General features: G+C 28.4%; 40 protein-coding genes (2 of these 40 cut by a window edge). 10 read left to right on the plus strand and 30 right to left on the minus strand.

All coding sequences use genetic code 11. The annotated features are described in order from the left end of the window. Together L3B96_RS10085 and ychF are read right to left on the minus strand one after the other, a co-directional pair. A protein-coding gene (locus L3B96_RS10085) for a hypothetical protein (RefSeq protein WP_238860657.1) crosses the window boundary here: on the minus strand, nucleotides 1-1776 show its 5' portion. It extends 45 nt beyond the left edge of the window; 1776 of the gene's 1821 nt are visible here — the first part of the coding sequence; the start codon lies at nucleotides 1774-1776; its stop codon lies beyond the left edge, outside the window. A gap of 453 nt (nucleotides 1777-2229) precedes the next feature. Then, complete coding sequence (ychF, locus tag L3B96_RS10090) at nucleotides 2230-3327, minus strand: redox-regulated ATPase YchF (protein ID WP_077830867.1); 1098 nt, start codon at nucleotides 3325-3327, stop codon at nucleotides 2230-2232. A gap of 558 nt (nucleotides 3328-3885) precedes the next feature. On the opposite strand from ychF, the gene pdaA reads away from it, so the two are divergent. Continuing rightward, nucleotides 3886-4773 (plus strand): delta-lactam-biosynthetic de-N-acetylase, encoded by an 888-nt coding sequence (gene pdaA / locus L3B96_RS10095; protein ID WP_238860659.1) that lies wholly within the window; start codon nucleotides 3886-3888, stop codon nucleotides 4771-4773. 255 nt (nucleotides 4774-5028) lie between these two features. Here the strand turns inward: pdaA and L3B96_RS10100 are convergent, their stop codons facing one another. Continuing rightward, entirely contained in the window at nucleotides 5029-5526 is a 498-nt protein-coding gene (locus L3B96_RS10100) for a hypothetical protein (RefSeq protein WP_238860661.1), read from the minus strand. 457 nt (nucleotides 5527-5983) lie between these two features. Here L3B96_RS10100 and L3B96_RS10105 point away from each other — a divergent pair, with 457 nt between their 5' ends. Next, nucleotides 5984-6136 (plus strand): clostri-philic family protein, encoded by a 153-nt coding sequence (locus tag L3B96_RS10105; RefSeq protein WP_011968334.1) that lies wholly within the window; start codon nucleotides 5984-5986, stop codon nucleotides 6134-6136. 75 nt (nucleotides 6137-6211) lie between these two features. Here the strand turns inward: L3B96_RS10105 and L3B96_RS10110 are convergent, their stop codons facing one another. The 11 genes from L3B96_RS10110 to L3B96_RS10160 form a co-directional block, all read right to left on the minus strand. Further along, complete coding sequence (locus L3B96_RS10110) at nucleotides 6212-6862, minus strand: cyclodeaminase/cyclohydrolase family protein (protein ID WP_238860663.1); 651 nt, start codon at nucleotides 6860-6862, stop codon at nucleotides 6212-6214. 55 nt (nucleotides 6863-6917) lie between these two features. Then, complete coding sequence (locus tag L3B96_RS10115) at nucleotides 6918-8141, minus strand: O-antigen ligase family protein (RefSeq protein ID WP_238860665.1); 1224 nt, start codon at nucleotides 8139-8141, stop codon at nucleotides 6918-6920. Continuing rightward, nucleotides 8125-9288 (minus strand): glycosyltransferase, encoded by a 1164-nt coding sequence (locus L3B96_RS10120; protein ID WP_238860668.1) that lies wholly within the window; start codon nucleotides 9286-9288, stop codon nucleotides 8125-8127. Before L3B96_RS10120 ends, L3B96_RS10115 begins: the two co-directional genes overlap by 17 nt. Next, on the minus strand, nucleotides 9289-10578 hold the full coding sequence (locus tag L3B96_RS10125; protein ID WP_238860670.1) for a glycosyl transferase group 1: 1290 nt from the start codon (nucleotides 10576-10578) through the stop codon (nucleotides 9289-9291). It lies immediately after the preceding gene. 11 nt (nucleotides 10579-10589) lie between these two features. Beyond that, nucleotides 10590-12116 carry a murein biosynthesis integral membrane protein MurJ gene (gene murJ, locus L3B96_RS10130; protein ID WP_077830863.1) on the minus strand — a complete coding sequence of 509 codons (1527 nt, stop codon included), beginning with the start codon at nucleotides 12114-12116 and terminating at the stop codon, nucleotides 10590-10592. A 44-nt stretch (nucleotides 12117-12160) separates the two neighbouring features. After that, nucleotides 12161-12886 (minus strand): WecB/TagA/CpsF family glycosyltransferase, encoded by a 726-nt coding sequence (locus tag L3B96_RS10135; protein WP_011968328.1) that lies wholly within the window; start codon nucleotides 12884-12886, stop codon nucleotides 12161-12163. 122 nt (nucleotides 12887-13008) lie between these two features. Further along, nucleotides 13009-14109: a tetratricopeptide repeat protein gene (locus tag L3B96_RS10140; RefSeq protein ID WP_077855664.1), complete on the minus strand. Its 1101-nt coding sequence runs from the start codon at nucleotides 14107-14109 to the stop codon at nucleotides 13009-13011. 537 nt (nucleotides 14110-14646) lie between these two features. Then, nucleotides 14647-16374, minus strand: coding sequence for a phospho-sugar mutase (locus L3B96_RS10145; protein ID WP_238860671.1), 1728 nt, complete (start codon nucleotides 16372-16374; stop codon nucleotides 14647-14649). Nucleotides 16375-16685: 311 nt separating this feature from the next. Further along, nucleotides 16686-17255 carry a 50S ribosomal protein L25 gene (locus L3B96_RS10150; protein ID WP_011968325.1) on the minus strand — a complete coding sequence of 190 codons (570 nt, stop codon included), beginning with the start codon at nucleotides 17253-17255 and terminating at the stop codon, nucleotides 16686-16688. A 327-nt stretch (nucleotides 17256-17582) separates the two neighbouring features. Beyond that, the gene (locus tag L3B96_RS10155) at nucleotides 17583-21074 is read right to left on the minus strand and encodes an AAA family ATPase (protein WP_238860673.1); all 3492 of its coding nucleotides are present in this window, start codon (nucleotides 21072-21074) and stop codon (nucleotides 17583-17585) included. After that, the gene (locus tag L3B96_RS10160; RefSeq protein WP_238860675.1) at nucleotides 21049-22278 is read right to left on the minus strand and encodes an exonuclease SbcCD subunit D; all 1230 of its coding nucleotides are present in this window, start codon (nucleotides 22276-22278) and stop codon (nucleotides 21049-21051) included. The genes L3B96_RS10155 and L3B96_RS10160 overlap by 26 nt, the downstream gene beginning before the upstream one ends. Nucleotides 22279-22559: 281 nt before the next feature. Between L3B96_RS10160 and L3B96_RS10165 the strand changes: the two genes are divergently transcribed. Next, nucleotides 22560-23108 (plus strand): ECF transporter S component, encoded by a 549-nt coding sequence (locus L3B96_RS10165; protein WP_238860677.1) that lies wholly within the window; start codon nucleotides 22560-22562, stop codon nucleotides 23106-23108. Between the two features lie 340 nt (nucleotides 23109-23448). Here the strand turns inward: L3B96_RS10165 and L3B96_RS10170 are convergent, their stop codons facing one another. Next, on the minus strand, nucleotides 23449-24903 hold the full coding sequence (locus L3B96_RS10170; RefSeq protein WP_238860680.1) for an MDR family MFS transporter: 1455 nt from the start codon (nucleotides 24901-24903) through the stop codon (nucleotides 23449-23451). Between the two features lie 170 nt (nucleotides 24904-25073). Between L3B96_RS10170 and L3B96_RS10175 the strand changes: the two genes are divergently transcribed. After that, nucleotides 25074-26309, plus strand: a complete 1236-nt coding sequence (locus L3B96_RS10175; protein ID WP_238860682.1) for an MFS transporter — start codon at nucleotides 25074-25076, stop codon at nucleotides 26307-26309. A 99-nt stretch (nucleotides 26310-26408) separates the two neighbouring features. On the opposite strand, the gene L3B96_RS10180 is transcribed toward L3B96_RS10175, so the two are convergent. The 3 genes from L3B96_RS10180 to L3B96_RS10190 all read right to left on the minus strand — a co-directional run bounded on the left by L3B96_RS10180 (nucleotide 26409) and on the right by L3B96_RS10190 (nucleotide 28816). Beyond that, nucleotides 26409-26921 carry a GNAT family N-acetyltransferase gene (locus L3B96_RS10180; RefSeq protein WP_238860684.1) on the minus strand — a complete coding sequence of 171 codons (513 nt, stop codon included), beginning with the start codon at nucleotides 26919-26921 and terminating at the stop codon, nucleotides 26409-26411. Between the two features lie 241 nt (nucleotides 26922-27162). Further along, on the minus strand, nucleotides 27163-27948 hold the full coding sequence (locus L3B96_RS10185; RefSeq protein ID WP_238860686.1) for a histidinol-phosphatase HisJ family protein: 786 nt from the start codon (nucleotides 27946-27948) through the stop codon (nucleotides 27163-27165). A gap of 40 nt (nucleotides 27949-27988) precedes the next feature. Beyond that, nucleotides 27989-28816, minus strand: a complete 828-nt coding sequence (locus L3B96_RS10190) for a Cof-type HAD-IIB family hydrolase (protein ID WP_238860688.1) — start codon at nucleotides 28814-28816, stop codon at nucleotides 27989-27991. 574 nt (nucleotides 28817-29390) lie between these two features. On the opposite strand from L3B96_RS10190, the gene L3B96_RS10195 reads away from it, so the two are divergent. Next, nucleotides 29391-30257, plus strand: coding sequence for a MurR/RpiR family transcriptional regulator (locus tag L3B96_RS10195; protein ID WP_011968316.1), 867 nt, complete (start codon nucleotides 29391-29393; stop codon nucleotides 30255-30257). A 285-nt stretch (nucleotides 30258-30542) separates the two neighbouring features. Here the strand turns inward: L3B96_RS10195 and L3B96_RS10200 are convergent, their stop codons facing one another. Continuing rightward, entirely contained in the window at nucleotides 30543-33482 is a 2940-nt protein-coding gene (locus tag L3B96_RS10200; protein ID WP_238860690.1) for an SNF2-related protein, read from the minus strand. Nucleotides 33483-33777: 295 nt separating this feature from the next. Here L3B96_RS10200 and L3B96_RS10205 point away from each other — a divergent pair, with 295 nt between their 5' ends. Then, on the plus strand, nucleotides 33778-34173 hold the full coding sequence (locus L3B96_RS10205) for a BlaI/MecI/CopY family transcriptional regulator (RefSeq protein ID WP_238860692.1): 396 nt from the start codon (nucleotides 33778-33780) through the stop codon (nucleotides 34171-34173). A 146-nt stretch (nucleotides 34174-34319) separates the two neighbouring features. Beyond that, nucleotides 34320-36536, plus strand: coding sequence for a M56 family metallopeptidase (locus L3B96_RS10210; protein WP_238860694.1), 2217 nt, complete (start codon nucleotides 34320-34322; stop codon nucleotides 36534-36536). 172 nt (nucleotides 36537-36708) lie between these two features. Here the strand turns inward: L3B96_RS10210 and L3B96_RS10215 are convergent, their stop codons facing one another. Next, nucleotides 36709-37575 (minus strand): helix-turn-helix transcriptional regulator, encoded by an 867-nt coding sequence (locus L3B96_RS10215; RefSeq protein WP_011968312.1) that lies wholly within the window; start codon nucleotides 37573-37575, stop codon nucleotides 36709-36711. 180 nt (nucleotides 37576-37755) lie between these two features. On the opposite strand from L3B96_RS10215, the gene L3B96_RS10220 reads away from it, so the two are divergent. Beyond that, on the plus strand, nucleotides 37756-39234 hold the full coding sequence (locus L3B96_RS10220) for an oligosaccharide flippase family protein (protein WP_238860696.1): 1479 nt from the start codon (nucleotides 37756-37758) through the stop codon (nucleotides 39232-39234). 202 nt (nucleotides 39235-39436) lie between these two features. Here L3B96_RS10220 and L3B96_RS10225 read toward each other — a convergent pair whose 3' ends face one another. From L3B96_RS10225 to L3B96_RS10250, 6 genes are all read right to left on the minus strand, one after another. Next, entirely contained in the window at nucleotides 39437-42136 is a 2700-nt protein-coding gene (locus L3B96_RS10225; protein ID WP_238860698.1) for a sigma-54-dependent transcriptional regulator, read from the minus strand. 199 nt (nucleotides 42137-42335) lie between these two features. Further along, a complete protein-coding gene (locus tag L3B96_RS10230) occupies nucleotides 42336-42674 on the minus strand; it encodes a PTS lactose/cellobiose transporter subunit IIA (RefSeq protein WP_011968295.1) in 339 nt (112 codons plus the stop codon). Nucleotides 42675-42687: 13 nt separating this feature from the next. Continuing rightward, a complete protein-coding gene (locus L3B96_RS10235; protein WP_017209870.1) occupies nucleotides 42688-42996 on the minus strand; it encodes a PTS sugar transporter subunit IIB in 309 nt (102 codons plus the stop codon). A 50-nt stretch (nucleotides 42997-43046) separates the two neighbouring features. After that, a complete protein-coding gene (locus L3B96_RS10240) occupies nucleotides 43047-44303 on the minus strand; it encodes a PTS sugar transporter subunit IIC (RefSeq protein WP_238860700.1) in 1257 nt (418 codons plus the stop codon). Between the two features lie 1071 nt (nucleotides 44304-45374). Further along, entirely contained in the window at nucleotides 45375-46175 is an 801-nt protein-coding gene (locus L3B96_RS10245; RefSeq protein WP_238860702.1) for a chitosanase, read from the minus strand. 45 nt (nucleotides 46176-46220) lie between these two features. Beyond that, on the minus strand, nucleotides 46221-47126 hold the full coding sequence (locus tag L3B96_RS10250) for a chitosanase (protein ID WP_238860704.1): 906 nt from the start codon (nucleotides 47124-47126) through the stop codon (nucleotides 46221-46223). 461 nt (nucleotides 47127-47587) lie between these two features. Between L3B96_RS10250 and L3B96_RS10255 the strand changes: the two genes are divergently transcribed. After that, complete coding sequence (locus tag L3B96_RS10255; protein WP_077854884.1) at nucleotides 47588-48223, plus strand: hypothetical protein; 636 nt, start codon at nucleotides 47588-47590, stop codon at nucleotides 48221-48223. Between the two features lie 287 nt (nucleotides 48224-48510). Here the strand turns inward: L3B96_RS10255 and L3B96_RS10260 are convergent, their stop codons facing one another. From L3B96_RS10260 to zapA, 4 genes are all read right to left on the minus strand, one after another. Continuing rightward, nucleotides 48511-49239, minus strand: coding sequence for a DUF523 domain-containing protein (locus L3B96_RS10260; protein WP_238860706.1), 729 nt, complete (start codon nucleotides 49237-49239; stop codon nucleotides 48511-48513). A 175-nt stretch (nucleotides 49240-49414) separates the two neighbouring features. After that, nucleotides 49415-51775, minus strand: a complete 2361-nt coding sequence (locus tag L3B96_RS10265; protein ID WP_238860708.1) for an endonuclease MutS2 — start codon at nucleotides 51773-51775, stop codon at nucleotides 49415-49417. Nucleotides 51776-51928: 153 nt separating this feature from the next. Then, nucleotides 51929-54289: a U32 family peptidase gene (locus L3B96_RS10270; protein WP_238860710.1), complete on the minus strand. Its 2361-nt coding sequence runs from the start codon at nucleotides 54287-54289 to the stop codon at nucleotides 51929-51931. A 16-nt stretch (nucleotides 54290-54305) separates the two neighbouring features. Then, nucleotides 54306-56270, minus strand: coding sequence for a cell division protein ZapA (gene zapA / locus L3B96_RS10275; RefSeq protein ID WP_238860712.1), 1965 nt, complete (start codon nucleotides 56268-56270; stop codon nucleotides 54306-54308). Nucleotides 56271-56544: 274 nt separating this feature from the next. Here zapA and L3B96_RS10280 point away from each other — a divergent pair, with 274 nt between their 5' ends. Then, nucleotides 56545-57671, plus strand: partial view of a Mur ligase family protein gene (locus tag L3B96_RS10280; protein ID WP_238860714.1) — the 5' portion only. 232 nt of this gene lie beyond the right edge of the window; 1127 of the gene's 1359 nt are visible here — the first part of the coding sequence; its start codon is at nucleotides 56545-56547; its stop codon lies beyond the right edge, outside the window.

Below are 57671 nucleotides of genomic sequence, written 5' to 3' on the forward strand. Positions count from 1 at the left end.
TCTTTTATTATATGCATCAGATAAATTCCTTACTCTATTATAATTTTCGCTTATTGTATCTTTATCCTCTTCGCTTGTTTTATCATTTATGCCATCATATGCTGCCTTAAAATTAACTAGCCCTCTGCTTAAATCTCCTTCTATAGCTACATAATAACATCCAGCATTATTTAGCGTTAGTATATCATTTTTATCAATAGCATATGCCGCTCTTATTTCCTTAAGAGCATCCTCACCTTTTTCTTTATTTAAATACACAGTTCCTAGCGCCCTATGATATTTAATTTCTTTCGAATTTATTGCTATACTTTTTTTCAATAAATCTATAGCTTCGTCTTGTCTTTGATTTGCTACTTTAATTAATGCCATATTATAATATACTTCTGCATCATTAGGATTCATTTTAGATGCTAAGGTATAATAATATAATGCTCTAGAACTATCCTTAACTGTATTTCCATAATACTCTGCTAATTTAATTAATATATTATAATTAAAAGGTTCCTTATATAAAGCAGTTCTAAAATACGGCTCTGCATTTTCACTCTTATCTTGTTTTTCCATTATCTCCGGCATCAAGAATCCATAGTTATCTGCATAGTCTTTGTTTAGAGATATACTCTTTTCGCAATTCTTAAGTGCATCATCATAATTTTCATCACTATAATCTTCCAATGACATTGCGTGATATCCTATAAATGAGTTTGGATCGTTCTTTATAATCTCATTTAAAACATCTCTAGCTTTTTCTGATTCACCTAAATTCTGATATGTATTAGATTTAATAAGTGCTAAATTTATACTTCCAACATCCTTATCTTCTAATTCACTAATTAAATTATTAGCCTTTTCAGCAGAATCCTTATCTTTAGAGTAAATCTCTGCCTGCCACATCTTATATGCAAGTTCACCTGAATCTTTTTTCTCAAGTGCTGTAATCTTATTTAAAATGTCATTCTTATTATATTCTGCAATTTGCGTTATTACATCAAAAACTTTAACTTCATTTTTATCTTTATGCCATGCATCTTTTAATAATAAAAGCCCTTGATCTAAATTATTCATCATCATATTCATTCTAGCTAAATCTGCCAGATCAGATGCACTTTCTTCATCCCTTGGATAATTATCAATTATTTCTTTCATTTTATCTTTATTATCACTTGCCATATAAATAGTAAACATTGTTTTTAATAAATTCTTATCTGTTGGATAATCCATCAAAAATAATTCACCATATTGCGAAGCCTTGTCATAATCTCCGTTCATAAAAGATGTAAACACTATATAGTTGGTAAGTTCTCTATCTTTAACCTCAAAATTATCTATATTTTTTTGCTTCTTACCATCAACTATCTTGTTTCTAGCTAAATAAACTTTTGTAAGAAGTTCATTCGAATCTGCGAAATCTCCTTTTACAGAATAAATTTCTGCAATTTTTAAATTCCATATTGGCCATTCATCTTTTTCTTGTTCTTGATACTTATTATATTCTTCAATTGCAGCATCATACTTATCATTATAAAAATCCTCTTCAGCACTATTAGCTGCAATAGTAAGCTTATCTTTTGATGACTCAATTCTAGATTTAGAGATTACATTAGTTATCATAACCGCGCTCAGGCAAATTACTATAATTACAGGTGGAGTAAAATATCTGTCTTTCTTGAAGTCGCTTATGTATTTAAAATACTTACTTTTTTTCAAATCATTTATGTACGTAAAATATTTGCTATTTTTAAAATCGCTTATATACTCTATAACTGATTTCTTCACGAATAAATCACACCTTACTTTTATAATCAATTCATACTTGTCCTCTATTTTAACAAACTTTAATATAAAAATCTACTTTTTGACTAACATTCATTAAATTGTAACTATATATTCATAAATATATTAAAACTTTTACATTTTAAATCAGTAAATTTCTAGATTAAAATTCTCAATATAAATAGAATTAAATTTTCTGCCTTTAAATATTCCCATATCCTTATTTTGAATATTAAACAATTTTAATTCAAATTCTATCTAGTTTAAGTCCTTCGTGCCTTATAAATCCTTCTTATAAAAAATCAAATTAGCGGTATTTAAATGCACTCATACTACTTAAAGCACTGAAACAAGTGTATTTGCAGCCCAAATCTTTTTATACTTTCCTTATTGCTAAAAAGAGCAAGATCTTAATCCTGCTCTTTTTTAGCACTGCAAACATTATTTTTTAGATAATTATACATTAAATCTAAAATTAACAACATCTCCATCTTGCATTATATAATCTTTTCCTTCTAGTCTAAACTTACCTTTTTCCTTAGCTGCAGCTTCTGAACCACATTCAACTAAATCATTATAAGAAACTACTTCTGCTCTTATGAATCCTCTTTCGATATCAGAGTGAATCTTACCTGCCGCTGCTGGTGCCTTAGTTCCTCTTTTAATTGTCCAAGCTCTTACTTCTTGTACCCCGGCTGTTAAGAAACTCATAAGGCCAAGTAATTTGTAGCTAGCTTCAATTAATTTATCTAATCCTGATTCATCTAAACCATATTCACCTAGCATTTCAGCTTTTTCTTCATCATCAAGACCTGATAACTCTTCTTCAATTTTAGCACTTACAACCATAACTTCTGAATTTTCACTAACCGCATATTCTTTAACTTTTGTAACATAGTCATTATCAAAATTACCTTCCATAACATCATCCTCAGAGATGTTACAAGCATATAAAACTGGCTTTGAAGTAATTAAGAATAAGCTCTTTATAAAAGCTTCTTCTTCATCAGTAACTTCTAAAGTTCTAACTGGTTTGTTTGCCTCTAAATGTTCTTTAATTCTTTCCATTACTCCATATTCAAATTTAGCGGTCTTATCACCAGATCTTGCAAGCTTTATAGATTTTTCCATTCTTCTCTCTAAAACTTCTAAGTCTGAAAATATTAATTCTAAATTTATAGTTTCTATATCTCTTATAGGATCTACAGAACCTTCAACGTGAACAACATTTCCATCATCAAAACATCTTACAACATGAACGATTGCTGCAACTTCTCTGATATGAGATAAAAACTTATTTCCTAAACCTTCACCCTTTGAAGCTCCTTTAACTAATCCTGCTATATCATAAAATTCTATTGCTGTATATACCTTTTTCTTTGTATTATACATTTTTTCTAAAACGTCTAATCTTTTATCTGGAACACTTACGACACCAACATTTGGCTCAATTGTACAGAATGGATAATTAGCTGATTCAGCTCCAGCTTTTGTTATCGCATTAAACAACGTACTTTTACCTACGTTCGGTAAACCTACCATACCTAATTTCATCTATGTACATTCCTTTCTTATATCGAACTTTTACTTAAAGATATTCAAAATATACCTTAACTTTTAATATACCTTTAAAAATTATACTCTAGAACCTTTTTTATTTCAACTTTATATTATCACAAAAGGCGTATTCAGACATCTGTAATAATCAATTACTATAGAAAAATTATATACAAAGATACCGCACCATATTAATGCAAAAAAACTAATTAGATCTATATTATAAATATTTAATTCCCCATAAACTTACGTTTAAATAATTATATGATTTACCTAATAAGCGACATATGTGCAAGTATTCCTTTTGGACTAAAATTATATATAATTTACCACGGTTATTCCTACCCAATATTCAAATACTATACTTGGTTAAGCATTTATTCAATGTCTTCAATTGAATTTTATCTGATGTCTAGCCACTGTAATATCACCACTTCTTTAAGTGGAAGGTAGCAATAGCACGACTCTAGATAAAGTTCAACTAAGATTCACTTTATATTTTTCTTGAATAAATCTGAATTAAATATGTAAATTTTTAAGATTGAAGGTGAGAAAATGAATAAGTCTATAAAATCTTTAATTGCTCTTTCTTTAGTAATGAATCTAATTACTCTTGTTCCTCCAAAACCTGCACTTGCTGCAAGTGATAATGAGACCGATTCAAATGAATGTTTTCAAGAAGATGGTGTGTTTGGAGATATTTTAGATGTTGATAACATAAGAGATATTTTTTCTTCTTTTAGTGATGAAGATGAACTTAACTGGTATTACGTTGGTAAAGGAAAAGATCAAGTTGCAGAAGGTCCGAAGGAATCTGTCAGCTTCTTAAAAGAAAATTCTGCTTATTACCTAGGTGATACCTCAAAAAAAGTTCTATATCTTACTTTTGATGAAGGATATGAAAATGGTAATACCGGAAAGATTTTAGATATATTAAAAGAATGCCAAGTACCTGCAGCCTTTTTTGTTGTCAAACCATACATAGACACTCAACCAGAGCTAATAAAACGTATGGTTGATGAAGGACATGTAGTTGGTAATCACACAGTTCATCATCCTTCTATAGCTCAAATACGTGATAAAGAAAAATTTGAAGCAGAATTTACTGGAGTAGAGAATGCTTTTAAAGAACTTACTGGTCAGGATATGCCTAAGTTTTTTAGACCACCTATGGGTAAGTATTCAAAAAAATCATTAGCAATGACAAAGGATTTAGGATATAAAACTATATTCTGGAGTTTCGCTTATAAAGATTGGTTAGTAAATAACCAGCCTTCAGAAAGTTATGCTGTAGAGAAGATATGCAAGGGCGCCCATCCAGGTTCCATAATGCTTCTGCATGCTGTCTCAAACACAAATACAAAGGTATTATCATCAGTTATTAAAACACTTCAAAATGAAGGTTATGAATTCAAATCACTTAATGATTTACCTACGGAATAGTAAATCCAGCCATAAGGTATAGTAACAATTCCAGTACTATATACAATGGTTAAATTCACTTAAATGCTTTTACAACAAGAATAACTATAGATATTCAATTATAAAAGTTATATCATTTTAGTTTGTTTTAAATTTATCTTAATTACATACTAAAATGTTTTAACTTTTATTTTTTTAATCTATAGTCATTTACTTATTATTACTGGTTAGAGAACTTTTCAAAAGTATCTCCTAAAACGCTATTTTATATAATTATTATTTCATGAATTTACTTACATCTTCGCTCACTTTAACAGAAGAATTTTTTGATACAATAATATTTTTTATTACTCTAAAATCCTCTGCACTATACGACATAGGATTAATTAAGTACATGTCCTCTGCAGAATTTTTATTCTTCTTCTTATCATTTTTATAAAAGCTAATTATAAAAAAATCTTTTCTCTTATTTTTAGGCTCATTTCCTTTACCTATAAGAATAGCTTTTATATTACTATACTTAATCGATTTTATTAGATCATTGTTTTTATAGAATTCTATTGCATCCTCTTTAATTAATATATCTTGACTATACTCCACTAAAACTGAAAGTGCAGTAACTATTCCTGCAAAAAAAAGCACCCACATAGGAGCACTTTTTAATCCTCCTTGTAACGCTCCAAAGATTATTCCTATAATTATCTCTATTATTGCAACTCCTATCATTACACCATTTTTCTTCTTTAACACAATAGGAAATTTTGCGTTTTCCAATGCTAATTCCTCCTTAAAATTACTATAATATATAGACAGACTAAGTTAGACCTAAACTTATGCACATAGCTTATAATTGGTTTATCTATATATGTTTGAGAATATATAATTTAAACTTATATCATAACTTACTAAAATTATAAACACGTTTAGCTAATAAGTTAAATCTTTAGATTTGTTATCTACAAATCACATTCAATATTATTATAAGCTAAGTATTAGTCCAAGACTATAATATAGAAAACAAATAACAATATATAATCAATTTAAAATTACACATATTTTTTATATTCAATATATATATCTTATGTTAATAAATATTATACATTATATATGCAATCTTTTTCAATACTTGTTAATATTATTCCTTAGTCCTTTATTAATCCATTAATCACCAAAAAATTAAACGTATCAAAACCTCATATGAGCACAAAATATAAAAAAGGAGGTGTATCATATGCCACGTAAAGATGGACCACACAAACCAGGATCAAGCAATCCAATGCAAAAAGGTGTAAGAAGAAGAAGACTTCATGCGAACCAAGACAATGTGGGCGATCCAAAAAATAGGCCCGAATACGAAAATTTTGATGGAGAACCAGTAGAATAAAAGTCCATAAGAGATACTTACTTTAATTGAATTCTTAGTAAGTATCTCTTATTATAATTAATCATTTTTGCATTGCTACATCTTGGGATAAATTATTTCATTTACTGTTTCTGTAATCAATTCTTTTTCTTTAGCTGATTTTTCTATGATACTATCTAATTCACTATCAAGTTTCTCAAAAAATTCTTCATTTCTAAGCCCATTTAAATTTACTTTAACATTTATTATGGAACTTTCTATAGCACAATGTAGTAAAATTGCTGAAATTGCTAAATCTGATAGCAACATCTTATTTCCATACTTCGCCATAACATTAAGGTTCTTATAAAATTCTAAGCTTTCTCTAGCTAAAATTAAAGGCGCTTCCATAGACTTTATAGTATTCTCTTTTATAGCCAATTTTCTCTTTTCTTTTTCATCTTCAGTATCTTTAGGCAACTTATAAGAATCCATTAACTTCAAAAAGTTTTCTCTATCTTCTTCCATAAGTTCTAAGCTCCTTACAGTGAACTCTTTAGATTCCTTTTGAAATTTTATTATACTTTCTTTTTCATCCTCTTGAAGACTCATATATGCTTTTTTGTCTACTGTCAGAGAATAAACCATAGAATTCAATGCACCAGATAATGCTGCAATAAGACCCGCTACACTCCCGCCACCTGGAGCTGGCAAATCTGATTCTAATTCACCTAAAAATTGTTTTATAGTTTCATCACAAAATTTCATACAATGTTATTCCCCTATCTATAATCGTATTTTTTGTCTTCCTTATTGCTTAAACCTAATCAATATTTTTATTATCTAAAATCGAGACTAGATACCCTAAGTATATCCAAAATATCATTGAAATAAAACTTATTGTGTATATTAATACACTTTCAAATAAATTTACTGCAAGAATCCCCGCTATAATTGATGTTATTATTGTCATCTGGTTTTTTTCTCTTCTGTTTAACTTATCTAGATGTTGTATTATAAACACCAAGATCATTGCTATGAACATAAGAAATAGTAGTAACGAAATAAGTCCATTTACCGCGGCTATTTGCACATATATATTATGCATCCCTCCAAGTTCAATTCCAGGTAAATAACTTCCTATTCTTGCATTTCTAACCGCTTCTATAAGATTACTATTTCCTACACCAGTCAAAGGATTTTTTTCTATTACTACAGATGCTGAAGTCCAAATAATATTCCTCTCTGTTGTAAAAGCCTCCAAATGACTTTTAACCATTTCAAAAAATACTCCGCAAAAAAGTATTGGTACTAAAACAAGTGCCACTCTAATATATTTATTTTTACTGTATATAAATATAGATAGATATATTACAGCTATTATCACCAAATATGCACTTCTTCCATGTGAACCAATCATAGTTACTGCCTGTAATATTATATTTCCCATCCACAACATCTTAAGCTTATGACTTCTTGATATATAATTGAGATATACACACATAACTATAGATAATGAAGTTGCTATAGAAAGAGCATTTTCATTTTCAAAGACTCCCTTTGTGCTTCCAAATACCACTTGTCCGATTTCTATATTTATTCCCGAATATCTCATTGCCAGTGATATAATAGAAGCAGCCATCATAAAGATTACATAAGAATAAGTAATTATGTTCAGCTCTTTAATAAGCTTCTTTTTTGCTCTAAATACATCAACAGTAAATATTACCACAAATATAATTAAATTAACAATCCAATCTTTAATGTTATTAACACTTCTATAGATAAAAATGTTAAATATTAAAGTCACTATCATAAATAATGCCAATGGAATATCAAATTTATAAATTTTTCTTCTCTTATATCCTTCGATAACCATGAATAAGATTAAAAGCATACCCCAAGCTATTGTTATATTGCTTAGAATTTTTATTCCTGGCACATCTTTGAGCATAGTTACAAATGTTAGGCTTACGAATAAGTACAATAACTTAAAATAAAATTTATTATCTAAGAAATCATATATATTTTTAATTGCTTCTCTCATATACTTTTTTATACACTCCTTTTAGCTTTTCAACTAATACTTTTTCTGAATAGCTAAAAATTGTTTGTTCTCTAATTTTATATTTATCATACATTTTATGATTTTCTTTTATTTTTCTTAATGCTTCGGCTAAATCCTCCACATTATTCTTTTTAGCTATTATTCCATTATCTTCTTTTATAATATCTTCTGCGCCACCGTTATCAGCTCCAATTACCGGCTTTCCACATGCAAGCGCTTCAATGTATACAACTCCAAATGTCTCATGTTCAGATGGTAATGCAAATGCATCACATTCTTTCATTTCTTTTGAAACTTCTTCCCTAGATAAAGCTCCTATAAGTTTTACCTGTTTTTCAATATCTAATTCTTTAATAAGTGATTCCAATGATGGTTTAAGGGTTCCGTCTCCACCAATTCTTAATCCTACATTTTCATTTTTGAAAACTCTAGAAAAAGCTTTAATTAAACATTCAATTCCCTTTCCTTCTTCAAGAAAAGCACATGAAAAAAATTTAAAATCTTCATCCATATTGGTACTCTTTTTAATATTTTCATCCACAGAAAATAGATTCAAATCTACCATGTTGTGAATAACTTCGATAGGTTTATTTACATATTCTTGAATTTCTCTTTTTAATCCAGACCCAACTGCAATCAAATAATCCGAATTCTCATAAGCATTGTAAATATATTTTTTATAACTTTCTCTAGTATACTTTGCATACTTAAGAGATGAATGTTCTGTTAATACTAATGGAACATTATATTTCTTACTTATATATGAAGCAGCTATTCCCCCCCAAAAAGCTGAATGAGCATGGATAATATCAACCTTTCCTTCATTTTTAACAATTTCTTGATACATCTTATCCATTCTTTTATTGAAACTCTTAAACATTAATGGACTTTTAGGTAAATAATTATAATCTTTATATCTATAAGTTCTAAGGTTATCTTCTACATTAAAGTTTATGCCTCTCTTTTCATGAATTTTTCCAAACATAGTAATAGGCCAAATTTCATTGTATGCGACAGTAATCTTCTCTCCACTATTTGAAAGAGCTTTAAATTGTTCCTTAAAAAAACTTCCATGAACTTTGTTTCTTGGAGATGAATACCAAGATGGAATAACCATTATGTGCATTTATTCACTTCCTTCTAATATATTGTTCAACCTTTCCACAATTGAATTCCATTCGTAATTGATATCTGGCTCACAATATATCTTATTATTTTTATACATTTCTATTAATTTATAGATATGATTTTTTATTTCTTTACTATTATTCTCAGTTACAACACATTTTCTATGATTTTCTACCACTCTTTTAATTGGATCATCTTTATCCCCATAAATAACAAATATCCTACCTTGTGCCCCAAAATAGTCATAAATTTTAGCTGGTATTTGCTTTGAATTTTTATTACCAAATAAAAGCAAAACCTCTCCATTTAACATGTATTTAAGCGCCTCATCGAATGGTATTCTAGGGGATACATTCGCTATTTCTAAATTTTGCAGTTTCTTCCTAGCCTCTATATCATCTATGTTTCCAAAAAACAACACATTTAACTGATTATATGTTTCTAAGTTCTCTGTTTTTATTTCTTCAAGCGCTTTTACAAAAGGTCCTATATCTCTAAGCTTAGAAAATATTTCTCCTGTATATATTATGTTAAGTTTATCTTTCTTTATAAGCTTAGGCGCTTTCTCATGTAATAATTTATCGTATAATTTCGCATCAAAACCTCTATTTAATATAAAGGTCTTACTATTATCTAAAATATTATAATCTTTTAAATATTCATCTCTATTGGCATCAGTCACAAATATAAATTTATCTGCCAGATTAACAATATCTCTTTCCATATTCTTTTCTAAAACCTTTTTAACAATAAAAGATTTTTCTCTTGTTGAATCTTTAAGCCATGGATCACTCCAGTAAGTAATCCATGGTACGCTTGGATACTGCTTTTTTATATAATAAGCACATAAATGTGAAGATGGCGGCTCATGCATAGAAAATATAACATCAAATTTTTCTTTCTCCATTAACTCTATTCCATATTTTCCTGCTTTTCTTGCCCATGAATAATACATATCTGGTATTGCTAATGCATTTTTTATTTTCCGTAATACTTTTCTTCTATTAGTATTTCCTATTTTTGAAGGCGAACTGTTGTAGCTTTCACTATTTCTTGGCATAAACTTTTTAAAGATAAGTCCACCATCAATAATATGCGTTTTGATTTTATCATTCATCATAGAGCGTAATACTTCATCATAATATATTGAATCTTTAGGAAAATTAACAGTTAGAAGATGCACTTCATTATCATTAATCTCACTTAACTTATTTAGATATTGTAAAGTTTCAATAGCTGCTGAATTATTTATCAATGGTGAATAGCAGGCAATAAATAATATCTTCATATACCATCCTCCTATCTTTTTATCTTTTTTAAAATTAATTCTTTTATTTCCACTAGTTCTTCAACCTTGAATAAATAACATAAACCAAGATATATAGCTGCTCCAATACTCACTCCAAGTAATAGGATTGTAATTGAATTAAATTTATTTTTGAAGTAAATTAATAACGTTAAAAGTACCGCTCCCATGATTATTGAATTCATTATTATTATACTTACTTTTTTTAATATCTCTGTTATGTTAAAGTTTTTTTCTAATTTAATTATATTTATAAATAAGAGTACCGATGTTACTATCATAGCTATAACTGAAGCTAATGCTATTCCCATAATCCCAATATACTTAGATAAAGTTACGCTAAATATTATGTTAATGACAACACCAATTATACCATTTATTGCTGTTACTTTTGTTTTTCCGCTAGAGAATAAAGTTGAATTCAAAATATCTCTTACTCCTGTAAAAAATATTCCCGCTCCGTATCCTAACAATGCAAGTGTTGTAATATTTATTGCATAACCAGTAAACTCGCCCCTAGCATATACAATTGTTATTATATCTCTACTAAATATCATAACTCCAACACTAATTGGAATTAATAATATAGATAAATATATAATTGATTTTTTTAAAATCTCTAAAAACCCAGACACATCTCCTCTATTTCTCATATTAGCCATAAGAGGATATGCTACGCTGGTAACTGATGTTGTTATAATTGCATTTATAAAAACAATTAACTTCTGCGCATAATTTAAAGCTGAGACTGAACCATCTGGCAGCTTCAACGCAATATACTGATCAACAGCCATATTTAACGAGTTCGCTCCTGCTCCTATAATTACTGGAAGAATCAATACCATAATTGCCTTTAATCTATCATCTTTAAAGTTTATAAAAAGTTTATATTTATACTCATGTGTAATCAACGATGGTACCTGAACTGCTACTCTGAAAAAATTCCCTATTACATTGGCAATGGTCAATCCTAAAATATCATAATTCCTAAACAACAATAAATATAATATCATAGGCAAATTAAAAAACAATCCTAAAATTGACGGAATTACAAAATCTTCATTTACTTGTAATAATGCGGTAAAACATGCATTAACCGATAAAAATAATATATTCACAAGTGTAATCCTTAATAACTTTATTGCAATTAGTCCTGTTTCCTCAGCTGGCCCCAGTATATGGACTATTTCTTTCGAAAAAAGGCTTGTTATGACAAAAAGAAAGAATGATATAATAAAAAGTATGTTTATTATATTGTTTGCAAAATCGTACATCTCTTTTTGTCCCTTTTCAGCTCGAACTTTACTAAGCATTGGTAAAAATGCAGTCGAAATTGCAAGTCCAACTAAAGTAAATATTGTTTCTGGTATAGACACTGCAATATTATAAGCATCAGTATATATTCCAGCACCAAAATTTTTAGCAATAAGCATGTCTCTGGCAAAACCTAAAAATCTACTAATCAATGATACTATCATTATTACAAATGTAGATTTTATTAAGCTACTTTTTTGTTTCATTTAATCACCTATTTATTTCTGTGTTATAATGTTCAGCTTTTCTATTAAACACTAATCTGCTTATTCCTATATTTTAATACTAACAATAAAAACTTAGGAATAGCCATTAATCTCTTTATTCTAAAAGGTTCTTTCGCAACTCTGTATAACCATTCTAAGCCTAGAGATATCATCCATTTGGGTGCCCTTTTGAGCTCACCTGCAAATATATCAAAAACACCACCAACACCCATAAAAATATGCACATTTGAATTTCCAATAATTTTTTCAATAAATATCTCTTGCCTTGGGGAACCCATTGCAACAAAAACAGCCCATGGATTCCCACTTTTTACATCTTCAATTATATCACTACAATTATTTAAATCAAAAAAACCATTATGAAAACCAGATATCTTTAGTTTAGGAAACTCATTCTTTATATTTTCAACACATTTTTTAATAGTTTCCTCTTTCGAGCCCAATAAATATATAGATCTTTCTTCTAAATTTGCTTTAATTAATATCTCTCTAAATATATCTATTCCTGCTATCTTTTCTTTAACAGGTTTTCTTAATATCTTTGAGGCAATAACAGTTCCAACTCCATCTGGTATAATAATTGAACTCTCGCTTTTAAAATTCTTTTTAAGCTCAAGATTATTTAATCCATTAAAGAGAACTTCTGGATTTCCAGATATTATATTTACCTTTTCAAAATTTTCAATATAGTTCATTAACGCATTTTTATCCCTATTAAAAATATTAAAATCAAGTATTTTTGTAAACATATTTATCTCCTAAATCTTAGGCAATATATCGTATAGAATTTACAATTATTAATTAAAGTCTGATAACAAATAAAAAACTATGTTAACCAAAATTCAAAATTGAAAAATATACATTGCCATGTTTATTTTATAGTTCTATTTAACATTTGATCTATCTCTATTACGATATCATCTTCCGGAGCTATTTTTTTTGCAAGTTCCAAATGAATTTTTGCTTGCTCTTTGTCTCCTAAGTTTATATAGCACATTACTATATTAGTACAGATTTCAACTTCCTTAGAAGCTTCAAAGGCTTTTCTAAAATATTTTATAGCTTCTTCATATTCACCAATACATGCATAATTCATTCCAAGTTCATTAACTGTTTCAAGACTTCCTGATTCTATAGTAAGACTTTTATTCAAGTAATGAATAGCTTTATTATAGTTTTCAATTCTTCTATACCCAACACCTAGATAGTAATAAACTAAAGGATTTTCATTAAATTCTTCACTTAGTGGTAATAACAATTCTATTGCTTTCTTAGGTTCATCTTTTAAATATTCAACCGCTTTCTCAAAGTGACTTATATTAGTAATATCCCCTATTATCTTATCAATTTCATCCGTTTTTTTACCACCCTTATTTATATACTCATTTATTTCCACTTCTGCACCTTTATAATCACCATCATCTTTAAGTATTAATGCATTATACAGATGTGGTTCTGGCGATTTTTCAAACTTTTCCTTAAATTCTTCAATATCTTCTAATAAAATTTCCGAAAATCCAGAATCTTTTTCTCTTATTGTCTCTCCTATCGCTAGAAGTTTAGTTAAAATTTCTTCTTCTCTTGTATACCTATAAAGACCTTTTAGCAGAAGATAAGCATCTTCTAATCTATCTTTTTTTATTCTATCTGCAATAAGACTCTTCACACATTCTTCTGCATCTGGTATATAAGATAGAATTGTTCCATAATCATCATTATATTTAACATTTTTATCTGCTCCAAAAGTAATAAATATACCCTCCACAAAGTAATATATAGGCAGGTTACTTAACTTAACTTCATCATTTACATTTGATACAACATAATCCGAGCTTATAGGCAAATACAGATCATCATTCTTAAAGTTAACGCCTTCTGGTATATTAAGACTTCTTTTGAACCCTTCTTTATTCATTTCTAAAAATAATAATTTACTTAATTTATCTTTATACATTGTCTTGTAATTACTCATTTTACACCTCTTGTTTAAATCTCACTTTATAGATATCCAACTCTAGAACTAAATTTATATGGTAACTTACCGAAATCATAAATATTTTGATTCCGAAAAGCTATGAAAATATTGCTGAAGATCTAGTAAATATGTTTATCTAATAAGTCAAATATTTAATTATCATTATCAATACTTAACCAATTTATAATTCTAAAATTTAGAATGCACAATTATTGAGCAGATTTCCCAGGAAATTTGTAATAATACAATTCTATAAATTTCTTAAAGTCATTTATTTCTTAATTGTGCAGTATACATTAATTTTATCAATTGCTTAAGTATTCATTAATAATAATTTGGAGACATTCACTTTTTGATTTCATAATTAAAGAAATTGCTATCACCAAAAGATGATAGCAATTTATAAGGAAACTCGACTCACATTCGTTCGCTGAGTACTCACAGAGTAAGCGACCATCATCAAATCACAGATTTAGATGTCTGCTTAACTGATTCACACAAAATCATAGACTTTGGCTCTCTACTTATGGAAACTTAGTTTAATTGTGAATTAATTATTTCCATTACTTTTTCTTTAAATGTAGCAATATCTTTCTCAGCATTGTCTAAGCTGTTGCTCTTAACTGCTAAATAAACTTTCATCTTTGGCTCTGTTCCTGATGGCCTTACTACAAAATATGAACCATCTTCTAAGATGTACTTTAATACATTTGACTTAGGTAAGTCAATAGGAGCCTTAGTGTTATTTACAGTGTTTTCCTCAACACTTAATTTGTAATCTAATCTTGTAACGATTTTCACACCATTAACTTCACTTGCTGGATTATTTCTTAGTGCTTCAATGCAGTTTGCTATCTTCTCTTGACCTTCTTTTCCTTTTAGTTCTAATGATACAAGAGTTTCTTTAAAATATCCATACTTTTCATATAAATCTATTAATGCATCATAAAGACTCTTGCCTTGTTCTTTATAATATAAGCACATTTCACATACTAACATTGCTGCAATAACAGCATCTTTATCTCGTACAAAGTTTCCAGCAAGATATCCATAGCTTTCTTCAAATCCGAAAATATAATTTCTATCTCCTGCATCTTCAAATTCTCTTATTTTTTCTCCAATGTATTTAAATCCTGTTAATACATCCATAAGCTCAATATCAAAATCTTCAGCAATACTTCTAGCACCTTCTGTTGTTACTATTGTTTTAATTACAACACCATTTTGTGGCAATTTATTAGTTTCTTTCATTGAACTTAATATATAATTAGTTAATAATAATCCTGTTTGGTTACCAGTTAATACCTTGTATTCTCCAGTGCTATCTTTAACTACAAGACCTATTCTATCGCAATCTGGATCAGTTCCAAAAATTATATCTGGATTTTCTGTTTTAGCCATCTTTAATGCTAATTCAAATACATCCGGATTTTCTGGATTAGGATACGATGCTGTTGGGAAATTTCCATCTGGAGCTTCTTGTTCCTTAACAACTTTAACATTACTATAGCCTAATTCTTTTAATACGGTTCTTACTGGAACATTACCAGAACCATGAATTGGAGTATATATTACATTTAAATTACTAGCTTTTTCCTTAACTAAATCTGTCCTTATAGTTAATCCCTTAACTTTTTCATAGTAGACCTTATCTACATCTTCTCCAATATATTTTAATAGCCCTTTCTCTAAGGCAACATTTTCATCTATGCTTTCAATCTTTGAGAAATCATCTACCGCTTTAACAGAGTTAATTATCATTTTTGCTTTTTCATCTGTTACTTGGCCGCCAAATTCATCATAAACTTTATATCCATTATAAATTTTCGGATTATGTGATGCAGTAATTACTATACCACCATTACATTTTAATTCTCTAACTGTAAAAGACAATACAGGAGTTGGTCTTAAACTTTCATATAAATATACTTTTATATTATTTGCACATAAGTTAAGTGCAGCTGCTTTTGCAAATTCCTTAGACATATTTCTTGAATCATATGCAATTGCAACTGAAGGATCTTTAAAATTATCATTTAAGTAATTAGCAAATCCCTGAGTAGATTGAGCAACAGTATATATATTCATTCTATTGCTTCCTGCACCTATTACCCCTCTTAATCCACCAGTCCCAAAATCTAAATCTTGGTAAAATCTATCTTCAATCTCCTTTTCGTCAGATATGCTCTTTAATTCATTCTTAGTTTCCTCATTAATAAAGTCAGAGTTAATCCACACGTTATACTTTTCCTTATAATTCATTTTCTGATCCCCTCTCTGTGTTTTTTCTCCTATACATTATACAATATTTATCCATAATATAAAAACACTTTTATATATTTTGCATCATATATAAAAACTTGGATGCATTGCCAAGCATTTTACCCTTCTAATCTATAATATTAACTCTAATAATTAAAATTATCCTAAAATATATCTTTGAAACACTGTCATTTTTCATAACAATCATAAATTCACTATACATACTCTAAAAAACAAAAAATCAACCATCTAATGCTCAATTAAAATGGTTGATTATAATATTTAAAATTTAACTCTGTTTATCTATAATTCTATTCTGTTTCTTCTTCCTTAGCCTTTTCTTCTTCACTTATTGATCCTATAACCGTTGATAAATCATCTAAAACTTCAATTCCTTCAGCAAATTTTAGATTTTTAAAAGTATAAACTGTCCCAGCTTGTCCATTAGAAACATCTAATTCAACATCCTTTGGTAAATCTTTTGCTTTACAAGATACCTTTACTAAATCTCTTTGAGTTTGTAATATTAATCCTTTGCTTTCTAAAATGCCTTTACCAACAATCTTAATTAAGACTTCAGTATGCATTGTATCATTTGCTGCTACTTCTTCAAAATCAACATGAATTGCTTTATTTCCCAAAGCATTTCTTTGAATTTCCTTAATTACAGCGTTTCCTTTCCTTCCATCAAGATTAAATTTTACTATTCCATGCTCTCCACTAGCTGAGGTTTCTTTTAGTAATGCTGATTCATCTACAGTAAATATTTCATTTCCTATTTCTTTTCCATAAATTACACCTGGAATCTTGCCTTCTCTTCTTACCTTTCTAGCACCATGACTAGCTGTTTTTATTCTTTTAGTTAAATTTAATTCCTCCATTATAAGTACCTCCTAAAAATTTATTTTTCATTTTCTTGCAATGTATTTAATTCACATTTTAGGAATGTACATTCACGTTGGAATAAAATAAATAGGCCTATTACATTTACAAGGTCTAATAGTTTTTCTAATATTAATTTTATCTGAAGAATTATGAAAAGATAAAATCAAGTTAGACTTACAATTAAACATTTAAAATCGCCTCTAATATTTATTGAATTTTTATTTCCGTAATTTAATTACAATTTATATTATAGCACTTAATTACCAATTAACACAAAAAATAACAAGTAATATATTAACATAAAACTTGTTATTTTTATAAATTTAGTTTCTTTCAATTCTAACTTTGCTTCCACCCATACCTGATTCTGCTGGAGTAATCATAAGTTTCACTGGTACTCTATTCTTTATTGCTTCAACATGACTTATTATACCAACCTTTAATTTTTCATTATGAATCCTTTCTAATGAATTCATAACAACTTCAAGTAGATCGTCATCTAAAGTACCAAATCCTTCATCAAGGAAAAATAATTCTAATGGTGCTGTTCCCTTAAGCTGAATCTGTGCTGATAATGCCAAAGCTAATGATAAAGATGCTAAAAATGTTTCTCCTCCTGATAAAGTAGTAGAGTCTCTTTTGGCTCCACCATTTTTATAATCTCTAATTATAAATCTGCTATTGTCATCAACCTCTAGTCCATAATTTCCATGAGTTATTTCTTTCAATCTCTTAGATGCTTCAACTGAAACATACTTAAGCTTACTTACTGCTACAAACTCAACAAATTTCTTTCCCTTAAATAACTTTTCCAAATCACCAAGAAGAGCCAATTTATGTTCTAGTTTCATCTTCTTATCTAAGAGATCTTTCTGTTCTTCCAGCTTATTTTTTATGTTTTTTAATTCTTCATCTACCTTAATTTTTTCTTCATTAATTTCATTGAACTCTTTTTCTTTAATATCTTTCAAGAGTTTTATTTCTGTATATTCTTCTTCACTTAACTCTTTACCATCTATTTTATTAAGTAAACTTTCAATTGCTCCATTTACTTTTGATACTTCACTTTTATAACTTTCTACTTTTAATTTATAATCATTAATTTCTTCTTTTCCAATTATATTTTTTTTGACATCGTCAAGGGAATTAAAACCTTCACTGTCTATTGCAACTTCTAACTGAGCTTCTTCATCTTTTTTTCGTTTACTTAATTCTTTATATTTACTGATTGCAGAAATTAATCGCTCATTGTTTTCATTAAATTCTTTCTCTATTTTATTTTTATTGTTTTCACTTTCCTTAAACTCACTATTAATATTTTCAATATTTTCCTGAATTTTATGTAGTAGTGAAACCAGATCATCTGTATTATCGACTTTGTTCTTTATCGCTTGTATTTTTTCTTCTTTACTTTTTTCATAATTACTTAATTCTGTATTATACCTAGTTAAATTTTCTTTTGCTAAAATAACTTCACTAGTTAAATTTTCTTTATTCTTTTCTAACTTTTCTATTAGCTCCCTGTTAACTTTAATAACCTCTGATAATCTTTCTCTCTCTTTTTCAACAGCTTTAATTTCTTCGCTTTTTTTATTAAAATCAGTTACTAATGTCTTTGCCCTTAGCGAATCCAATCTATTTTTTAAAATATTCAATTCTTCTGTATTTTCTGTAATACTCTTTTCCAAATCTTCAAGCTGTCTTTGGTTAGTTCTAACTACTGCTCGTAATTCATTTATTTCTCCGGTTTTAATATTAATTTCATTCCTCAGCTTATTAACACTTTTTTCAAGTTCTTCTTTAGCTTTAGAATAACTTTCTAAAGCTTTTTCTAAATTTATAAATTCCTGTTTTAACTCTTCCAAAGGTTTTTCATTAAACGCAGTTCCGAGCTTTTCAATTTCTTCAAGATTAACTTTAATTTTTTCGTTAAAACTATTTACCTTAGTTTCACCTTGAGTTATTTTGCTACTAATAATCTTTATTGAATTTTCTTTTAGTTTTATTTTTTCCTCTACATTCTTCACATCTTGAACTTCAAAAATCCTGATATTTTCTTTCATATGATGAGTTGATCCACATACAGGACATGTATCTCCATCTTTAAGTTCCTGTCTAAGAGTATGTGCTAAATTTTCTCTCATAATCTCCTTTTGAGTATTTTTTATTTCCTCTAGTTCTTTTTCAAGTTGCTTTTCTTCTTCTCTTCTACTTAATATATCTATTTGTAAGTTTTTTATCTCTTCTCTAGAGAAATCTATTTCTTTGTTCAGCTTTACATAATTGCTCCATTTTTGCTCATTTTCCACTATCAACTGTTTTAAATTAACTAAATCTTTTTGTTCACCTGGCGAATTTTTAAGTAAAAACTCATATTGTTTATCTTTATCTTCCAAACTTTTTTTTTCTTTATCTAAAACTTCCCTTAAAGCTTTTCCTTTAAGTATAGTTTCACTATTTTCTTTTTCAATAACTGCTTTCTTTTGCTTATCCTTAACTAGAATTCCATTTATTTTTTCTAACTTTTCTTCTACAATTATTCCTTCTTGAACTGCTTCCTTTAAACTTTCTTCAATTTTCAAATTATCATATGTTTTTTCGTCTTCTTTTATTAATTTATTTTTATTACTTATTTCTTCTTCTATTTTAATGAGCTCACTCTGTATATTATTATTTTTAGCATCACATTCTTTAATTTGTGCCTTTAATAAATCTATTTTATTTTCTATCTCACGTATCAAATTCTTTTCTTCAACAGCATCTTTAACTTTTTGTTCCTGCATCATTAATTGAGGAAGTTTATTCTCTTTTTTATCTTTTGCCATGCACCACAGTTGTTCTATCTTTTCTTTTTCTTCTTTTATCTTATCTATCTTTAATTTTAATTCTTCTAACTCAATCTCATTTTTATCAAAGGCTTTTCTAGTGCTTTCAAATGCATTTAAATAAGGTAGTACCTTTGCTCCTGCCTCACCTAGCTTTATCTTTTCTATATATGAATTTATGTTTTCCTCTTTTTCCTTTAATGTTTGCTCTTTATTTTTATAATATAGTAAATCAAGCTGTAGCTTCCATATTTCTTCATTTTCTTTATGCTTCTTTTCTATTATATCTAATTCCTTTTTCAAAGCTTCCAGATTATTTTTTAATTCCTCAAGAGCGTTTTCCTTTTCTTTTAATTTTTCTTGACTAACATCGCTGTATCCGCTTAATTGTCCCGCTAAAATATTGCTATCAGTTCGCTCTTTGCTTATCTTTGCACTAAGTTTTCTGGATAAATTGTCTCCAAATTGTTGAAGGTTAAACAACCTTTCAAGCATATCACGTCTTTCCTTACCTTCAAGCTTTAAGAATTCACTAAACTTCCCTTGAGGTAAAACAACAGTTCTTGAGAAATCTTCTAAATTAAGACCTACTATCTCCTCAACTTTCTTATTTATAGTTTTAACTCCATCTGCTAAAATTTCTTCTTCTGAACTTGTTACTTCAACGATTTTACACTTTCCAGAGCTTATTCCACCATCTTTTTTTCTCTTAAACTCCCTATCAATGATATATTTTCTTATTTCACTACCTGATATTTGGAACTCAAAATTTACATTTAACCTGTCACAATTAGTATTTATAAAATTGGAGCTTTTTCTTGATACATTTCCATATAAGGCTAGAGTTATTCCATCTAATATAGTTGATTTCCCACTTCCAGTTGGTCCAAAGATTCCAAAAAATCCTCTATCTGTTAATTTATCAAAATCTATAATTTGTTCATCCATGAAGCTATTTAAGCCCTTAATCCTCAATTTGATTGGTCTCATCTGTTTCACCCTCTTCGTTTATAATTGATAAAAGCACTTCCATAACTTCATCTTCTGGAGGAGTCCCCCTTTCTTTAATATAAAACTCCTTAAATATTTCCTCAAACGATTTTTCACTTAAGTTTAATTCACTCTCTTCTTCCAATCCTTTAACCTTAGGCATTATTTCTAATATATCTGCTTTTAATTCTTTCATTTGTTTTATTTCATCTTCTCTTATGTATCTATCTGTACTTATTTCTAAATACACCCAGCAATCTTTATCTTTATTTTCAGCACATCGTAATATTGCATCTTCAATACTTGAGCATTTCCAAATTTCTATTGGTTTATATACCCTTAAGTTTATTTCTTGTATGTCACATTCTTCATTAGCTTTTGCCTCAACTATATAACATTTCTTTTCAAAGCTAACCTCTTTTTTGTTATAGTGAATTGGTGACCCACAATACCTTGCTCTTTTATCCGTTCCCGGAACTATTTGTGGTTTATGCACATGCCCTAATGCTATATACTGTGCTTCCTTAGGAAAACAACTTCCATCTACTATATAAGCACCTCCTAATTGAATGCTTCTTTCAGAGCCACCTTCCTCACTTCCCATTGCAAATAGATGCGATATTATAAGATTAATTGTATCTTCTCTAAAATGACTTTTTAATGAATTGAATAAAGAAAATATCTTATCACTATAGGATTTGGCTTTTTCATCCTCATCTTCCATATAGTTATAGATAACTTCATTCAATCTTTTCTCACTTGGATAAGGCACAGTTAAGATAACTGCTTTTTCACTATTAATTTCAACTTCCACATATCCTTCTCCTGATGATAAAACTTTATATTTTCCATACTCACCACAAGGAACTATAGTTTTTGGTGTTCCAACCATAATGATTCCATGATCACGAGCAAGTGGACCTGCCGCAACCAATCTCTCTGGATTATCATGATTTCCTGATATAACCAAAGTAAGTCTCTCTCCATTTTTCGATAGTCTCTTTAAAGTATCATAAAACATTTTTTCTGCCCTTGCCGGAGGGTTTGGATTATCATAAACGTCTCCCGCAATCATGATTAAATCTATATTATTATCTTCTACAATCTTAACAAAATCATTTAAAAACTCTTCTTGCTCATCCATCCGGCTTTGTCCCTCTAAATTCTTACCTAAATGCCAATCAGCTGTATGCAATATTCTCAAATTATATCTCCTCCCATTAGGCCCAATTTATATTTACATTATAGCCTACTTAAATAGATTTTTTCCAATACTATTTTGTGGATATATATGTCTAGATTGAATTATTCTAATCATTTCTATGTGTACCCATACATTTGATAAATTTTAGATATATTAATATAATGATTTTATTATTTGTATTGAGTTTTATTGTATAAAGCATGCTAGATATAAAAAACAAAGACTATAAAAACCTGTATTCATATACAGCAAGTAATTTATAAAAAAGGTAGGTAATATTTATGGAAAGAAGTAAATCTTTAAATACTAGTGAATTAGTATTAATGGGGCTAATGATTGCTTTAACCTATATAGCAGGAAGCATAATTAAAATTCCATCAGTTGGAGGCTTTGTCCAAATAGGCGACTGTATGGTATTCTTATCAGTGATAGTTCTAGGTAGGAAAAAAGGAGCAATTTCAAGTGCTCTTGGTATGTTTCTTGTTGATGCATTAGGTGGATATTATTTTTGGGCACCCTTTACGCTAGTTATTAAATGTGGAATGGCTTATATTGCAGGATCTATATTAGAAAAAATGTCAGAAAACAAAGTTACTGTAAGATATACAATTGCATTTGTATCCAGTGGTATATTTATGGTGATTGCATATTTTTTTGCTGGAATAATAATATCAGGCTTTTTAACAGAAAAAATTGGGCTAATACAAGGAATAGCATATTCAGCTAAAGATATAGTTGGAAATATAATTCAAGTATCTACTGGTATAATAATAGCATTACCATTAAGTGCAGTTGTATCAAAAGCAAAACAAGCTGTATTTGCTCATTAGATTTAGCTTCTACAAATCATTCAAATTTTTATAACAGAAATTTTTAAAATTTTCTATCACTAAAAGTCTCAGGTGATTCCGTATCCTGAGATTTTTTTATCTGCATTTTCAAATTCAACTAAGAAATATCTAGGGGATGAATATATTTTCCTTTTTGTTCTCTTTTAAAATGTCCCCTTCTGAATTAGCTTTATTAATAATTTATGCTTCAGAGTGGCCTAGATGTCACCTATTTCACTCCAATTCAAACTCTTCTATAATAAAAAAGTGACTACATCATAATAATTAAAAAACTTAATATGATACAGTCACAGTAATTAATAAATTTTCAACCTCTATTTTATGCTCTGTTCTCCTCTGTCTTAGAACTTTCCATTATTTTAGGCATTATCATTGATGAAAGTAACGATATAACAGCTATTCCTATAAGTATTATAAATAAAAAGTGTAATGAGCTGTTTAATGAGAGTCTTATCTGTTCATCAGTTACCGCTGAATTATACAAATTACTTGGATCAACTCCATTTATTCCTAATTGAGTAAAATACTTAATTATATATATATTAAATATACTACCAAATATGCTTACTCCTATAGTTTGACCTATTGTTTTAAGCAATGAATTAGCTGCAGTCGCAGCACCTCTCTTGTTATATTCTACTGACTCTTGAATTATTATTGTTAAAGTTGTAAATGCTCCACCAAATCCAAATCCCATTATGAAAGCATATATTATTACTAATAATATAGAAGATTCTGCATTCAATGTAGGCAATAACGCTGTACTAATTAGTAAAATAACATTAGATATAAGTATTACTATTTTCCCACCAAACTTTACTATACACTTTCCTAAAATTACTGCAGCTATAAGCCAAGCAAATGACATGGGAGCTAGTGACAAGCCTGATATCTTAGCACTATATCCAAGTACATTTTGTATGTATATTGGGAGGTAAACATTCGAACCCATTAATATAGCTGAAGCCAAGAAGCTTACTAAATTCACAATTGAACTTGTCTTTGTAAATATATCAAAAGGAATAATTGGCTCTTTTGCTTTTCTTTCAATTATACAGAATGCAACTAGTAATATAACTGTTGCAATAACCGATAATAAAATAAATATGTTATTGCTAGAACTCATATCTTCATTTGATAAGAAGATATTCAAAAATATAACCATCGCCAGTGATAAAGTTATAATTCCAGCAAAATCTATGCTATGTTTTTTCTTTTCGAAAACTTCATCCAAATTTCTTTGAATAAGTACAACTGATATTATTCCAAATGGAAGGTTTATAAAAAATATCCAATGCCAAGATAATAAATCTATTAAGATCCCTCCCAAAAATGGCCCTACTAAACTTGCAATTCCCCAAACAGAACTTATTATTCCTTGGATCTTTGGTCTTTCCTCTAATGTAAATACATCTCCAATAATTGTATATGTAACTGTAAATATTGCTCCAGCACCTATTCCTTGTATGCCTCTAGCTCCTATAAGCATGTACATAGTTTGCGATAATCCACATAAAAAGCTTCCAATTAAAAATATTATTATTCCAATTGAAAGCATATTTTTTCTTCCATATAGATCTGATAGTTTCCCATATATAGGAGTAGTAATGGCAGAAGTTAGTAAATATACTGAAAAAACTGAACTAATAATTTCAAATCCTTGTAAATCCTTCACTATTGTTGGTATAGCTGTCGTTACAACAGTTCCTTCGACTGCTCCTAAAAACATTGCTACCATTAATGCTGCTGCAATGCTTCTTTTTCTTGAATTCATCTTTAAATCACTTCCTTATAAATTTCCTTTGTTTGTTCTAAGGTCAACTTTATAATTATATATATACTTAGCTATTTATACAACATTATAATAATATTTTAACTTGATGTGCTACTGATTTATGATATAGTATATAATAAAATATTCAATAATTTAAGAGGGGTAATTATATGACAAAATCGACAATGTCAATGTCTTCATTTTTTCGCAATAGATTTGTTCGAGTAATTATAGCTTCTTCTATTTTTCTACAAATAGGAATATGGGTTCGTAATTTCGCCATATTGTTATTTGTAATGGAGAAGACTAATAACAATCCCATTGCTGTTTCTTTAATTTCAGTTGCAGAATTTGCTCCAATATTTATATTCTCATTTATTGGTGGAACCTTTGCAGATAGATGGCGACCGAAGCGTACTATGGTTTGGTGTGATTTACTAAGTGCTATTTCTGTTTTTGCCGTTCTGCTTACAATAATCTTTGCAACTTGGGAAGCTGTATTTTTTGTAACATTTATTTCATCTATTTTGTCTCAGTTCTCTCAGCCCTCTGCAATGAAATTATTTAAAGTCCATGTTCCTGAAGAGTTTATGCAAACTGGAATGGCTATTTTCCAAACTCTTATGTCTATTTTTATGATTATAGGACCAGCATTAGGTACTATTGTTTTTCAAAAGTTTGGAATAGATATTTCTATATCAGTAATGGGTGTAGCTTTCTTACTATCAGCTTCAGTATTAACCCTATTACCCGCTGATGAGATAATTGAAAAGAAAGAAACTACAAATCATTTCTTGGAAGAATTAAAAGAAGGTTTCGCCTATGTTTGGCAGCAAAGAGAGTTAACTATACTTGGATCTGTTTTTGCGGTATCAGGCCTTGCTGTTGGTATCATACAACCACTTGGGGTTTTCTTAATTGTTGAAAGACTTGGTCTTCCTAAAGAAAATCTTCAATTATTACTTATGGTAAATGGAGCAGCAATGTTTATTGGTGGCGGATTAGTTATGACAATATCAAAGAAAGTTATGCCTCAAAAGCTTCTCGCAATAGGACTTATAGTTAACACCATTTCAATGGTTGGCATGGGATTATCTTCAAGCTGGATTATAATTCTATTGTTCCAATTCCTTAATGGATTTTTTATGCCTTGCATCCAAATTGGTATTAACACATTAATTCTTCAATTAACGAAATCTGAGTTTGTTGGAAGAGTAAACGGAGTATTAAATCCAATGTTTATGGGATTCATGGTTATTACAATGTCAATTACAGGATGGCTTAAAAGCCAATTTTCCCTTACTATTCTCTACATCTCAGCAGGCATACTTTTTCTAATAGGTGCAATGCTTACTTCATTAATATTTAATCCCTCAATTAGTAGTGAAATAGATTCAGCTGAATAGAAAAGTGAAAAAGCACCACTAGATGTTATAGATTATAACATCTAGTGGTGCTTTATTATTCTTAAAATACTTCTATTTATTTCAAGAATATAAAAATCATTACTTTTCTATTGGGTGCTTAGGACCTATTAGATCTAGTTGATAAAAAACTAAATCCAACCATTTACCAAATTTATAGCCTGCTTTAGTTACTGTGCCAGAGTATTTAAACCCGAATTTCTCATGAATTTTGATACTACCGTCATTTAAACTATCAATGCAAGCAACCATAGTTGCGTACTCATCTCTATTAGCAGCATCAATTAATTCCTTTAACAATATCTTCCCTATTCCTAAATTTCTATAGTCTTTATGAACATATACAGAATGTTCTATTGTGTACTTAAAAGCTGGATAAGTTCTAAACGATCCGTATGTAGCAAATCCTACAGCTTTGTCATCTTTTTCAAACACCAATAGTGGACATCCATCTTTTTTCTTTTCATCAAACCACTGTTTTCTTTCCTCAAGATTATGCGCAGTATAATCATAAATCGCTGTTGTATTTAATATAGCATCATTGTAGATCTCTAAAATATCTGCTAAATCTTTTTCCGTTGCTTCTCTTATCATTTTTCATATCCCTTTCAAAATAAACTAATCTTCCTATATTTTAACACCTATGTGCAATATGTAAAATTATTTTTTTAATAGCTCCATTTTATTAATTTTTATAATAATAAAACAATCCCGAGTTACAAATAATTAAATAATAATAAATTAAACTAAATAAAAAGAACAGCTTAAATGAACTTATTTGCCTATAGTCCATGTACGCTGAACTTAACTAATATTTTTAATTATTCATCTATTATCATAAGCAATGAAAAATTGGCTCCATTTTCTTATATGTACAAAATTCTTTATATCCCAATTCCTTAAGTTCATTTTTTACAGAAGAAATCTTGCATCCTACATCATCTTCCTTATGCGAATCAGATCCTATTGTAATAATAGTTCCTCCTAATTCTCTGTATAACTTTAATATTTCTCTAGAAGGTGTCAAATCATCTAACCCATATCTAAAACAAGATGTGTTAATTTCAATTCCTTTTCCATGAGAAATTACGTGAACTAAGATTTCTTTTACAATATCTCTTACCTTTTCAAAAGGATATTTTCCCATCTTATCATATCTATTAATCATATCTAAATGACCTAAAACACTATAATCATTATATTTTTTTATTACTTTTAATATTTCCTCATAATATTTCTCATTATATTCCTTTTGTGTCTTTCCTTTTTGAAAATCCTGTGTCCAAAATGCCTTATTATCTACCTGATGACAAGAGAGAATAACAAAATCAAAGTCATATTCATTAAAATCCTTTTGAAATTCATCAATAGTATGTTCTTGCATCCCAAATTCGATTCCAAGTTTCATAGTAATTTTATCTTTATATTTTTCTCTGCACCTATTAAATTCATTTATATAAGCTATATAATTGCAATTTATATCTACTTTCACTCCATAATCAACATGCTCTGTAAAGCATATTTCATCAATTCCTAAAGATATTGCCTTTTTGATCTCATCTTCCATAGGATAAGTGGAATCATCGCTAAAACTTGTATGCATATGATAATCAGCTAACATAATTAAATTTCCTCCTAAAATATTATTACAACTATTATTACTATTTCTTCAATATAAAATTCTCAATTAATTCAGCGACAACACCTTCATTATTATCGGCTTCTGTTGTATAATCACAAGCGCTTTTTACATCTTCAACTGCATTTCCCGCCGCTACTGATAATCCTGCTACTTTTAACATAGACATATCGTTGTAGTTGTCGCCTACAGCAATTGTGTCTTTAATATCTATATCTAAAATTTTTGCTAAGTTAATTAAACCACTTCCTTTATCTACCCCTAATGAATTAAATTCCATATATCGATTTGACGAATAACTTACAGCACAATACCCCTCTGTAATACTTCTCATATCTGGCTCAATGCCCATCAAATATGAAACATTTATATTTTGATATATAATCTTTGCAATTGGTTCCTCTTCAAGAAAATCTACTGTATTTTCTTTCATAATAGTACACTCTAATTTTTGATTTTTAATTCTTTCTTTTTCACTTTGTGATAAATTATAAATATACAATTTATCTTTTGTATAAACATGTATACAAACATCCTTATTTAATCCATACTCAAAAATTTCTTTCATCTTATCGAATCTTAATCCTTTAAATTGCAGTAGCTTGTTATCCTTATTTTCTGTTAAAGCTCCGCCATTAAAGGAAATAATATATTCCCCAGCCTGATTATATAAATCCAAAATTTTCAAGTCCTTCTGAATAGAAGAATAACCTCTTCCTGTAGCTGGTACAAATTTTACTCCATACTCTTTCTTGGCTCTTTTTATTAAATCAATATTTCTTTGACAAATTATATGATTATCATTTAATAGTGTCTCATCCATATCACAAGCTATTAGTTTATATGCCATAATTTTGCCTCCTCCTATATTGCGCATTTTTATATATACTTTTTTAAAATATTTAAAACAAAATCTGCTTCTAAGACTGTATATTTCTACTACTTTAAAAAGTCACTTTCAGATTTGATTTTATTGTAGCTCTCCAAAGAATTAAATAATGTATGAATCTTGTGCTGTGAATATATACTCTACTTAATAATTTTCTTCATAAAAAAATAAACTGCTTGTACTCTTTAAAAGTCATCTTTATAATAGATGCTCAAATCCAGTTATAATTTCTACAATATAATTTATATTCTAACTCCATTGATATTTTAAGTTTATAATTCTTCAGTTCAATTTGATGATAATAATTTTTATTAATGCTAAAATAAATATATATGTTGCAATTCTTAATGGATATTTCATAATTGCAGCTAAAATTCTTTAATTATTTTTAGAATTATGATGAGTAATTATTTTATCAACATACATAACACTTTTCCTTAAAAAGTATTAATGACAAATTTAATTGTTTATTCATGACACTTATCAATAAAATAATTCATCTAAAAATGTAAACTTCACTAAGGAGATAATTATCATGACAATTTATAATTTACTTTTATATGCTAATAATTTAACTGAAACAGAGAAATTACTTGCAAATTACATATTGGAAAATCAAGAGCAAGTTGCTGGTATGTCATTAGATGAATTAGCCAAAGTATCTTTTTCATCAATCTCAACTATACACAGACTATGTAAAAAAATTGGATTAACTGGTTTCAAAGAATTTAAAATTAAGTTTGTTGAAGAACTATACTCCAAAATGAATAAACCAGAAAATATTGATATAAATTTTCCTTTCAAGAAAGACGATACACAATTTCAAATTGCTAGCAACATTAAGCAGCTTTATATTGATACCTTAACCAACACTTTTTCCTTCTTTAATTCCGAACAGCTAGAAGATGCTGTTGATTTAATTTATAATGCCGAGATAGTCGATGTTTATGCCGTTACAAATAACATACAAACGGCATTGAACTTTCAAGATAAAATGCAAAGCATCGGTAGATACGTTAATGTTTCACTAATTCCAATGAACCAAGTATACCGTGCTGCCGCTTCTAATAATAAAAATAAGCAAGTTGCAATTATCCTTTCTTATTCTGGTAAGACACCTGAAATTAAAGAAATTGCTTTAGTTCTAAAACGTAAGGAAATAGAAACCTTAGTTATCTGTTCAGCTCAAGAAAACTATTTAACTAAGTTATTTAAATATCATATATTTGTTTCTAGTAAAGAAAATTTAAAAAAGAAAATTTCTCACTATTCTTCTCATATTGCTACACAATATGTTTTAGATGTCATATTCTCTTGTATCTTTAACAAAGATTATGAAAAAAACATGGAGTATCGCCTAAACGAATTTAATAAGTTAGATCATCGCCAGGTAGAAGAATGACCTAATCTTTAGACGTTTATGCTTCGTACTTAGTATTACATTTTGTTCATTTACATTATAGTAGATAACTATTGATAATTATATACATGCAATCAAAACAGGTACTTATTTTCAAATATTCCTTTAAATAATAAAATTATCTGAAAATATTTTTCAGATAATTTTATACTCATAGAAATATATAATTTTTATAGATTTCAATTAACATTAAAAACCTAGCCAGCTTTTCTTCATTCAACATAATTATTTCTTACTAATATCTTTTTATATTTATACAACAATTATTTAATCTCTCTCAAACAATTGTTGTAAATCTTCTTTTGATAAACTTCCTAATAAGCCGCTATTTTTAAGTTCTCCCGTTAAAATACTGTCAATAAGTTGTTTTTTATCTTCTTGAAGCAAAATGATTTTCTCCTCTATAGTCCCTTTAGATACTAACTTAATCACCTCTACTACATCTCTTTGACCAATTCTATGAGCTCTATCCGTTGCCTGAGCCTCAACTGCTGGATTCCACCATGGATCAAAATGAATAACTAAATTAGCTGATGTTAAGTTAAGTCCAGTTCCTCCAGCCTTTAATGAAATCAAAAAGACATTCACAAACTCATTAGTATTAAAATCTTTAACCATTTTTATTCTATTTTTAGGGCTTGTTTTTCCGCTCAAATGGAAAAATTCTATTTTCTCCTTATTTAAGCGATCCCCAATCCTATCTAATGCAGAAGTAAATTGTGAAAATAGAAGTATCTTCCCACCAGAATCAATATGACTTTTAATGATTCCTGCCACTTCTTCTATTTTCCCACTTCCTCCATTATAGTCTTCAAGTATAAGTGAAGGATCTAAACATATCTCCCTTAGCTTAGTTAAGTATGAGAATATCTCGATTCTACCATCTTTGTTATTCTTCATTGCAGCTTTTACTCTTTTTACACAATTACTATACACAGCTTTTTGAGAAGGGGTCATTTCAACTAATAAAGTCTTTTCTATTTTATCTGGTAATTCATTCATTACTTCTTTCTTAGTTCTCCTTAAAATAAAAGGCTTTATCATAGTCTTAAGATTCTCTAAATTATCTTCCCTTCTTGAAATAAATTTTTCCTCAAACTTTTCTTTAGCGTAGAGGTACTCTGGCATTATAAAGTCAAATATAGACCAAAGCTCTGTCAAATTATTTTCAATAGGTGTTCCAGTTAAAGCAAATCTAATTTTTGCCTGAATTTCTTTTACAGCTCTTGAATTCTGAGCTTCCGAATTCTTAATACTCTGCCCCTCATCAATTATGCAATAATCAAAAACAATATCTTTATAATTATCTATATCTAATCTCAATGTTCCATAGGTAGTTAGCACTACATCATATTCACATATATCTTCCATAATTTTATCTCTTTGACTTCCATGAACCAGCACAACTCTTAAACTTGGTGCAAATCTTAAAATTTCATCTTTCCAATTATAAAGCAATGATGTCGGACAAATTATGCAAGTCTTTTTGTTCTTCTCTAATAATAAGAATGCTATAACTTGTATTGTCTTACCTAATCCCATCTCATCTGCTAATATTCCTCCAAATCCCACTTCACTTAAGGTCTTGAGCCACTTAAATCCATTAATTTGATATTCTCTAAGAATTCCTTTAAAATCACTTGGGATTGATATATTTTTATTATTTATGTTGTCTAACTTATTTTCTATATCATCTAATTCATTCGAATTTTCTATACTCCCTAAACCTATATTCTTCATATTTTCATATAGACATAAAGCTTTATTCTTTTCGATTTCAACTTTTTCATTATTTGAATCCAGATTTATATTTAACACTTCAATTAGATTAAAAAAACTTCTCACACCATTATCTTCAAAATCTAAAAAGTTATTATTTCTTGTTTTGTAAAATTTATTTTTATCTTTATATGATTCTAATGCACTATTTAATTCCTTTGTTCCTAACTCCCCTATACTATAAGAGAAACTATAACTTCCGTCCACTTCATCTAAATCAACTCTAATTGAATCCAGATTATATATTTTTTTATTGCTAAGGCCGTTTCCTAACATAACATTTCCCAACGAGTGGATTATCTCTCCTTTTTTTCTTAGTATATTAAACAACTCTTCATCTTTACCTATAAATACAAGTCTGTTATCTATTTTTACAAAACTTAGTTTTTCAACTTCCATAAGAAGCTTTTCTTCTTTTTTATCATCTCTTATGAACGTATGCGAAACATTTCTCTCATCTAATATATTGATCTTTGTATTACCATAGCTAAGAAATATATCACAATAAATTTTTCCGTTCCCTTCATATAAAAAAAATTCAGGTCTTGATAAATTAGATGCATAATTTCTTAAGTTTTCCGCAATATTTATGTTACTCGAAATTCTACTTAAAAGAGACATTAGTTTAGTGTAAGTATCTATATCTTTTCTATAGGTAATTCTGCCATGAACTAATAATCTTTCATGCAAACTAGCATAATTATCAATTTGATTTTTTGAAGGTAAATAGAGTTCATTCCTAAAATAATAAACATCATTGTTTGAATTTAATGAAATGGGAAGCTGCTTATGAGTCGTCAAGACTATCATTCCGTTATCTTCCTTAACATTAAAGGTTATAGGTAAATCTTTGTGTAATATTGGTGCTGTAATTTCAATATAATCAAATTTAAATTTTATTTTTCTATCCTCTATACCTTTTAAAAATTTTCTAAGTTCCTCTGGCTTAAGTATAAGCTTTCCACCTCTCGAAGGTGTTTGTACCTCATAATATAGAGAATCATTTTCTATTTTACGAATAAGCCTTGTGCTATGATTATTTCCCCATATTTTATATTTTTCTGCAGTTTTCTCTTCAGAATTTTCTTCTTTATTGTTATCATTTTCAAGTAAGCTAATAAATTTATATTCAGTAGCAGTTATATGACTACAAATTAATGTGTATCCACTTGAAGTAAATTCTTTAAACTCATCACAAGAACAGTTAGCACTCTCTAGTTTTTTCCTCTGGAGATTGATTTTGATATGTGTACTAAATTCGTTAATTTTATTTTTATCAGTAACTTTTCCATAAATATGATATATATTATCTATCTTTTTCCCCTTAAAATAAGTGACTAAACCATTATTAAATTTAACCTCTCCCTCTCTTTTCATAGTAGATGAAGCTGATTTAAATAATATTGACTTTAATTCTTCTAGTTTCAAGTAATCACCTCTTTCATGACAAGCACAAATAAAATTCTGGCCATTTATTTAATCTATAAATTATAAATTATATATCACTTTTACCTCTAATAGTCGCATTTCAATAATGCTATTTTTACATAAAATATATTATAACATAGTAGTTTAGATTTTTTATCAAATAGTACTTGACCAACTTTCACTTAAAGTAATTAATTGGTTTTGATGTAAATATTTATATTGACATATTTAATCTACAATTGTAAACTGAAATAGTGATTACAATTGTAGATTAAAAAATGAAAGGAGTTTTTTAATGAAAATCTTTCCTAAAATATCAGAGTCAGAATGGGAAGTTATGAAACTTATATGGAAAACAAATCCTTTAACTTCTGAGCAAATAATCAATTCATTATCAGATAAAATGAATTGGTCAACGCAAACTATAAAAACCTTTATAACTAGACTTATCAAAAAAGGTGCAATAGGTTTTGAAAAATCAGGAAGAATTTATAATTACTATCCATTAATTTCTGAAAATGAATACATAAAATCTGAAAATGAAACATTTCTAAAAAAGGTCTATGATGGAGCATTAGGCATCCTTTTCACTAAATTTTTAGAAGAAAAAAATTTATCTAATGATGAAATCGAAGAACTCGAAAACCTTCTTAAAAATAAAAAAGAAAAAAACTCTAATAAAGATAAGTAAAAAATATGATTAAGATATTTTAAAGAAGATACTAAGTTACAGAACACGTATATTTTTTAAATATTAATATTCATATTTAGTATGGTAAAGCCTATAAAATTAAACTTTATATTTAAAAATTCAAATTACATGGAGGTGATATTTTTGTGGAAATCTTAGAAAAGATTTTTTTATTTACTTTACAGATTTCTTTATCAGCTAGTATTTCTGCACTATTGATCATTTTAATTTTAAAATTATTTAATAAATATATTGGCATAAGAGTTAAGAATATATTGCTTATTTTATTACTTATAAGGTTTCTTGTGCCTATTACTCCGGACATGAATACTAATTTCCTTAATACTTTATATCAAAAATGTGAAAACACTTTAAATCTATCCAAGGGTAATAGTAACTTGGATTTAACAAAATCTGATTCAGAAGTTCCTAAGAAAAGCCTTGAAAATAACATCTATAACGAAAAAACTCAAATAGAGACAGAAGATGAAACTCAAAGCACTAATAAACAAAATTCTATTTTAAGAATAGTCTCATGCATTTGGATAATAGGTGTATTAATCATAGATCTGATATTATTTTTATCTATGCTTATTTTTAAGCGCAAAACTAAGCATTTAGAGACAGATATGTATCCCGAAATTCAATCAGTAATAGAATTATGTAAAGATAAAGCTAATGTAAGTTCTAATATTTCCTTTTACGTATGTGATGACCTTAATAGTCCTTGTATATTAGGAATTACAAAACCTAAGATTTATCTTCCTAAACATATTTTAAATATAAATGATAATAATCTACTTTCACATATATTTTTGCATGAATTATTCCATTATAAAAGAAAAGATTTATTATGTAACTTTTTGAGCACAATTGTATTTTCAATACATTGGTTTAATCCTATTGTTTGGTTCCTTCTTAATAAAATAAAACTTTATAGAGAATATGCCTGCGATGCTTGCGTTCTTGAATTACTAGGAGAAAAAGAAGCAATAAAGTATGGTATGAGCCTAATAAATCTTTCAAAAATGTTTTTAAATAAAACTAACCACTCTAATTTAGCAATTTTTTTTGAAACAAACAATCAAATGAAAGGACGAATTGAAATGATAAAAAAATTTAAAACTGGTTCTTATAGAATCTCAATAATTGGTGTATTAGGTTGTGTATTAATCACAATCATCATGCTTACCAATAGCATAAATGTTAACGCTTTAGATATTAACACCAATAAATTAGCTACTGAGAGCAGTACAGCAATAAATACTCCCCCTAAATTTATTGTTGATACACCTGAAAAATCTTACTATGATATAGAAAAAGTAGAAAAAGTAGCTGGATTCAAATTTAAACTACCTGATTCTCCTCAGCTTAGTAGAGCTAGCAGCCTTCAACTTATAAAACTTTCTGATCAAGATAATGTTTTACTTATATACTTAGATGGTGATACTAAATTTACATTTCAAGTTTCTGAAAAAGACCCACTAGAATATTTGAAGAAAATAGCTACTGTAAAAGGTGGATCAAAAAATTATATTGAAAGTAAAGAAGAATCTATGAAGCTAGGAGATATAGACGGATTCAATGTAATTTTAACTCAAATATCCCCTTCTCAAACTTTAAAAAATGGTGATGTAATACCTGAACGAAAAGATGTAGATAAATATTTCGCATGGAAAAATGAAGGATTATGGTATAGTATAAGATATAATTCACCATTGAAAAGTTCAGGAAAAAACGCTAATCAAGGATCTAATATTTCGCAAGATAATATAGAAACAATAGCGAAATCTATAGTATATCCAGACGAAATAAAGAACGTAAAATATTCTGTAGAAAAAGATGCCCCTTCAACAGAAATTGCTACAATGATGATTTATGACAAAGAAGATTTGGAGTCCGCAAAAAAATACCTAGGCTTTAACCCTAAATTTCCGTTAAAAATAAATGAAGATATAACTATTAATCAGTCAGCAGTAGGAATTTCAGACAACTCAGATATAAAAAACAATAATATTAGCTATGAACTTGATAACATATATAGAAATAAGAACGGTTCAATAACTTTCAACCAGAAAAAAGCTTCAAAAGAGTATGAAGATATGAAAAAAAGTGGATATACCACTATATACAATAACGAAAATAATAAAACTGAACAAATCAAAGTTCAAAAATTAACTATAAATAATAATGACGTATTTAAATACTTATATGATGAAAACTATCCTGATGGCACTTCTGGCAGCAATGGAGAATATTTTTGGAAGGAAAATAATATTTACTACTCTGTATGTTTTTTTGGCAACACTGCTAATTCAGATGAAATAGCCAAAGAATTTATTACTTCTAATCCTATAGATTAGAATATAATTTCCTTACTTTCAAAAATATATATCAGTATCTCCTATCATATTTTTATTACAAAAAATAAATAGTTTAAAAGGTATTGTGTTAATTCAATACCTTTTTAACTATGCATTATTTCTCCCTTTTTTGTCGTATAAAAATATATTAGCTTATTACGAGTATAATAAGCTATGTTAATAATACTTTCAATATAAAATTATATGCCGCCTCATCTTCCCACTGAGATAACTTAACATGACCTAAATTAACTCCATCAATTTTAAAATTTAAAATCTCTTTTAGGTTATTGTAATATAATTCTCTATTCAACTTGATTTTGCTAAATAAAATCTTTTGAACACATGGTTTACTATTCGCATCTGAGGGAAGCATCATCATAGCAACTCCACCAGTATACTTATTTTTATTTAGGTTTGGTTTAATCATATTTATATATGTAACCCCATCATTTGAGCTGCTTAAATTAAAAAATATCATTTTATCGGATACAATATACTTCCCCGTAAAATATTTAATTACCTTGTCATCTGAACAAATCTTAAAATTTACATTTTCATTCTTAATTTCTATGATTCCTTCATGCAAAGACCCTTCTTTAGCTATATTAGTAACAAAAAAATAAACATAGTATTTCTCTTCAAAAATATAGGATCCAATTTCATTATTATTTTCTAAGTTCTCAATATCTTCTGCTGTTAGCGGTATAGAAATAAGCTTTTCAATTGTTATATTATATACTTCAGAAATATATAGTAATGTTTCTATAGATGGGAAAGCATCTCCTGATTTGTATTTAGATAATAAATCCTCAGATATACCAATTTTACCAGCCAACTTTTTTTGTGTTGATTCCAGTTGAATTAATTTTCTTAGATTGTACGTAAAAACCTTAGATGTCTTTTCATATATATCATTTTTTAATGCTTTTACTTCATTAATATTGTTATACATAATATCTGAATCAGCTTTAATATAATTTAATTTCTTCTTTATCTTTTCATTTATTTCTTTAAATTCATATAAATCTTTATTCAAATTCCTCACTCCATATTGTTATCATATTATGATAATCAAGTAAGTTGAATCATATTCAACTGAATATTTTATATTTTTCAATTATCTTAGACATTTATATATAGTAATTGAAACAATTCACTTACTATATTACCATAATATTGCAAACTTCAAAATACAATATATTTTAAGGAGATACTTATGTCTAGATCAATATCTAAAAATGCTTTTTTTAAAGCAGTATTAAATGTTTCAAATATAATTTTACCTATAATAGTTATGCCAATAGTTCTTAGTGCAATTCAAGATAAATTAAATGGATATATGACCATGGGGGAAACCTGGACTGCAGTTTTTATGATTTTTGCAAGCTTTGGAGTTTATCAATATGGTTTAAGAGAAGTAAGCAAAGTAAGAGATGATAAGGATAAACTAACCAAAACAATTACTAGTCTATTTGTAATTACCACCACAACAACAGCTGTAACTTCTATTTTTTATGCTATCTTTTTAACTATATTCCATAGAAATGATGCATATTTTTATACTTGCATGGTTATGGGATTAAACATAGTCTTTAATATGTTCAATGTTGAATGGATCAATGAAGCTCTTGAAAATTATGATTTTATAGCATTAAAAACTATGATAATTAAAATAATATATAATTTATTAACAATATATTTTGTAAAGACTCAGGCTGATTTTTTATTTTACATATATCTTACTTGCGGTATAAATTTTATTAATAACATATCCAGTTTTATATATATAAAAAAGAAGATACACTTTGACTTCTCAGATTTACAAATAAAAAAACATATAAAACCTATGTTTTCAGTTGTAATACTTGCTAACACATACATTTTATATACTTGGCTTGATAAAAACATGATAAACAGCAATTTAGGATCAACAGAAGCAGGATATTATGGAGTGGCCCAAAAGATAATGTCAATGATAGATATCTTAATGTTTACAATAGTTCAAGTTTCCATGGCTAGACTTTCAAACTATTTAGAAAATCATTCAAAAGAAGTCTATTTAAATTTATTAAATAAGGTAATTAAAATATATTTCTTATTCTTATTTCCAGCTTCAATAGGATTACTTGGAGTTTCTAAACAAGTTATTATAATTATGGGTAAAGGTACTGATATATATCTTCCAGCCGTACCAATACTAATGGTGTTTTCAATATATATGCTGACTATTGGAATTGATAGAATTATTTCAGATCAGATAATTTATATTTTCGGGAGAGAAAAAACAGATGCTAAGTTAGTTTTCATTGGAGGGATATTAAATTTAATCTTGAATGCGCTTTTAATATTTACCAATATGTTCACACCAACAAAAGTAATCGCAACAACTTTAGTTTCAAATTTAGTAGTTATGGTTTTAGAATATAGATTAGTAAAAAATGAGCTTCATATAAATATAAGATTATTTGCTTTTGAGAATTTGAAGTATTTGTATTACTCTTTAATATTCATCCCAATAACCTTTGTTATAAATAATTTTATATCTGGAACTATATTATCCTGTATACTTGATATACTTGCTTGCTGCAGTATTTACTTTATAATTCTTATAGCAACAAGAGATAAGGTATTCCTTGGATTATTAATGATAGTCTTTAAAAAATTAAAAGCTCTATATAAACAAAGAATAGCATAAAGCTTTAAATCAAGTAAAATAGCTATTAAGATATACAACTCGAAAGCATCTAAGATTTTTCGAGTTGTACTCAACAATATGTCATGACAAGTATCAAGTATATGATGATCTTTATAAGAATTCTTTTGTATATGTCTATGTGTATTATTTCTTTACTTGATTGATACACTTATGAGCATTATCAAATTTCATATCATGAAATTTACAAGAAATATATAGTCTCAAGAATAATTAAGTACTCTTTTACAGATATTTCTATATTAAATGCTTCTTCCATTGGTTTTAATATTTCTCTAACAAAATTATATTTATCTTTATTCTCATCTAACATTTTCTCACTATACTTGCGATATATAATTTTTTCGCCACTTAACATACGCTCTATTACACAAGCAATGTGTAATATTAACCCTATTAATGCAGAACTATTAAGTTCAGCTTGATTATTTACAAGACGTATATAAAAGCTTCTAAAACACTCGATATACTTATATGAATCTATATTTACATTTTCTCCAATTACTTCTCTCATATCATATATCTCTTCTATTAGACTTAATCGTGATTTTAGTAGTTCTACTTTTTTCTTATCAAAGATATCTGATGTTGATATATACAACAAAGACTCATCATCTGGTTTTACCGCACTTACCACTGCCAATATATCCTTTTCTGCCTTTATTTTTTGTATATTATGATTGAATTTTTTCTTGTTTACTATGTCTATATTAAGTATGTCGATGTCATTACTAGTGATTTCTAGTTTCTCTTCCACAATTGGCTTGAGTTTTATAGCAGTTCCTTGTCCTGTAATGCAAGCTGTTATAATCACCTTCTTTTTAAGTGTTGAATTTATACTAAAATTATCTGCATAAATTCTTACTATATGTGGATTTAAATTTATACAGCAATCGTAAATTTCTTCCAATGAGGCTTTTAATGTTGCTTTCCTTGTAGCTTCAAGAACAATAGGAGTAGATACCATTTCTATTGTTTTTACCGGCACCTTTGTCTTTTCGTAAATCATATCCCCAAATAAAACAAGAGATCCCATATCTACTAACAGCAATACTCCTCTACCTTTATCTATTTCTTTTACTATTTCTGTCAAATTTTCTAGTGCAGTCTCTGGTTTCTGATCCAATGGCATATCATATCCTATAGCATATTTCTCACCCAAAAGTCTATTAGCTACATCGGCCATTGAACTTGCTGTATACTCTCCGTGCATAGCAACAATAATTCCAACACTACTCTCATTTTCATAATCCTCTTTATCTATACATAAAAACATAGTTATAAATCCAACTTCATCTTCTGGAATTCTAATATGAAATGTGCTTTCAACTTTTTCTTTTAAATCATACGAAATTTCATATTCCATGAGATGCATCTTTTTAATATCTTCAAGTTGATGATTTTTAATTTCTTTTCCCTTTAGAATTCTTTCAACTGTACTTGCTACATGCATTGATAATCCATATAAAATTTTACTATCAAACTGCATTAACAATTTTTCACTAGCCTTGTTTAAAAATTCGCTAACTAGATCTACAATTTTTCTATCAACAACTTTATATAATTCTTCTAAACTATCCTTATCTATATTCAGTATATATTTTTTGAAATACGTATCTATATCAAGACTCATTATAAGTTTTATATCCTTTTCACTTATTCCATTAGACTCCAAAAGTTTTCTTTTCTCTTCTAAAGCTCCATAAAAATCAACTATTTTTATATCTTCTTCTTCTCTCACATTATTTTCATCCAAACAAAACTTTATAACATCTTGATTCACAAACCTATCAATTTCACTTCTTTTCTCTTTATACTTAAATAATCCGCTAAGTACATACTGAGGCAAATATTGGCTATGAATGCATATGTTCTTATCTCTTTTCATCATATTCTCAAGAAAAGCTTTTGAGCAGCTTAGTTTTATATCGCTTTTGAGTTGTCCAATATTGTTAGAACAGTTGTATAGTAAGAATGCTTTTAGCGCATTTGCTGTAATACCTATGCTCTGCTTAATACAACTCACTTCTATCTTTAAAAAGTTTTTAATAAGTTCATATCTTTCTTCTATAGTCCTATCTTTTAATGCTGGTAAGCGTATAATCATAGGAATTCTTCTGGTAAATGTTTTCAATAATGCCGATTCAACATTTTCAGTAGTAGCACATATTATAAGTAGTTTAACTTTATACTCTTCCTCAGAATCTCCAAGTCTCCTATATATGCCCTTATCAATTATAGAAAATAGCATTTCTTGACCTTCCGATGGTAATCTATGAACCTCATCCAAAAATAATATTCCTTCATTAGCTTTTTCAACTAATCCTATGGTGTCTCTGCTAGCACCAGTATATGCCCCTTTCTTAACACCAAAGATGTGACTCACTAGTAACTGTGGATTATTTGCATAATCTGCACAGTTAAATGAAATAAATGGTGCATTGGCTTTTATTTTGCCAATTTCTTTAGCGTACTTATACATAACTTCTGCAAACATTGATTTTCCTGTACCAGTTTCCCCTAAAAGAAGAGTATGAAGTCCATTGGGAGGATATATTATAGCAGCTCTAGCCTGTTGTGATGCGTTTTTCAGACTGAAGCTAGTTCCAATGATGTTATCAAAAGCATCTTTTAAAACTTTTTCTGCACCTTGCTCTATCTGAATATCCTCATCCTTTATTTTATATAATACTGGCTTCTTCACTATTTTTTCTATTTTTCCATCTCTATAAAGTTTATTTAAATCACTAGATACGTTCGTCCTTTGAATATTCATTGTTAATGAAATTTCTGTAGCTGAAAAACCGTTGATGCATCTACGTTCATTATATTCCTTACTACACAGATCCCTTAGAACTTTATAAATATTATCAATCCTTCTCATTGCTTTTCCCCTCATATCCTATTCGTATAACTCTCTTAACGTTAACACTCTAGGTACGTAAATTAAATTTAAATATCTTTAACTAATAAGCTTATTATACATGATTTACCATAGAATTTGAATAAACATATCAAAGAGTGGATTATTCAAGTTTTATTAAATAACCCACTCCATTTTTACTATTTGCTGTTTTTACTTATTATACATTGCATGCTATTTCTTTTTCTTTAAACTTTTCTTCATACATTTTAATAAGTTCACAGATAAGATCTTTAGCTAAAGATGCAGTCATTAAATGATCTTCTGCATGCATCAGTAATAAAGATAATTCTTGTTTATTACCTGCGGCCTCTTCTTGAATTAATCCAGTCTGTATATTGTGAACTAATGAAAGTTCTTCTTTAGCTTGTTTCATACATAGATTGGCTTTATCAAACTCACCATTTCTAGCTAAATTTAAAGCCTCAAAACAAGCTGATCGTGAATTACCTGCGTGACTAATTATAGTGAAAACTATTTCTTCTAATTCCATATTCATTTTAAATCCTCCATTATTTATCCATTAAGTTTAGTGCAAGTTCTAGAACACTTTTTCCATCTATTCTTCCATAAAGTTGTACTGGTATGCAGGCATAAGGCTTACCTTTTTCATCAACTATTTCTTTAACCCATTTTTCTTTATATTTAACTTGAGGCCCAAGTAAAAATACATCATAATCATCAACATTTTCATCCAAATCTTCTACTGGTTCAGCATTAATAACTAAGTCCTTGCGACCTATTTCCTCTGCATATTTTTGCATTTTTGTTACTAGCAAACTTGTTGACATACCTGCTGCACACATTAATAATATCTTCATGCTAAATTCCTCCTAAATTTCATTCTATAAATATTTTTCTAATTAATACACTAAGCTTGTACTGTATTTAAACTTTCTTCTTTCCCTTCAATTTCTAATTGTTGTTTTTCAGCAAATTTAAAGAATGGGTAGTAAATTATTGCTGCTATAACCATTTCTACAGCAGACCAAACTGCTGCTCTCCAATCTCCACCAGTTGCAATAAATGGTCCTATAATAGGGGGCATTGTCCACGGAACCATAGCTACTGGTCTACCAATTATGTCAAAATACATCATAAAATAAGACAAAGTAGTAAGTACTAAAGGTACCACTGTAAATGGAACTAGAATAACTGGATTTAAAACTACTGGAAAACCAAATATGACTGGCTCGTTTATTTCAAAACATGCAGATGGAAATGAAACCTTTCCAAGTGATTTATAAAGTTTGCTCTTTGAACGGATCATTAATAAAACTAAACAAAGAGTTGCACCTGTTCCTCCTACATTAACAAACAATGAGTAAAATCCTGATGCTGTAATGTATGGAATCTTTTCATGTGCTATAAAAGCTGCTGTATTAACAGTTAAAAATTGAATATATATTGGATCTGCTATACCTTCAAGCGTCATGTCTCCATGAATACCTGCTGACCAAAGTAATGTAACTAATGCGCTATATATTAATATTCCCGGAAGAGTATTAAGGGCAAAAACAACTGGACTAAATATCATAGTAATAAAATCAGTTATATTAAATCCTATAACTACTCTTATTAGCCAAACTGTAATCATAACTACAAGAGCTGGTATTAACGCAATAAATGAATTTCCAACTGCTGGCGGAACTCCCTCTGGTAATTTAATAACAATATTTCTCTTTACGAAAAATCTTAATACTTCTACTGCAAACATACAAACTATTATAGCAGTGAAAAGTCCTTCTGCTCCAAATTTACTAGTATCCAATTGAAAATCCTCTGTCACTTGTGTAAGTAAAAATGCTACAAAAGATATTACTGATCCTGTAATTGGATCTAATTTATAGCTTTTAGCTAAGTGATATCCTATTCCAAGGGCTGCTAAAACGCCTAGAACTCCAAATGATGAATTTACAACTACATTCATCTTCGGGCCAAGCTCTCCAATATAATCTGCCCACCAATCAAATGGAAGGTTACCTAAAATAAGAAATATACTTCCTACAATAATGAATGGAATTGTAATAGCTAATCCATTACGAATTGCCATTAGATGCCTTTGATTACCGACTTTAACTAATGGTGGTATCATCTTTTCTTGAAAAAAATCCATAAATCTTTCCATAATTTCTTCTCCTCCATAATTTTTTCGTTCTGTTAAGCTGCATAAACATCTTTCAATTCTATTTAAGTAGTAATCGCAAGCTTGCTAAGTATTGAATATCTCTGCTAAAGTATTAAATAATAGAACTGAAGAAAACAAACATAAAAATTTTCTATCTTACGATAAGTTATATAAAACTAATTTTAATAAACATTATATTCAAACAATGTATTATGAAAAATGAAATCCATAACTTTTGCATAATATTATTAATACTCAAAAATGAAAATAATTAAATCCCATAATTATTTCAGCATACTAAAGTAATCGTTTTTATATGTTACAGTATAATTTTAATATTTATAAATGTATAAGACAAATATAATTGAATTATTGTTTATTATTACTATCACAATATAAATTTTCACTCAATATATAGGCAAAAGATTACGTTTATTTTTTATAAAATACAAGAGATTTGAGGTTTATGGTGAATAACTAAATTTGTTTATTAAATTTATGCTTAAGTAGGATTAAACTAAGATTATATAATCGCTAAATAGTAAAATTTCTATGAAGTATTAAATTATTTCTTCTAACAACTCACAGAATGAATTTATTTTTACACAGAATTATATAAGCAATTACCATGCCAATACTCTAAAATACTGATAAAACTTAGACTTAAGTGATTCGGTATAAAATCAATACACATTTTACAGTTTTCTATAGATATAATACACATATGTGTATTATATCTTTTCTACATTTCGTTTTTATAACTAAACATACTGCCATATATAATTAAACGTCAGTATTATGCCATTAATTGATTACGTAGTCTACTAACGCTTTGAATATAAATTTGTTATCACAACATATATGCATACAAAATTAATATTAAAAAATGCGCAAATCTGTATAAACTAAAAAAACAGTATTAACACTTGTCCATATTAATACTGTTTTTTATCTTTATTTATATAATTTTATTGCATAGCTAAAAATCTAATTACTATGCTGTTTACATTAATTTTAGTAGCTATTATAAATTAGTATAAGAAAGACCTGTTCTTAAACCATTAATTAATACTAATAAACATCACCATCTATATTGAAAGTATCTCCATAAACTGTAAAATTAAAGTCTGGTTTCAAATCTACATTACCTGCTTTTAATAATTTTCTGTATGCATTAACTCTATCTGAACCTTCTGGATCATCATCTTTAAGGAATGCATATCTATAATCCATTACACTAGAAAGAAATTTATTTTCATCTATACCATCCTTAGGTAATCCACCTAGCTTTTTCTTAGCCGAATTAATATATTCTTTTGCTCCATCTTCTCCGTGATTTACAAACATATCATATATAAATGCTAAAGTTAATTGATGCTTAGCCCCAATGGAAGTTGCTAAAGATACTGCTGGTTTCCAATACATTTCATCAAGTTCATATAATTGAGCTTTTTTAAATAATGGATCATTACAAGCCTTTACATCCTTTATAAAATTATCTAATCCTTTAATATCATCATTCTTTCCATCCTCATCATGCTCTTCTTTGTCTATTCTATCTAACGCCGGAATATACTTTGCCAAAGTATTATTGGAGTTTAGCTTAGTATAATAATGTATTAATATATTTCCATCGTAAGTTCCAGTAGTAAATCCTATACATCCAAATGTAATTCCTCGTCCATCAAATGAGCCAAGCTTTTCTGCATAATTATAAACGAACTTTGTTTTACCATTTTCACATGCAGTCGTTAACTGAAGGTCCACCGCTTTTTGTTCAGAATTTGCAGTAATAGCTAATGCTGCTGAAGAGAATGATAGACACATAGTCAAAGATACTGCTAAAGTAACTAATTTTCGTAAATTTTTCATATAAAAATTCCCCCTATAAAATTATTTATTATGTTATCTGATCTTCTAAGGAACTACCATTCCGTCCCAGTTAGTCCCCTCAATAGTTATTGACTTGTCTAAATAATAATTTTCATCTTTAACAAGCTTTTTAAATACATCTACTCTTCCAAAAGAATCAGCCCATTCTTCTCTACTTCCCTCCTTATAGCAGTATGACAAGCAAGCTTTTCTAATGTTCAAAAAATTATCTAACCAAACTTTTTCATCTACATTTGATCTAGGAGTCCCTCCTGACATTTCCGTAGCTCTTGCAATAAGTGAATCTATAGAGTCTAAATCATTTTGCTCATTACCATGTTGAATTATTGCATCATACAATTCTGCTCTAGATAGTGGAAGCTTAAGTCCAAGCAAATCAGCTTTTTTAGCAGATGGTATATAATATAGTTCATCTACAACTGAATCTTGAATTGCTCTAAAATCTGGATCTTTTGCGGCTGTAGCCCAATCAGAAATAAAATTACCTATCTTATCCAAACAGCTTACATCTTCCTGATCATGCTTTGTTTGTATCCTATTGTTCTCTAACTCTGTCAATGCTGGTAAATATTTAGAAAGTATGTTGCCTGGCCTTTTATCCGTATATTTTTTTACTACTAAAATTGCATCACCAGTACCAGTGCAAAATCCAGCTCTCCCGCAAGTTATTCCACGTCCATCCCCTAGGTTTTCCCCATATGCATAATCCAGTTCAGTAGTGCTATTTTCAAATACACTAGTGAATTCCTCTGCTCTATGCTTTTGTTCTTTTGTTAACCAGTAGGTTCCACCTTTTTCATCTGATATTGTAGAATCGACTGTATCCGCTTTAGCAGTAACAGTTGACATATTGAAATAAGTCGAAAGTGATGAGAAAGTTACCATTCCTAGTAAAACTAATGAGGTAAGATGCCTACTATTTCTTTTCATTAAAATATCCCCCCTAGCAATTATTTTATCTCAATTATATATAGAGCAAATATTATGCCAATTAGAAAATACAAATAATGTATATTGGAAGCAGATGCTTTTATGGATAAATAATACATATTATCTAATGTGTATTCTAAAAATACATGTACGATACACATAAATGTATTAATTACATAATATATCAATCGCATATAATGTTAAAAAGTAAAAGCTTTGTATTGAATTACTTAATCCTTTGAAATATTAATAATTCAATACAAATCATAATTATTATGAGAATATAATTTTCTAATCTTCAAGAATATCAGCTACAATACTTGAATTTTTCAACATAAAGTTTTTTTATCTAAAATTAAAACATTATCGTAACGTTAACACTTTTGTTTACATATAATAATTCATGGTAATAGTTCAAGAATATATATCTTAAGATAAAATAATATTATGGAGGAAAACAAATGACTAAAATATATGAAGGAGACGCTATAAATCAATATACTGGCGTAAAGCCAACTGAATTAATGCAGGAATCATCAAATCTTTTATTTAGAGTTCCTGTATTCCTAAGCCATCCAAGTAGATTGAATTCTACTCAACAAGAATTTGTTGATGCTATAATATCTAAAATAAGAGAGGCTTTATTATTTCCACGTACCCTACCAGTAACTGAACAATATCCCGAAACTCCATTAACAAATATCAGAAGAATGATGCTATCTAGCTATGGATTTATTTCACTTAATCTTAATCAACGACAGGTATATATAATTCAAAATAATCTTGGTCAACCTCAAAATCAGTTTGCTCTTGAGGGTAGTCCTTTTGCTCAAATTGAACCAGCTATGGCTTATCAATACGGGCTTCCTATTCTTCTTATAAGAGAAGCTGGAGTAGAACAAAGTGGGATTTGGTCATTTGGTATAGGTCCATTTCTAATTTTGGAGTGGGATCCTACAAGACCACTTGAAGATTTCTTTACAAGTAATGCGTGGCTAGAAATATTTCAAAATTGGATATCCCAAGTAAGAAACGGATTTTATCTTCAAACTCAACCTGAATTTCAGTATTCTTGTAATAACACTGATGTAAGGTAAATTAAAAATATTTCTTAGTTTTTATACTCCATCTAAAAGGTCTAAAAAAAGCTGTTACATCACAAAGGGATTCTTTATGTAACAGCTCAACTTTTCTTTTAACTGACATCAAAGTACTTTTTAAACACGATTCTTAATTGTTCATTATAATCCTTATTAAGCCTACAAAACTTCCACACGCTAAAAATCCCCATGATATTTTAATCTATCATGGGGATTAAACAAATACTAGTAATATCTGAATTAACAAAATCAACATATATTAATTAATATCTATTTGCTTCTTATTATTCTTCCTCTAAAATTTCTTCTACTTCCTCTACACTCAGCCCTGTGGCTTCTGCAATTTCATCAATTTCTTCAAAGCCCATTAAATCACGAGCTAATGAAATCATAAGTTTTTTCACATTTTCTTCAACAGTTGGAGGAAGCTCAGACATATCAGTTAAATTTTCTGTTAAATCAAAATATTCTTCTCCATAAGACTCTTCTTCTTCTGCTTGCTCAAAAAGTCTTCTTTTTTTAGCTTTTTCTCTATCAAATTCATTAAGATATACTAACTTACTATTGTTTACTTCTAAGTCTTCATCTGAAAATACTGTTATACCTTCATTCTCCAATAAAAGGGCTGTAATTCCCTTGCCTTTTATTTTATTACCTGTAAAAGTACCATCATACACAAAGTTAGATCCACATGAAGGACTTCCTTCTTTTAATATAGCTTTTGTGGCTCCAAGTTCTTTTGCAATTTTTAATGTTTCATATGCACCATCTATAAATTGCTTAGTAACATCCTCACCTTTATTACTTAATGCTTTTCCATTCCCATCTAACACTTCACTTGCTGCACTATTTAGTTCAACAGGGTTTCTTGGAGTTGGTAATCCGCCTAATTGCTCTGGACAAACTAGAACTGCTTTTCCTTCTCTAAATAATTTTAAACATCTATCATTTAGATTATTTTTACCACTATATTTACAATTAACTCCACACAAGCATGCACTTATTATGTACATATTATCACCTCTTATCTAACGTACACTTAACACTATAAAACAAAAACTTAAGAGAAATTTAATTATAGCTTTACTTAATTATACATTAATATTTGTATAATATTCTTACTAACAATAATTTTAATGATATTTTTAACTTAAATAAGTAAAAATATTAGGTATATGAAAAAAATAACTACCCTTTAAGTTCTACCATAGTAACTCCGTCTCCACCTTCACCATATGCACCTAGCCTATATGATTTTACATGTGGATGTCTCTTAAGCATATCATTTATTGCTTTACGAAGTACTCCAGTTCCTTTACCATGAACTATTGTTACTTCCCCTAAGTTAGCCATATATGCATCATCTAAATATTTATCTGCTTTGTAGCACGCTTCTTCTGCATCTAATCCCCTTAAGTCTACTCTAGATTCTACATTACTTAGATTAAGCTTTACTTCTCTTTTTCTTCTTACTTTTTCTTCTTTAGTAACTTGAGTTTTTCTTAAATCTTTAAGCTTAACATTTATTTTCATTATTCCAGCTTCAACTTGAACTTCGCCCCTATTATCTGGCATAGAAACAATAATTACTTTTTGGTTTAATGAAGGCAGGTAGGCTTCCATACCAAGAGTCACATTAGTTATAGATTCCCCTTCATTTTCCTTCATTTTGTGAATTCCTTTTTCTCTTTCTTCTAAGCTATCTTTAAGTTTCTTTCTTTCTTCTTCAAGCCTTTGTCTTCCGCCACTTGATATTCCAATTTTCTCAAGTTCCCTCATAGCTTTTAAAATCTCATCTGCTTCATCTTTAGCATTTGCAATTATCTCTTTTGCCTCACGCCTAGCATCCATATAAGCTTTTTCTCTAGTATTTTCTAATTTTTCAAGCTTTTCTTCATACTTCTTTTTAAGATCTTCTGCTTGATCTCTAAGTATCTTAGCTTCCCTTGCTTCTTTTTTAGCTATTATACTTTTTTCTTGAAGTTCTCTGATCAGATTTTCAAATTGAAGATTTTCCTCGGACATATATTCTTTTGCGCGTTTAATGACACCTTCTACAAGTCCTAATCTCTTAGAAATCTCAAAGGCATTTGATTTACCTGGAACACCAATTAATAGTCTATAAGTTGGCCTCAAGGTCTCTATATCAAATTCAACAGAAGCATTTTCTACGCCATCTGTTTTTAATGCATAAGCTTTAAGTTCACTATAGTGAGTAGTTGCAATTAGCTTTGCGCCTCTATTTCTTAAAGTTTCTAATATTGATACTGCAAGAGCTGCTCCTTCTGCTGGATCTGTACCTGCGCCAAGCTCATCAAATAAAGCTAATGACTTGTCATCTACATGCTTCATTATATTAACTATATTAGTCATATGAGATGAGAAAGTAGATAAGCTTTGCTCAATACTTTGTTCATCACCTATATCTGCAAATATTTCTTTAAAGAAGGCTATAGATGAGTTATCTCTAGCAGGAATTAATAATCCGCTTAATCCCATAATATGAAGTAATCCAACAGTTTTTATTGTAACAGTCTTACCTCCGGTATTTGGCCCTGTTATCATTAATGTTTGAAATTCTTCTCCTAGATATATATCTGATGGCACAACTTTATCACTTTCTATTAATGGATGCCTTCCAGATAATATACTAAATGCTCCATCTTCTCTAACTATCGGCTTTATAGCATTTAATGCAGATGCATATCTTCCCTTTGCAAATATAAAGTCAAACTCAACAAGGACCTTTAAATTACTCAAACATGAGTCCCCATTAATTTTAACTTTAAGAGAAAGATCAGAAAGTATTCTTTCTATTTCAGCCTTTTCTTTTAAAAACAATTCTCTTATTTCATTGTTTAAATTGACTAAGCTCATAGGTTCGATAAAAAACGTTGCTCCGGTTGAACTTTGATCGTGTACAAGTCCTGGAACTTGACTTTTATATTCTGATTTTACAGGAAGCACATACCTATCGCCTCTCATAGTATATAAATCATCCTGTAAGTATTTTGAGTTACTTCTAACAATAGAACTTATTTTTTCTCTAACTGAAGAGTTCTTTTCTTTTAAGCTTCGTCTGATATTATAGAGAGTTTGGCTAGCTTTATCACTAATTTCATCCTCTGATACTATGGCTCTTTCTATTTCATCTTCTAATGCTTTTACTGGAGCTAATATGTAAGCCAAGTCTTCAAGTTTTGGATATGACTTTTCAACTTCTTCTCTTTTAAAGAATTCCTTCATATTTCTCGTAGCTTTAAGCATTCCACCAACTTTTAATAATTGCCCTGGTGATAAAGTTCCTCCCTTTTTAGCTCTTTCTATACCTTCATGTATATCAGCTAATCCTTCAAGTGGCGGATTCCCCTTTGATATTAAGATTTCAAGAGCCTCGTTTGTCTCCTCTAACTTATTATTTATTTCATATAAATTATCATAAGGCTCAAGATCCTCAACTTTTGCTTTAGCAGCATTTGTTCTTGCATATTTCTTAATTTTTTCTTTTATCTTATTAAACTCTAAAATTCTTAGAGATCTTTCATTCATATATCCCACATCCTAACAATCAATCAACAATTGACAGCATATAAGAGATAACTAAGAATTCATACTTATAAAACTTAAAATACTCTCTCTAACAAGTTTCAAAGTAATTTGCATCTTAATCATCAATTACAAGCCGTCAACTATTTCTTGGTATTATTCTACTCCACGTTTATAGTGGCCTTTAGTATATTTATTATTTTCATTTTTTGCTTTACGAGCAATTTGATTTAAAACATCTTTTACTTCATCATAACTTTCATCTTTAAAGTCTACTCTAAAATTTGAAATATTAAAAGACTTAAGTTCTTCCATTTCATCAATTAAATTGGTAGCTATTGAATTTAAAATATAACTTCTACAGCTATTATCACCTAAAACAGTAAAACTTTCATTCATTCTATCTATTAACTTAAAATTGTCTTTCATACACACGCCACTACATTCTTTTTTAGATGACTTATTACCAAAAGTACTTCCCATAGGACAATATTCACTAATCATAAGCTCAGTTTTTCCATAAATATTTATTCCCATGTTGCAGTTAGTGTGCTTCATTAATTCTTTTATTTCTTTTCGATTTAGTTCAAGACTTAAGAATGGAATGTCAACGTCTTGCGCATAAAATTCAGCCGCTTCTTTATTAAATATATTTAATTTATAATCTCCTATTATAAATAGTTTATCTTTATAGATTTTTATTATTCCAGCATTAGATGTAATTATTCCCTTTATATAAGGTTTTAGTTCATCTATTATCTTTACTATGCTATTAAATTCCTGTTTAATAATACTTGGAACTTTTAAATATATATTTTTATCTTTTGAAGTTTCATATAAATTCTTTAAGTCATTTTTATTTAACGCATGTTTTTGCCTGCTGAAAAATATATCTAACGCTATATTTTGAGCCTTATTATCCTCAAGTAGTGCCTTTAGTTGATCTTTTGTAATACAACTATAAATATAGCCTAAGTTTTCCTGGCATTTTGCATTCCATTCTTTAATAGTTCCTTCTGTTCTTTTCCTTCTATATGAACTTACTTCTTCTTTTAAAATCTTTTCAAATAATTCTCTTCTTAGATTATTTATAGATGAAATTCTTATAAACCCGTCATCAAAAATATCAAAAATTATCTTATCAAATCTATATGGAATTTCTCCTGATTTCCTTAAGGCTTCCTCAACTCTTTCTCTTGTTAATGGTTTATTCGTTGCCTCTTCAACCATTTCTCCATAAACTCTATACTCTTTTTTATTGTATTTTGCTTTAATACAAAGAGGTGAATTAACTTTAAATTCAATCTCACTAGTTAAATTTATCTTCCTTTTATAAGGTTTTAAATCATCATTTAATTCATCATAAAGTTTTTTATCAGACATCTTATATAGCTTATAGCCTTTTTTATATCCACCAGTTGGAAATAACTTAACTGTTTCGCCCTTAAAAGCTTCTTTAACTTCATTATTATTATTTAAAATCTTACTTAAAGTAAATCCATCATCATTAAACCTTATACCATCACCCAAAGATACGCTTGCTTCTAGTTTAACTTCTCCACTGTTAGACACCTGACCTATATATACACCAGTATTTTTAGGGTAATTATAGCTCATCATATCTTTTCCTACATTTTTATATAGATATGCTTTAGCAAAACCTTCTCTATTAAATAGTTGTGCTAATTCTTGTCTTCCCCTTTGTAAATCAAACTTTGTATTTACTAATACCTTATCAATAGCTTTTCTATAATTCCTTGTAACTCCAGCAACATATTCTGGCTTTTTCATTCTTCCTTCAACTTTTAATGACGAAGTTCCACTCTTTATAACGGCGTCCATATCATCAATAAAACATGTATCTTTAGGACTTAAAAGATAAGCCTTTCTTTCTCCAAAATTTTCACCCGTCAAGGTATACTGCATTCTACAAGGTTGTGCACACCTTCCTCTATTTCCGCTTCTTCCGCCAATCATAGAACTCATTAAGCACTGTCCTGAATAACATACACACAAAGCACCATGCACAAATATTTCTGTCTCAATTCCTAAGTCTTTTGAAATATACTTAATTTCATCTACTGTAAGCTCTCTAGATAAAACTATTCTCTGCATTCCTTTTTCTCTAAAGTATAAGGCTCCCTCTGCATTATGAATTGTCATTTGTGTAGATGCATGAAGTTCAAAATCAGGATACACATCTCTTATTAATTTTACTAACCCTAAATCTTGTATTATTATTGCATCTACTCCAATTTCATAAAGGTATCCTGCATATTTTAAAGCTTCCTTTAATTCACTTTGTTTTAAAATTGTATTTATAGTGACATATACTTTTACATTATAGCTATGAGCATAATCAACAGCCTTCATCATTGTTTCATTATCAAAATTTGATGCATAAGCTCTAGCTGAAAATTTATTTCCACCAAGATATATTGCATCTGCTCCATTATTTATAGCAGCAATTAAACTCTCCATGCTTCCTGCTGGAGCTAGTAATTCTATCTTATTCATATTTCTCCTTCATTGATTATCTTTTCTTTTTTACAATAGGACCTACTTGTTCCTTTTTAGCTCTTGCAATTTCTATTTCTTTGTTTATTATTTCTGCTTGTAGCTCAAATAACCTATTGTGAAAAGTTCTTGCTTCTTGATTAAGTTTATCATTTTCATCAGCTAATTCTTCTTTTTCTTTAGCTAGTATTGACATCTTTCCTTGTAAATCATCTATTGATACCTTACTTGTATTCAAATCTTTTTCCTTAGCTTCTATTTCTCTTTTTAATTTTAGGAAAATCCCTTCTTTATCTTCCAATTCCTTTTCTAATCTAGCTAAAGCTCTCTCTCTACTTGCTAATTCTTCTTTAATTCTTCTTAAGTCATTTTCTTTATTCTCTAATGTATTGCTTACTTCCTCAATCTCTTTTACCTTAATATTAACTTCTACTTCTTTTTCTTCATGAACTTCTTTAAGTTCACCTTTTAGCTTTTCATTATCATTTCTTGTTATTTTTAATTCCTCTTCTAATCTTTCTTTTTCTCTATCAGAATTCTCTATTTCTTGTGATAATTTATCGTTAGTATCATTGATATTTTTAATTTCATTATTCAAAATATCTTGTTCTTTCTTTAATTTATTAATTTCACTTACTAAAGTATCCTTTTCTTCATTTAATAAATCAATTTGATTTACTAACGATTCATTTTCTTTATTTAGCTTGCTTAATTTTTGCTTACATTCTGTAATTTCTTTTTCCGATTCTTCAAATAAATCATTAAGCTGTTTATTAAGATTAGCTTTTTCCATATTATTATCTTGAATTTCTTTTGTTAACTTAACAATATTATCTTTTTCAAGTTTTAAACTATTATTTAATTCCTGCTCTCTTACAAGTAAATTTTTAATTTTCTTATTTAATTCTTCTTCACTTAATAACAACTCTGTAATTTTATTTTTTAGTATTTCCTTTTCTTCTCTAGCTTTAGAAGTTATTGCATTATTAGTAGTAATTTGATTTTCTAACTTTTCCTTATACTCAGCAAGTTCTTTAGTACATTTATAATGGTCCTCATTTAACTTTTCTAAATTTGCTTTACATAAAGTATATTCTTTACTTATAACTTCTTTATTATTAATTTCATATTTTAAGCTCTCGCCTACTTTTTTCAATTCTTCACAAACATTGTTATAATCAGCTTCTAATGAAATATTCTTTTCTTGTAATAGAAGCATCTTATTATCTAAATTTAACTTAGTTTGAGTAAGTTCTTTTATTTGTTTATCTAACTCAAAATTTACAGCAGTCATTTCATTTAATTGTTCAGTTACCATATCTTTTTCTTTATTGACTTTAGTAAGTTCGCTAGTTAAACTACTTACTTGTTCATTAGCTTGTTGCACTTGCTTATTTAATCTATGCTCTTTGTTTTTGGCCTCATCTATCTTCTTATAAAGAATCTTGCTCTTCTCTTTATAGTCCGCAATATCTTTAGTTAAGGTTTCATTACTATTCTTATTTCTCTTATTCTCATCAGTTATTAATTTATTTTCTTTTTTTAGCTTTTCATTTTCAATTTTCAGTTTATTAATTTCATCACTTAATGAACCAAATTTTATTTCTACATTATTATATTTTCCATGCAGTTCTTCTTCTTTCTTCTGAAAATTATTTTGAATCTCTGATTTTTCTTTATTTATATTTTCTAATTGTAAACTTAGCTCGTCCACCTTCTTCTTTAACGAAGAATTTTCATTACTAATAGTCTCTTTGACTTTGATCGCTTTGTCCAATTGTAAATCACACTCGTAAAGTTCATCGGCTATATTTACTGCTGCTAAAACAGAAGCATCTGTTGTACTAAAACTAGCTTTCTTAGACAAAATTTCTTTAATTCTTGTATCAACAAAATTTGCTACCCCAAGCAAATATTTTTCGTCTTTTTCCCCTTTTAAGTTATAATTCATACCATTTATATTAACTGTTACCCTAATCATAATAATAGCACCTCGTAAAATTCTTTATTACTTCTAATTATAGGGTATATTCATCAATAAAACAATTATGTTAGACTAACCGAACCTTGAATTCTTGTACTTTTTCTTCAAATTCATGAAAAAAAGACTATATCTATTCAATTGTTAAAAAAGTTTTCGTACTTCTTAAATTTTATGCTATACTTATTTTGATTATTTTATTGTTTAATTGTATAAAAATGATTAATATTACTTTATTGTGTTAATCATTCTTATATATAACTAGAATTGGGCGGTGAGTGAAATTAATATTAAATCTATTTTAAGCATATTACTATCAAAAATTACTGCGTTTTCTGCAAAACACATTGTAAAAGGTGGAAGTAATTTTCCTGGTAAGATAGCTTTAAAAATTGATAAATCAATCTTAAAACATGTTAGTAATGAATACAAGGTAATTCTAGTTACTGGAACTAACGGAAAAACAACAACTACAAGCATGATTTATAATATCCTAAAGGAAAATAAATTACACGTTATAACAAATAGCACTGGAGCCAATTTATACCCAGGTATCGTAGCTTGTTTTGTTTCCAACTATTCTTTTTTTAAGAAAAAAGAAAATCCTTATGCGGTAATAGAAGTTGATGAGGCTAATGTAAAATTCATTACAGAACATATAACCCCTGAAATAATAACTGTAACTAATTTATTTAGGGATCAGCTAGATAGATATGGAGAGGTTTATACAACTCTAGTTAAAATTTTAGAAGGTGTGACTAAAGTTCCTGAGTCAAAACTAGTTTTGAATGGTGATGAATCTTTACTCGGAAAGTTAGATATAAAAAATCCAGTAGTATATTATGGTTTTAATACACCTATTAAAGAAGATACTACATTGGAAATAAATGCTGATGCAAAGTTCTGCAAGTTCTGTAAGGCACCTTATTCATATAATCTAGTTACTTATAATCACTTAGGCGATTTTTACTGTCCTGAATGTGGTTACAAGCGTTCTGAACTTGCTTATGCTGTAAATAAAATTTTTGATTTAACACCTGAAAACTCTTCTGTATTAATTAATGACACTGAAGTTTTCATAAGCCAATCAGGTGCTTATAATATTTACAACGCCTTATGTGCATTTGCCATTTCAAAAGAACTTGGAATAGAAGACTCAGTAATTAAAGCTTCTCTTCAAAATCAAAGTTCAAGCTTTGGCAGGCAAGAGCAAATATCTATTGATAATAAAGATGTACAAATTATATTAGTAAAAAATCCTGCTGGATATAACCAAGCTTTAGATACCCTTGCTCTTAATACGAGTGAATTTTCAGCAGTTTTCATGTTAAATGATAATTACGCTGACGGACGTGATGTCTCTTGGATTTGGGATGTAGACTTCGAAAAAATATCTAGTTT

The organism is Clostridium sp. YIM B02569, assembly GCF_022320765.1.
Lineage (GTDB): Bacteria > Bacillota > Clostridia > Clostridiales > Clostridiaceae > Clostridium > Clostridium beijerinckii.

What these genes read in the sequence shown, in the direction of transcription:
- L3B96_RS10105 (WP_011968334.1), top strand. Translation starts at nt 5,984, where the DNA reads ATGCCACGTAAAGATGGACCACACAAACCAGGATCAAGCAATCCAATG.
- L3B96_RS10260 (WP_238860706.1), bottom strand. Translation starts at nt 49,239, where the DNA reads ATGTACATAATAAGTGCATGCTTGTGTGGAGTTAATTGTAAATATAGT.
- L3B96_RS10120 (WP_238860668.1), bottom strand. Translation starts at nt 9,288, where the DNA reads ATGCACATAATGGTTATTCCATCTTGGTATTCATCTCCAAGAAACAAA.
- L3B96_RS10265 (WP_238860708.1), bottom strand. Translation starts at nt 51,775, where the DNA reads ATGAATGAAAGATCTCTAAGAATTTTAGAGTTTAATAAGATAAAAGAA.
- L3B96_RS10175 (WP_238860682.1), top strand. Translation starts at nt 25,074, where the DNA reads ATGACAAAATCGACAATGTCAATGTCTTCATTTTTTCGCAATAGATTT.
- L3B96_RS10245 (WP_238860702.1), bottom strand. Translation starts at nt 46,175, where the DNA reads ATGAAAAATTTACGAAAATTAGTTACTTTAGCAGTATCTTTGACTATG.
- L3B96_RS10140 (WP_077855664.1), bottom strand. Translation starts at nt 14,109, where the DNA reads ATGAGTAATTACAAGACAATGTATAAAGATAAATTAAGTAAATTATTA.
- L3B96_RS10125 (WP_238860670.1), bottom strand. Translation starts at nt 10,578, where the DNA reads ATGAAGATATTATTTATTGCCTGCTATTCACCATTGATAAATAATTCA.
- L3B96_RS10230 (WP_011968295.1), bottom strand. Translation starts at nt 42,674, where the DNA reads ATGAATATGGAATTAGAAGAAATAGTTTTCACTATAATTAGTCACGCA.
- ychF (WP_077830867.1), bottom strand. Translation starts at nt 3,327, where the DNA reads ATGAAATTAGGTATGGTAGGTTTACCGAACGTAGGTAAAAGTACGTTG.
- L3B96_RS10170 (WP_238860680.1), bottom strand. Translation starts at nt 24,903, where the DNA reads ATGAATTCAAGAAAAAGAAGCATTGCAGCAGCATTAATGGTAGCAATG.
- L3B96_RS10110 (WP_238860663.1), bottom strand. Translation starts at nt 6,862, where the DNA reads ATGAAATTTTGTGATGAAACTATAAAACAATTTTTAGGTGAATTAGAA.
- L3B96_RS10135 (WP_011968328.1), bottom strand. Translation starts at nt 12,886, where the DNA reads ATGTTTACAAAAATACTTGATTTTAATATTTTTAATAGGGATAAAAAT.
- L3B96_RS10205 (WP_238860692.1), top strand. Translation starts at nt 33,778, where the DNA reads ATGAAAATCTTTCCTAAAATATCAGAGTCAGAATGGGAAGTTATGAAA.
- zapA (WP_238860712.1), bottom strand. Translation starts at nt 56,270, where the DNA reads ATGATTAGGGTAACAGTTAATATAAATGGTATGAATTATAACTTAAAA.
- L3B96_RS10195 (WP_011968316.1), top strand. Translation starts at nt 29,391, where the DNA reads ATGACAATTTATAATTTACTTTTATATGCTAATAATTTAACTGAAACA.
- L3B96_RS10235 (WP_017209870.1), bottom strand. Translation starts at nt 42,996, where the DNA reads ATGAAGATATTATTAATGTGTGCAGCAGGTATGTCAACAAGTTTGCTA.
- L3B96_RS10115 (WP_238860665.1), bottom strand. Translation starts at nt 8,141, where the DNA reads ATGAGAGAAGCAATTAAAAATATATATGATTTCTTAGATAATAAATTT.
- L3B96_RS10250 (WP_238860704.1), bottom strand. Translation starts at nt 47,126, where the DNA reads ATGAAAAGAAATAGTAGGCATCTTACCTCATTAGTTTTACTAGGAATG.
- L3B96_RS10255 (WP_077854884.1), top strand. Translation starts at nt 47,588, where the DNA reads ATGACTAAAATATATGAAGGAGACGCTATAAATCAATATACTGGCGTA.
- pdaA (WP_238860659.1), top strand. Translation starts at nt 3,886, where the DNA reads ATGAATAAGTCTATAAAATCTTTAATTGCTCTTTCTTTAGTAATGAAT.
- L3B96_RS10180 (WP_238860684.1), bottom strand. Translation starts at nt 26,921, where the DNA reads ATGATAAGAGAAGCAACGGAAAAAGATTTAGCAGATATTTTAGAGATC.
- L3B96_RS10225 (WP_238860698.1), bottom strand. Translation starts at nt 42,136, where the DNA reads ATGAGAAGGATTGATAATATTTATAAAGTTCTAAGGGATCTGTGTAGT.
- L3B96_RS10155 (WP_238860673.1), bottom strand. Translation starts at nt 21,074, where the DNA reads ATGAGACCAATCAAATTGAGGATTAAGGGCTTAAATAGCTTCATGGAT.
- L3B96_RS10240 (WP_238860700.1), bottom strand. Translation starts at nt 44,303, where the DNA reads ATGGAAAGATTTATGGATTTTTTTCAAGAAAAGATGATACCACCATTA.
- L3B96_RS10220 (WP_238860696.1), top strand. Translation starts at nt 37,756, where the DNA reads ATGTCTAGATCAATATCTAAAAATGCTTTTTTTAAAGCAGTATTAAAT.
- L3B96_RS10165 (WP_238860677.1), top strand. Translation starts at nt 22,560, where the DNA reads ATGGAAAGAAGTAAATCTTTAAATACTAGTGAATTAGTATTAATGGGG.
- L3B96_RS10270 (WP_238860710.1), bottom strand. Translation starts at nt 54,289, where the DNA reads ATGAATAAGATAGAATTACTAGCTCCAGCAGGAAGCATGGAGAGTTTA.
- L3B96_RS10190 (WP_238860688.1), bottom strand. Translation starts at nt 28,816, where the DNA reads ATGGCATATAAACTAATAGCTTGTGATATGGATGAGACACTATTAAAT.
- L3B96_RS10185 (WP_238860686.1), bottom strand. Translation starts at nt 27,948, where the DNA reads ATGTTAGCTGATTATCATATGCATACAAGTTTTAGCGATGATTCCACT.
- L3B96_RS10150 (WP_011968325.1), bottom strand. Translation starts at nt 17,255, where the DNA reads ATGGAGGAATTAAATTTAACTAAAAGAATAAAAACAGCTAGTCATGGT.
- murJ (WP_077830863.1), bottom strand. Translation starts at nt 12,116, where the DNA reads ATGAAACAAAAAAGTAGCTTAATAAAATCTACATTTGTAATAATGATA.
- L3B96_RS10145 (WP_238860671.1), bottom strand. Translation starts at nt 16,374, where the DNA reads ATGAATTATAAGGAAAAGTATAACGTGTGGATTAACTCTGACTTTATT.